We start from the raw sequence: 57671 nt of genomic DNA on the forward strand, positions 1-57671 counted from the left end.
ACCTATTAACAAGTCAACCATTAAAATTACCAAAATTGATATCCATATAAAGTTATTTTCTTCAGCTGTGTAAGGCACAATACGACTTAAATAAATCAAAATACCCATGCCACCTAAAGCTACAACAATGCCAATAATATTACCCGCAGAACCCGATAATGACTGAATTAAACCAAATTCACTTATTACAAAAATATTAAAGCCAATAAGTGAAATAACATTAGCTATAATAATCATCAGCCAATAGTCAAAAACATCATCTCCATTAACTGTTGCACCAAAAACATATACTGAAGCAATAGCTATTGATACACTATAACCACATAATGTACTGATAATAATATATCTTATTAATGTTCCCTTATCTGTTTTAACCTTTTTGGATTTTTCTTGCACATACGAAATGACATTAATAATCAACCAAAATAATAAGAATATATAAATATACTTAGGCAATTTGTATAATAAATGCTGAGGAAAAAACATAATTGAATATAGAACAAGTGCTAGTATATTCATTAATATTGCAACAGGGGTAATGTATGGATTTTTTATATTATGAGCAATTTCCTCTTTAGTTATTTCCTTTTCCACTATCCATCTCTCCTCTATAAATGAAGTCTTTTTAAGCTAGTTAGTTCTCAATTAAGCTCTAAAAATAAAAAATAGTAATGACATTATTCTTCTAGTTTAAAATCCGAGCCATGTTTAACTACTGTGTGGTCATGATTTTCTCCATGGACTTTATATCTATATCTTACACGCTGTACATTGTCGTCATTAGTGTAAAATATTGTTAGTGACCTACCAATTCGTTCTGGCTCAAATACATAATGAGGTTTATAAATAATATCCATAGATAATTGCTTTTTATCTTTATCATATTTGATTGAATCTTTTTTTATAATTATTTTGTTTTGTTCGTCTTTGATTTTAATATCTTTCTTCATATTCATTTCAGTACTTTTTGGTAAATCCTTGATATTTAAAGATTCAACATCATCTTGACTTTTAGTTTCATTTGTCTTTTTTTCTTTTTTAAACGTATCTGTATCATGATTACTATCTTTACTATCATTACCACAAGCAGTTAATGTAACTAATAGACTTAACATCAACACAGCTTTCATCATGTTTTTCATTTCTTTTCCTCTCAAATCAATTAAATGAATTTATGTAAACTTAATTATTTTAAACATTTCGATATTTTCATTTCTTGCTACAACTGTAGTTCATCTTCTTTGATTGAACTATTTAGCAATCCTAAATAGAAGAAAAATCGTGCAACTAAAATATGCACTGCTATCATAAATAATATCCCTACCCAAATTGTTCTATTTTCTTCAGAGTCAACGGGAATAATCAATGAAAAGTATATTAATCCAATAGTTGAAAGTATTATAGTGATAATTCCTAACCATTTGATTAACTAAAAGCAAAGGCGATTAAATATGAATTCTTTATGTTGTTCATACACATAACTTGCATTTCTTTAGGTTTCATGGGCTCTCTCCTTTTTCAAACATTGATATTGCTTTAAAACTGTCAACTAATCTTAGCTATAGTTATACCAATTAGTGCTTGACATTCATTAAATAAATACTAAATTTTTTGTATGTTTCCCATGCAATTAAACGTTATGCCATATATTGTATTTTTTAAAAATAGGGATTAAACAAGTGCTATTTGCCTAATCCCTTATAATTATTATTGAAATCGAACTAAAATGTATTGTTCATTAAACAAAGAATTTACAAATTGTCATAGTAGTTGTAACAACGGTTACAATAATTGCGGTTTGTAATAATTTGGCGCCTTTTTCTTCATTATATTGTTTATATTTATAGCTACAGATGATTGAACCGATACCAAATAGAAAAACTACTAGAGATAAGACCATAAATACCCATGTCCATATTTTTAATGCCTTCCCGGTTTCTTCCATATCAATACTCCTCTTTATAAATAAAACAATATAATGTTATATAATTATTTTATAATATTTTCGCACAAATAATACAAGTATGTCCCTATTTTTCTTTTACTTCTACATTTTCTTCTTCATAATCTGCTTTATGGCTTTTCTTGTATTTAAGTGGGTTTTCATCCATATCTAATTCTGGTTTGCCGTTTTTCATTTTATAAGTAAAGTAATTTAATTCTTCAACTTTTTTACTAAGTTGTACACCAATCACAAATACTTTTCCGTCTTTATAAACATATGTATTACTATCATTTCTATCTACTTTTTTATCTACTTTTAAGCCAAATGCTGGTAACATTTTATTTGTTTCTTCTTGCTTTTTATAAACCTTATCGATATCTTTGTCGTACTTATCTCCTTTACCACAACCCGCTAACACAATCGCAAACAGTAATAACACAGTAATAATTCTTTTCATTTGTTTACCCCTTAATCTTTTTTATTTAGATTGATATTATCTTTTTCTTTTAAAATAAACACCAAGCTAACACAATTAATAATACCATAAGAAATCGTGAATTAATCGAAATGAATATAATTTTTTTATTTTTAATCCAAAACAAAATATCTGTTACAACATACGCAATCAAAAAAGTATCATTATCTTTACTTCGAGCATTTCATATTAACGCTTGATAATTAAGGCAACCATATGAATAAAAGAATGTATAACCCAAAAACAAATAAAGGTTTTATAGTGATGAAGACAAATTGTTTTCTTTTCAGCCATGAAATAATGTCTATTACCAAAAATACCACAGTTATAAAAAATAATAGCATCATTAATGCTACAATATCTATGCCCGAGATATCTTTCATAGCCGGTGTGACTAGTATTTTAGTTGCAGTAAATAATATGATTAATGCTACCATAGCAATGTAAAATTTATATTTTGATAATCTCAAACTTGTCATACGCTTTTTAGTTTGATTATAAATTTTAGCTGATATCAACGTATTATTATATTTCATTAATATCTTTAATTGATGTCGTAGTGGTCTCTTCCATAATGCATTTATCACTACCAATCCATATATAAGAATGCCAAGTATGAGTATAAATAAACTATTGTTGATTAATTTCTGATTGTGCTGCATAAATAGAAATGGAATGACAAATAAAGTGCCACTTATACTATATAAAATTATCGGTAAAATAATAGAATGATTAAACCACATCTCTGCTGTACTACAAAGTACGTAATAAAAACCAAAAACAACAATGGCTAATAATACAATTATCCATACGTCTTTTACTAGCAACAACATGGAGATAACTGCCCATAATGCAACACCTAGTGGCACAATTATTCTAACTAAATTTGCGCCATATTTTTCCATACGATAGCACTCAATGAGGAACGTAAGAACTATAACTGCAAGCCCAATTATAATGAAACGGTATGCGTAACCAAACTCAAATAATAAAACATCTTGCTCTATTTCTGGTGTAAGTCTTAGTTTAGCAATAGCAATCAAGGCGATGGCAATAAGAAAATGATATACAGCTTGTCTGCGAGTAAAGCGAAAATCATAAGCTTTATCCTTTGCGATTTTGTCATTAAATTGATTTTTCTTAGCATAATTATATTTATGTTTATTTAATTTGATAAAGTAATTTTTCAGTGCCAAATAAATATATATCAATGAACTTATATGCAGAAACACCACATAAGCAATCAACCCACTATGATTTAAACCTCCACCAACAAAGTAAATTGTCATCAGCAGTGCTAAGATAACAATATCGACAAAATAACCGAAAATCGGGATTCTTTGAGCTTTTAACATACTTGTAAAAATCGCTAAAATAATAAGTAAAATAATTGAAATCAAACCTAAAATAACCAAAACATTTCTCCTGACTATATCAAATTGTTTATAACATGCTTTGCTGACTTTTATCTAAATTGATGTATCCTGCTGTTTTTGATATTCTTTCATATAACGTTCGAGTGCATACAGTTCTTTAAGCTCATAGTCTAATTTAGGTAATATACCAAATTTTTTATAACGATAATAATTAAAATAAGCACTTGATCCAAATTCTGTAGCATCCCAATCTATAAATTGATACAATACGTTTAATTTACCTTTAATCGTAAAATCAAATTCACATGTACTCCAGGCTTTGTGTTTATTTCTAATAAATTCATAACGTAATTCTTCAAACAAATCATATAATCCATCGGTTTGATGACTGAATTCATCATTTGACGTATGACAATTCTTAGGAATATCCATTGAATAAAACAGTTCATCACTATCAGGTATAGTATAATAAAAGTACACTGATCCTCCGCCATCAGTCATATATGCAACTGCATATACATTCTCCCACGATACTGGAATCATATTCATGATATGCTGTCCAATATATCGATATAAATAATTTATCTTTTCTTTAAATTCCATAGTTACAATTTCATTTTTATCGTCAATTGTTTTGGCATACCTATGAATGGCATACATTTGTTCAATGTCATATTTTTGTTTTGGTAAGTGACCAAAATTCTTATAAAAATAATAGTTTTTCATATGTTTAGATCTAAAATCTACCACATCCCAATCTGTATTTTCATATACAGCTTGCTTTTGTCCCTTATGATTAAACTCAATAACACATGTACCAAATGGCGGTCTGCCATTTACAACAAACAGATGCCGCAACTTCATTAATAATTCACATAACGTTTCAAACTGCTGATCAAATACTTCTTCTGATACATCAAAATTCCAGGTAATATCCATTGACAGTTGAGGATCATCTTCACCTGGGACCATATAATGGAAGTACACATACCTCTTATTGTCCCCAATAAACGCATTTAGACACACGTTTTCCCATCTTTCTGGAATCATGTCACTGATATGATTAGTAATTTCAATATATAATTCATCTAATTGCGCTTCAAAATTCATGATTAGTCACATCCTCCCATTCATTATGTAAATATTTTTGCGATAATTTTTAGTATTCAGATATCAAATGATTAAAGTAGTGTTCTGGATGATGTACCATATTTCATTTTATCTTAATCCGTCTTGCATGACTTCAATAATTTTCATATATTTCCAACCTGGTAATTTCAAATATACTTTTATTCTTTGAAACACCATCCTCTTTTATTTATAAATTGAAATAGCTATTTTACAGTCGGCGTTTGATTTTTGTAGTTCTTTATATTTATTAAATAAATCTCTAAACCATATTGACGTATATTTTCTTTTAAGCTTTAAATTGTAAAAACAGTTTAATTCTCATTTTAACTAATAGTTATGCTTTTGAAATGACTATATACAATATTGATTATATATTAATTTCTAAAATTGACATATACTATTTAGTAAAAAAAATATAATCATCGTTGATTTATTCTATCTATATTTATTATTTTACAGCGCCTCCGTCATTTAACTTTGATTTAAAACTCATTTATACCCACTGCTATTTATATTTAATACGTTTATTTTAGGTTTTTAAATTTAACTGGCATAGCAATATTAATAAAAATAACACTTATAATATCATCTAGATAACAATAATTAGAATTAAACTTAAAAAAAGAGATTAAACAAGGACTATCTGTCTAATCTTCTTTTTATAAATTCTTTTATCTAATTTTATTTTTCTTGACTTTCTTTTACATACTTTTCAACCGCATGAAGATCATCAATTTGATATTGAAATTTAGGTAATATACCAAATTTTTTATATCGATAATAATCAAATTTTTCACTTGGAGAAAAATTTGATGCTTTCCAATCTATGTACTCAAAAGAGACATTTAAGTTTCCTTCAATGGTAAAGTCAAGTTCACACGTGCCAAACTGTTCTTGACCATATTTAACAAAAATAGCGTTTAAATCATCAAACAAATCACATAATCGAAAAGCTCTGTTCACATATTCTTTCTTAGACACACCAAAATCTTTTGGTATATGTTGTGAATAATAAAGTTCATCTTTCTGTGGAACTGTAAAAAAGAAAAACACTTCACTAGCATATTCTTCCATATATGCAACTAAATATACTTTCTCCCATGGGCCAGGAATCATATCACTTACGTGGTTCGCTATTTTATTGTATTGTTTATTTAACTTTGTTTCAATACTCACTATCAATCACTCCTAATTGATCTGTAATACAATTATATTTTTCAGTGTTAGATTTTTCATGCTTGATTGTCATGTCAATATTAATATAAAACAGATTGTTATAGTATTCAATATAATTTAGATCTCAGTAAATATAATTAAGTTTTAAAAAAAAGAGATTAAACAAAATTGTCTAACCTCTCAAATTAGGCTTAATAGTCCTATTTAACATAAAACCAATATAACACATTTTAAAATTTTCTTTATTTCATTATTTACTATTTAATCGCTTTCGCTGAATTTGAAAAACATCATATGTACCAATCGCAAATAATATCAAACTACATATAATCATCGGCTTACTGATGACGTTAAATATATTACCGTATATTTTTGACCCTAAATCTAGCAAGTCATCATATAGAACAGCACCGTTTAATATATTAATTAAAACAAGTATTACAAAAATACCTATGATAGATGCGTATATCGTTGGTTTAGCCGTACTTTCGAAAGCTTGAGTATTATTCTTTGGCGTATACACAGTTAACCAAATAATATTCAAAACTAAAATGATTAGTGCACCGAATCCAATTAAAAAACCATGTACACTCAACAGGCCTAGAACACCAGCTATAGCTAAAATAATCCACCAGGCATTACCTATATTATTTTTCTCAATGACTATTCCTTTAAGTGCTTCTTTATTTTTTAACAACAATACGCCACAAAGTGTCCATGCAAAAATCGCAATCAAATTAAGGCTTACAAAACCACCAATAATATAAAGCACTGCACTCATTGTTGTCTTTTTTGTCATAATTTTTAAAGCTATAATGCCAATAATAAATGAAATGATACTTACAGTCATAAGTACACCCAAAATCCAATTATAGATTAATGATGACGTTTCAGCACTTTGCATTGTTGTTTCACCATTAACTGTAGTTTGAATCTCAGATTGAGACAAACCGGAAATTGACGTTGCGAAAAAAAGAGCGAACATTAACGATAGAAATCCTTCCAAAATAAGTCCGATAAGAGATGTTACTTTAATTGTTTTAATCATAGTATTCACCTTTATTGTTCATTTTTTATATCTTTAAAATCTGCTTCATGTTGGTTGACATATTCTTTCGCATTAAACCCTTGTTTATAGTAAATTTTGTCATTTTTAAACTCATAAGCAGCATAGAACAACTTTTTATTTTCTTTATACAACGGATAGCTAATAATAATCATTTTACCATTATTATAAACATAGCGATTTACTTCATCTTTATTAAATTTAGGATTTACTTTATCACTTTGTTTTGCCATATCTTGATGTGTCTTTTGTTGAATATTTAAAATTTGGTTTATTTTATTTTGATATTGGTTGTCATTATTGTTATCATCCTCTTTGCTACAACCGTTTATTATAGTCATCATTATAATCAGCACTCCTACAATTATTTTTTTCATAAATTTCTCCATTCTTTATCTTTTTTAGAAATTTAGCTATATTGACTATTTCTCAAACATACTAAAATAGCCAATATCGTTTTACCTATTATCAAAATAATTCATTCACTTTTACTAAAAATTTCAACAAAATATAACATAATGTTACATTTAATTTCAAAAAATTAATAATTATAATTTAATATAAAAGTGAAGATATAATTATCGCTTTATTATTTTTATAATAAACAATAAGTGTAAAACTGTAAAGTAAGTTTTAAAAATTTATTAGCTGCTTTTTATCTCCTATTAATCAATTAGCTATTTTTTCAATGGCTGCTATTAATGAATTTATTGCATTTTTTAACCAAGATAGAGTTCCTTCTAAATCGTTAACTTCATTTTCCATTTCAGTTATTTTATCAATTAATCTATCTATATTATCATCTATATTATTTATACAGTCCCTTAATGAACCATCTATTAAATCGGATTTACTTTTGTCAACCCACTTTGAGTTATTATCACCTTTCCAATAATTATATTCTTTAAGTATAAAAGATGCGCTATATTTATGTACTGTTACATCTTTTTTTAGATCTTCAAATTTACTTTTGATTCTTTTAGCTTTTTCAATTTTAGCATTTAAGTCAGCAATCTTTGCTTTTGTTGCAGCAGATTCTCTAGTTTTACTATTTTTTTCAGCAATTAATTGTGTTTTTGACATATCATACACCTGCCTACCAAGTTATTTTAATTTTAGCTCCGAATAAGAATTTAGCATCTACTTCAATTCCTCTTGCGCCTGCTTCAACCTTACCTCCAGCTTGTGCACCAACACTACCTCCAACATCAAAGTTAATTCCACCAATAGTAAATCCACCATCGACTTCTGCTTTTGCCCCAACAGCTTCAGCTTCAAGTCCAACTCCATCTATTCCAGCAGTCAATCCAGCACTAGCTGATGCTACTTCTACATTTGTTTTGCCATGGAAATTATAATCCTCTGTACCCAATCTCGTTTCAAGTCCAGCATCAAAAAGTTGTGCATTGGCATTTGCCTTAATGTGTTTACTATCAACATCAACACTTCCTTTAGCACTTATAACACTATATCCTGCTTGACTTTCTGAATACTTATCTTTTGTTTTTACGTTAGAATTAAGAACAGACATGTCTCCTTCTGCACCATACGAATCCTTTGTTACATGCGATTTACCATGTATACTCCCTGCTTCTGTAGTACCGACTGTTTTCCCATCTTTAGAATATAATTGCTCTCTATACTTAACTTTTTCTCCTTCAGCATATGCTACAGGACTTTCAGCTTTCATCTTTTTAAACTCACCAGAATTTACTTCGCTCTTATACCAAGGCTCTTTTGTAATTGAATTAATCTTCGAAGCAATAATTCCATTTTTATCATGGTATTCACTACTCAATTTATTAATTTGTGTAACTAATCCCTGTATTTCACTTGTAATTGAAGATAGAGAACTTTGACCTTCTTTATCCATGTTTTCAAGTTTGGTATTAGTATCATTTATATTTTTTTCACTGTCATCATAACCACTTTCAACTTTATCTTTACCTAAAGGAACTGTATCAATAAATTCTGATGCATCAGATAATAAACTTGAAGAATCACTAGTTATATCAATAAATTCTTTTTTCTTATCATCAACATCTTTTTTTGTATCATCTAAAGTATCTGAATCAATTTTAGCATTTGAATCACTATCACATTCATGTCCTAAATCTTTTAATTTTTGCACTGCTGTTTCAAAATTAGAGATTACGTTTATAGCTCTCGAAATTGTACCAATATGTGCTGAACTAACATATTTTTTAATACTATCCCCAGCATCTCCCTTAATGCTCCCTGTTTTAGATAAAGTATTACATTGAGTGTAATGATTATATAATGCTTCATTTAATTGACTTTTCATGTCACTTGTATTCTCTAAATAGTCTTCTAATTCCGAATTAATTAAACGTGTCATATTTTTTCACCTCAATGTTTATTCGATATTTTATCTGCATTTTCTTGGTCATTTTTTTGAATCGTTGCAGCTATCTTATCCATAGCATCTTTATCTGTACTTATCATTTGGGCGTATTTTTTCATGGCATTAGATAACTCATCAATTAAACCATCTAGTTTGTCTATGCTATCAAGTTTTGTTTCCTTTTTGGCATCCTTTATTTCTGAAATATTCACGCCACTAATTTCTTCTGAACCCTCACCAAAACTAGATAGTTGATCCTGAAATTCTATTGGATCTAAATAAATCTCTTTTCCCATTTATTACGCCTCCTTAAAGTTAATTTCAAATACATTCAGATGCATATTCTCAAAGAATTCTTTAAAATCATTGAGAGTGATATTTTTTAAGTAATCCAAAATTTTTGAAATACTCAAATTATCTCCAAATAATTTGGCTAAAATTGAATTAAATTCTTCACTACCACTGTGATACATGTTATTAATACTATTAATCAATATTTCTTTGTATTTGATAACTTTATCATCAGTAATATCTGATACTGATTTTTCATCATTTTGTCTAAGATCTGCTTGTCCTAATATACCTATTTCTTTTCTTGAAATTTGAACTTGAAAATTTGAATTAAATATATGATACCCCAAAATTAATACATTTGCGTAATTGTAATTGAAATCATTTTTAATGAGGTGATTGAAATGATATCCTATATAATTACTAACATGTCTTGCTTCTTCTTCAATCGTAACATCATTTTCATCATTTTCATTTACTAGATATGAAAATTTATGGTTTAGCTTACTAAAATTCAACAGTTTCTCTTTATTATCTATATCTTTATTAATGTTAATGATGCAGTTTTCGTAAAAGATCATTTCTTTTTTAAATGTTAGTAAATCTTTAATATCAAAGTTCCATATATCATTAATCAAACTTTTCAAATTGAAATTATAGTAATCACTAAACATTTCCATAAATTTCATTGTAGCTCTATACTCATTTATTTTGAAATTGGATTCCATATCTTTTTTTGCATTATCAATTGCTGCATCAAAACTATCATTATCTATATTAATATCTAATAATTTCTCGACTATTTCATTAAAAGTACTTATATAGCCTTCATTTGACCCGTTTTTTATATCATATTCGAAGGATAAAACTGTACTATTCATGTAATTATTAATGTCTATTTTTATATTTTTCTTTGCTAACACGTCTTTCATATATTGTGCGAATACGATTGTAGTTGCATTTGAAAAAAAGATTTCTCTTTCATCTTCAAATTTCACTATTGAATGCCCAACGCCAGTACCGATAATAAAGCTAGTCAAAATATTATCTTCATCAGCTATTCCATTTTTGCTATTCAAGTCAAATTTCATTATTTTGCCTCCCTATTCAAATAATTTAATTCTTTTATACTCGTAGTCACAAATATAATACATTTCATTACGCTTAAGAATTTTTTCGTTAGAGTTATAGCGTACTTTTATCAAATCTTGTTCGCTAATGCTCATACCGACAAATGCATTATTTACAATCTCTTTTAATAATCTAGCTTGTGAGCTTATACCCCCAATAGTTTCTTGATAAAGTCCAAAAACTATAGGATACACATTATTTTTTGGTCCATCTAAAAATATTGATTCTATTTCATTATTTGTAGGTGCTGCAACATTTATAAATTCTTTGAAGTTAGAAATGATTACAATCCATTTTTTTTGTGGTTCAATGTTCTTTATAAAGTTAACTAATTCATTTTTAAAAGCAATTATATCCTTTTTTTCTTGACAGTATAAATAATTTTCGTATTCAGAATTTTTCAATCTACCTGTTGTGTCTAATATAGCAATTTCATATTCCTTTGAAACAATTTTTAATTGCTTTTCTAATATATTAAAACCGTTATCAATATCAACTGGCTTAACCGAAGTAAATATATTAGATTTTTGGAGATTGAAACCGATTGGCTGTACTTCATCAAATTCTAATCCCATTGGTATTATCTTTTCTTCTAATATTATCTTATTAAAGTCAAATGTATTCAACTGTTTATCAAAATATACTTTTTCTGGCATCATTGGAATATGACTTGGATAATCGCCAACATAGTGTTCGTTCATTTGAGCGATCTCGTCTTTGATGCGGTTATTGTATGTCTCACCTTCTGCTAGTTTGAATGGCTGTGCAATTTGGAATTGGGTGAAGTTATCATCATTGATGGCTGCACGGCCTTTCATGTCTTTAACGCCTTTTTTGTATGAACCAATGATGTTGGTTAACTCATTGTTATCGAATAGATATAGAGCAACGCGTGTCTTAATGTTGGTGAAGATTGCGGATTTAATCGCACTTGAACGTGAACCTGTTAGGATAATGTATATGCCTAATGCTAAACCTTCACGTGTGACTTTCATCATCATATCTTCATAGGCTTCCATTAATGGTGATTCTTTAACGGCGTCGTAGTTATCAATCATGATAAAGACGTTTGGTACATTGTCTTGTGTTTCGCGTTTATATTGTTCGATATTAACGACGCGTTGTTGGCTTAATAAGCGTTTACGTTCTGATACGAGTTCGTTAATGCGTTTTAAAGCTTTTGTGATTTTATCTTCTTGGTCTATCGTGAATAAGTCCGCCACATGTGGGATATCGGATACTGGCATTAAGCCGTTTGTACCGAAATCGAATAAATACATATGGGCTTGATCTGGTCTAAAATGACGTGCAATATCGAAAATAATGTTGTGTAAGAATGTCGTGCGGCCGTATCCTGGACTTCCGATTAAGGCAATATGTCCTGACGCTTTTAATTTTAGGGTTAACGGCCCTTGGAATTGTTCTTCTGGCACGTCTTTTAAACCAAGTGTTAATTCAACGTCGCCTGGTTGATCACTCCATAGTGCTTTAAAGTCTGTCGTCATTAACTCATCTTGATATACATTTTCTGGTAAAGGTGGTAACCATGGACGTTTCACTTCTGTAATGTTTAAACGTTCTGTAATTTCTTCAATATGGGCAATGACCGCTTCCAGTTCGGTTTGTGTTGGTTGCGCTTCAGCATCGGTTAAACCACTTAAGTCTTTATTGATGGCTTGGAGCTGACCATATTCATTGATAGCATAAATCGTTTTATCTTCTGTCTCGATAACATTTTCTTCAGTGTCATACACTGCACCGCTCCATGCGGATTGGAATAGTTCATAAATTTCGTTATTCCCTACTTGTAAGTATGCACGACCTGGTAACGTAATATCTGCAGCGTCTGGTGTTTTTAATATTTCGTTACTATCTTGACGGTCTTGTACTTTTAAGGCTAATTTGAATTTAGAGTTCGACCATATTTGATCGTCAACCACACCGGATGGCTTTTGTGTAGCCAAGATTAAGTGTATCCCTAATGACCGTCCAATACGTGCAGTTGATACTAATTCTTTCATGAAATCTGGTTGTTCTGATTTTAATTCCGCAAATTCATCGGAAATCAGGAATAAATGCGGCATCGGTTCTGTCGCAACGCCTTCTTTAAATAACTTGTGATATTGGTTAATGTGGTTAACATCAAACTCCCCAAATAAACGTTGACGTTTGCGCAATTCGGCTTTGATGGACTCTAGTGCACGCATGGCTTCGTCTCCATCTAAGTTGGTAATCGTTCCCACAAGATGTTTTAAGTTTTTAAAGAGGTTCGCCATTCCCCCACCTTTGTAGTCAATTAATAAGAATGCCACTTCATGTGGGTGGAAGTTCACTGCGAGTGACAGAATGTAAGATTGGATGATTTCTGACTTACCTGACCCTGTTGTACCTGCAATTAAACCATGTGGCCCGTGTGCTTTTTCATGTAGGTTCAGCTCTAGAATGTCATCTTGCCCACGCACACCTAGGGGCACTGCCATCGTCTTAAATGTTTCATTTTGTTGCCAACGCTGTACAATATTGAGTTGATCCACATCCTTGACTTGATACATTTGTAGAAATGTAATACTGTCAGGAATGGCATTTTTCATATGCTCAACATGATTTAAGTTGGCAATGCGGCGTGCGATATATTCTTTATCAATACCTTCCATACTTTCAGGTACAAATGGCGTTTTCACTAATTCTTTTTCTTTCATGATGAGTTCGCCTTCTGTGTGAGATTTGATATCGATAATCGTTTCTACATGTTCTGGTAAACTTTCAATCACGTCTTCAACAAAGATAAGTGAAATACCATAATCTGATAAATCTTGGTTGACGTATTCAAGAATAACGTGATCAATAATTAATGACATATCCGTAATAATAAATACTAAATTCGGTTTGAAAATAATTTGTTCATTGCTTCTACTACGTTCTCTGACGGTTTGAATGCGCTCTTTAATCATGCTGTAAATGGATGTCAATATTTGGTCGCGTGTACGTTGATTATAGACGAAACCTCTAATGTTCAGCGCTTTTAATGTTGTATGTGGTAACCAACGTGACCAATTCAACTTCTTATATTCATCTTCACGCGTCACTAATAAGAATTCTAGATCATGATAGCTATGGAATGTCGCGAGTTGCAGCATCATTTTTTCGAGTTCTTCTAAGATTAGACGGCGTGTCCCAATGTAGGCAATAGGCCCATGGGTTAAATCGTTGGTTAATGGTGCTTGTTCGACATTTTCATAGAATTCATACAGGCGTTTCGCATCGTCAAACAGTTCGTCACGGCGCTGATTAAATTCTTCCTCCGAGTAATCCACTTTGAACGACTTTTGAATATCTGCAATCCCTAATTTATAGTAAAGATAATCGTGATGTTGTGGTGATTTTTCATAAATTCTTGGTGCTTTGCTGTCAACAATCTCTTTAATTTCTGCCAACGTTGGATAGTGAAAGTTCAAGCTAAAGCGTTGATTTTTAATGGCATGGTTAATCGCTGTTGATTTTTCATCCAAATAGGCTTTATAATCTTTCTCCCGCTTTTTAACTTCTTCCTTATACTTTTTCTTTTCTGAAAAGTATGTCGTAATACCGAAGATGATGGTTACTGTACTCATACCAATCATCATTAAAATATAGACACCTAAAGGTCGTACTAAAAAGATCACAACCGTCAAGGCAATCATCACTAATGGCGGAATGATGGAGCGCCAAATCATAGAGTTATTCTTCTGAATTGGTTGAGGTGGGCGCTCTATCTTAATGGTATCTGTCGGTTCACGATGAATAATTCTCGGTGAACGATGGTAATCATTTGATTCTATCGTATAATTTTCAAACTTATCGCTATTTCTGCGAATAAGTTCCGTCTCAATATCATCATGTGACAAGATGTTGATACCATCTTCTCTAATTTCAATCCACATGTCGTCAATAAACAAGTGATCGCCGACATAAGCTCTATCCACTTTATTATGTTGTTTATCGTAATTGATAAAGACTTCAGCTGCGTTATCATGAATGATTTTAATATAGTGTTGTTCTTTAATGCGATGAATATCCTTTAAAATAATGACATTGGTCGCGCCACTTATCTTTAAGTCATCGTATGCATGGTTACCTATCGTCATCACTTCTTTAAGTGATGGATACATGAATGAATGTAAATGTTCTTGACCATAAAGTTTTAATGTCACTTCTCCATCTGCAACTTTACGCACCAATGTTTTAAACAAGGTCGTATGATTGGCTTGCCAAGCGCCAAATTCATTTTGTTCAATATGAATGGCCTCTGGCAAATGCTTTAGCGTGATATCTGCTTTGTCATCCGAACTGATAGTATAAGTTTTATCATCTTGGAGATTTAGCATTTTTAATTGGTCATTATATTGTATTATCAATTTATGCATCATTCTGCCCTCAATCCTATACTATTTTTTCCGTTCTGCTTCTTGACGTTTTTGTTTATCTTTTTGCGCTTGTTCTTTTTGTTTCTTCTCATTTTCTTCTTGTTGTTTTATTTTTTCATCTTTTTTCTTAGCTGCTTCTTCTTTTTCTTTGGAAGATTCTTCTTTAGCTTGTTTTTCTTTTTCTAAAATATCTTGTAATTTATCGTTATATTTTTTCGTTTCTTCTGAACGTTTATCGTTTGATAAGTTAGCATTATTTTTGATTGAATTTAATTTATTGATTAAAGCTAATTTAGTAATATCGTTATCATCTAAATATGTGGCAATATTAAGTGCTTCGTCATAGTCACCTTGACCTAATTCCATCCAATAAAGTAAATAATCTTTATTCGAATTTGGTGTAATATTGTTTAATAAGTTCTCTTTTTTATCTTTTTCCAAGCCTTGTTTATTTGTTTCAACATAGCTTTTTGCATAGATGTATAACGCTTCTTTATCTAAATTTTTACCATTTAAATCATCGTAATCATTGAGCACTTGTGTGTAATTCGATTTCACATATGATTTATAACCTTTTTCAATCTGAGCATTATTTTTCATTACTGAAAAGTACAGATAAGCAAGTATTGCTAGTAAAATAACACCAATTACGCTCATTGTAATGGCAATAGCTTTGAAAATCGTAAAGTTTCTTCTCTTCACATATGAGAAGTTACGACGATAATCTGATTGTTGTTTATCAAATTGTTCAACTAAAAAGGCTTTTAATTCATCTAACGTCGCAATATCAATGATTTTCTTTTCAAACGGTGTGCCTTTATGTAATTCAAGGTTACCTTCTACTAAAGAATCGAATGTGACTTTGTCATTAAATGCCGTGATAATCAGTGCTTTGTAACGCGCAAGAAACTCTTCATCCGATAAGGCAAGGGGTTCGACAATATTTTTCAAACCACGTGTCTTTAATAACGGTAATCCATCTTTCGTAAAGAATAATTCTTGTGGCGATAAGATGAAGGTGTAACGTGTTTTCAGCACATCTTCGAGCTTGGCAATGTTTAACAAATAACGCATTTTTTCATTTTTAGGGAAGGTCTTTATTTCTGAAAATGGCGTGTGATGTTGTGACAAATCATAATGAATTTGATAACTATCTCTTAATTCAGTCAGCCTCGCATTTAAAAATGCATTGTCTTGCTGTTCTAATAAATACATCAAATGATAATGTTCATCTTTAATCGAGGATTTAGGAATCTCTCGCATATCTTCGCGTTCATGCTTTGTTTCTTTAATTACGTCTTGCTCATTTCGTTCTTCAGCTTTGTTTTTTGCCATCTTTTGATTCTCCCTACAATATTTTCAGAATATCTCCATCTGCAATTTTGCCGTCCACGAGTCGGTCATTTTCTAGTAATAAGCGATCCTTAGTGGTCACTTTTATTTGATTTTTATAATCATATATTTCTAAATCTAAACTTTCTATAATCAGTGGTATTAGTTGTTTGATAGGAATAAATATGGGAACTGCTAAATCAAAGCTTCCGTGTTGATAGTTTGAAAAATCAAATGTCACTTTTTTATGCTGGCTCATCGTTTAACCCTTCTCCCTCGCTGGATGGTAAATACCATAAATCCTATAGTTAAAAAAGCCCCTATACTTAACAAGATATATGGAAAGAAATTTTTCTTTTGTTTGTCTTGTAAATAAGGGCTTTTATCACTCTCCGCTGTTTTGTTCAAATTCTTGTTTGAAAACAATACATGCTTTGTTTCATCCAAGCGGGACTTATTGCCCGCTTGGTTTTGAAACAAATTATTTTTTATATTTGAATCTTTATTCTGTTGTTGTTCTTTAATGCGTTGATTTATTTTTTTACTTTCATCATCAAAGAGCGTTGTATCGTATTCTTTGATATCTTTATTCACATTTTGTTGATCTTCATCATCGACTCTTATATCTAAATCACCTTGATGTGGATTGGCAGTTAATAGCGTCATCATGGTTAAGCCTTCAATGAGCATTAAATGAGCCTCTCTTTCTTAAAGTGCTTAATAAACATATTTAAGATGAATCCAATAATGGCAAGTACTGCAAGGATTAACATTGCCATGCCAACTGGATGTTCTGCATTCAAGTAGTTATAGAACACTTTATCTATATGTGATAATGGTGAAATCGCTGCAAGTATTGCGTTATTGCGATTCATGGCAATAAAGTATAAGGCAAGTATGACAATGATGATAAACATACCGATGGATTTTAATTGTCTCAATAAGTACGTATTGAGGAGTACAAAGACAATCATTGTCAAGATAATTAAACCGACAAACTTCGCACGGTATCCTGCCATAACTTCATATTGATTCATGGCAATCAAACCGATAATGAGACCTTCTGCTAAGCCAGCAACAGTAACAATACCTGCACCAATACCTTTATTCCACCAGTGATTATGTTTGCTGAATTCATCTTTAACAAAGTTCACTTGGCCTTTATGGCGTTCATAACTATAGAATAGGTATGCCGTCATTAATGAAACTAAGTACATGAGCAATACTAGAATTGTTGGTGAGAATGTGTTGTGATTGTCGCTATTTGCTAACACATTTTCCAGATTTTTCTTCTGAATTGGATTACTCATAAAGTCTTTTAACACTTCGTTTTGACGATCGCCTTCTTTAGAGTTTTTCAAGACGTTTTCAAAGTCTTTAGCGAAGAGACGATTTTCTTTATCGTTTTTATTCATCACTTCATTTAAGTTGTTAGCTCTAACACCTAATGCACGTCCGCTAGCATGAAGCTTGCCAACATTGTCATCAAGTTTGTTTAATTCACCACTAATGTCATCGGCAGTTGATTTAGAATTTTGACTATCTGAAAGTAACTTCGTACTACGCTCAGATAAATCACTAATTTGTTTATCTAAATCGGTTGATATCGTTGTAAATTCTTTACCTTTTTCTTCATTGATTTTTGGTGTTTCAGGTTCATCACTTAATAATTTTTCAGCTTTTGATAAATCATCAAGTAACGTGCTGATGTCTTTTTTATTCTGTGCAACTTGGTCTTGATTATTGATGACATCATCAATAAATTTATCAGACTGTTGATTTAATTGATCTAATTGATTTAGTAATGCTGATTTATCATTTTTAAAGCTTTCCATATCTTTAATAACTTGATTAACCATCATATCGACAATTGCTTTATTATCAATCTTGATATCATTTGGATCGATTGCAACGTCTTTATAGATGTCATATTTAGATTTGAATTGATCAAGTGAACGGAGTTGTTGATTTAAATCGCCACTGATTAATTTGCCATCTAAATGATTGTTGATAGATAAATCAACGACATTCGCTTTTGGTTCATCTTTATCATTATCGGCTTGGCCGAATAACAATTGTAGCTTCATCGTTTTATTTTTAAGGAAATCTTCTTTATGTTGTGCATCAGCTTTAAGTTTGGCCACACCTTTGACTTTAACATGGTATGTTTTAACTGTCGTATCCAGTTTGACATTTTGATCTTTAATATCGTATTTCTTACCGTTGATATAAATATCACCGCTAAAATCAAAGTTAGGATCTGTTGATACTGTTAAATGGTTAATATCTTTAGATTTGATATCCTCTTGACGTTCAAACGTCGTACCTTCAGTTTCTAATTTCGATGTATCTGTGGCACTAATTTCACCGTGATAATCTTCTTGTTTAATTGGATTATCAAGATGCTTCACATTGTAGCTTGTTCTATATTGATTTACTTCTTTTAAAATTTCTTGGTATTCTTTAGTAGCTTTCTCAGATAATCCAGCGTCTGCGATATCTTTATTTGTTAACTTTCTAATATAAAATTCATCTTGACCAGACTGGTCGTTTTCAATAGCGTTTCTCAATTGATTAGCCATCGTATCTTGTATTTTTTGTTGGTCTTGTTTCATTTGATCCACGATATCGTTTAAATCTTGATTATTCTTCAATTGTTCTTGTAATGAGGCAGTCAATTTTTGACGATAGTCTCTAATCATATCTTCCGTAAATGGTGATTCTTGTGCTTTCACTTCATCTTTCACTTTATTTAAAGCCTCTTGATATGATTTTTGGTAGTCATCTTTCGTACGTTGTTGCGCTTCATGTTGTTGGTCTAACTTACTATCAACTTGTTTCAATTGATTAATATAATCTGAGATATTCACATCTTTATCTCGTGATTTCATATCATCAAGTGTATCCTCTAATAAAGACTGATGCGCATTGAAATATTCTGCTTGTTTGCCGACGATAGATGACACATCATTATCAGATTGAATGCTAAACGCTTCTGGCTTCGCACTTAATAAAGAGTTATTGTAACCTTGTAACCATTTCGTAATATCATTGTTCGCATTAATAGAATTGACTAATGTATCAGTAAATAATTCTGGAAAATCGTTGAGCGGATTCAACAAATAATTGGCAAAGTTTTGATTAACGTTTTGTTCACGTGTCATAATTGCGCCAACATTTTTCTGAGCGTTATGCAAATTGTCGATAATACTTGTTAAATAGATTTTAATTAAATCTTTGTTGAAATCATTTAAAATACTTGCGACGATTTTTTCAGTTTTCTTCGCAACTTCTTCTTTTTGTCCAACTGCTGTTTTATATTGAATCGCCATATTGGCTGGTTTCTTTTTGTCTAATTGCATCGATAATTTAGAAAAGTTTTCAGGGATAATGATCATGACTTGATATTTACCATCTTTTAAGCCATTTTCAGCAATATTACGCGTAACCGTCTCAAAATTATAGTTCGTTTGACTAGATAATTTCTTAACAAATGTATCCCCTAGCGTAATCTTCTTACCGTTATATGTTGTCGATTGGTCTTCATTGACAATCGCTATATGTATATCTTCATAATTTTTTGTTTCACTCTTATGACTTTGTCCTGATTGGTCACCATATTTAAAATGTACAAAAACAAAAAATCCTATAATGGCAATCGCGACGATTAAAATTGAGATAAGAGTATAGATCCAGTATTCTTTTTTCATTTTTTTGTCCTTTCAATCCACACTTATTAATGATAAAACAGGCTGAGACACGATTAAATGTCTCAACCTATATATAACTATTACTGTAAACCGAAATTATTAGATAATTGTTGGTCTTGTTCTTGAACAGCATCAGCTGTGCTGTTTAATTGTTGTTTAATCTCTTCTAATAATTGAGCAAATTTGTCAACTTTTGGACTTAATTGTTGGAATTGCTCTTCAAAGCGATTAAATGCTTGACCTTCCCAGTTTGCAGCAATTTCACCTTGTGCTCTAGTTAAATCAGAAAGAATTTGATGGATTTGCTCAGCACCATTTCCATAAGATTGTGACTTAGCTCTTATTTCTTCTGGGCTCATTTTAATCAATGCCATAATACGAAACCTCCTAAAAAATTTAATTGGTTACTTCTATTACAGATAGATTATGAAAAATCGTATCTTATTAAATAATATAAAAAAAATAGGTTCATGTATACACTTTTACTAAAATTTTACGTAAAATATATTGCGGAAATTTAATTTGCCTATTACTATTCATTTGTAAGTCTTTTTTATGTATACTAAATTTATATCAATAATTAAAAAGGATTAATGTACCCGTATGAAAAAAACACTAGTTACGACAATGTCTTCTTTATTATTATTTACAATCGTTAATAGCCAACTGACATATGCAGCAACATATACTTCACTACAAGAAGCTAAAAAGGCACATCCAAATGCCTCATTTAATGTCAATTCAAATGATGGCACGTTTACCTATACTTATGGCCAACAGCGACGTGGTTCTAATGATAACCATAAACCACAAAGTCATGCACATGGCCAAGCTGGTGCCAATCAAGGCCAAAGAACAAGCCAAGCACCAGGAAGCACATCTCAATCTCCATTAGGCGTGCAACAAAATGTCGGTCCTGTCAAAGCACCAGAACCTAGTCAACCAGTACCATCTATTGCGACACGTCAATATGCAGCTGATGCATCATTAGCAGCAGAATCGCAAAATGAACAAGCAGATTTTGATAAAGTATATAAAAAAGATGACTCCGGTATGATTACAAGCATTAATGTCGACGGTCTTTATGATGAGTTGAAGTTAAGTGAATTTAACGACAAGGCGATGACAGTCGATGGTAAACCACTTGCTTTAGGCAATGGTAAGATTATTTCAAACCCATTATTTACAAGTAAGAACAATCTCTATACGGCAGGTCAATGTACGTGGTATGTCTTCGATAAACGTGCACAAGCTGGCCACACGATTAGCACATTTTGGGGAGATGCGCGCAATTGGGCTGGTCAAGCTTCAGGTGACGGCTTTAAAGTCGATCACAAACCTGAAAAAGGTGCGATTCTACAGACTGGTAATGGCCCATATGGACATGTTGCTTTTGTTGAACGCGTTAACGCTGACGGCAGTGTCTTTATTTCAGAAATGAACTGGATCGCCCCATACATTACATCTACACGTACAATATCATCTATGGAAGCCGGGTCCTACAACTATATACATTAGAGAGCAAACACCTGGGACATAAATCTCAGAAAAATAACACTCAGATGAATTGAATTCAACTCATCTGAGTGCTTCTTTTTTATTCAATACTTTGTATTGTTGGCTCGCTTTCTTAGGGGACAGCTTCAGCCACCCCAACAAAGAGAAATGCGAAAAGCATTTCTCTTTGTTGGGGCCCCTTTGTCCTGTTCCCTCAAGAGTCTCGCCAAAATACGTCGTATTTATATGTAGTTTTACATCAACATACTTTTAAAAAAATAAGGAGTTTTCGTATATATCACTGTTTGCTGTTTTGTTTTTGTAAACGTGCTTGTTGTATTTGAAAAGCAAATATTGTACCTATTGCAAATAAAAGGATACTAATGAAAAATAGTGTTTTTCCTAAAAAATGAAAGCTATCGCCATATAATTTCAACCCAATATCAAAGAAATCATCATACAATACTATATAAAATAGTATATTCATTAAAACTGACATAATAAATAGACCGATGATAGATAAATAGATGGTTGGTTTAGCCGTACTTTCGAAAGCTTGACCGTTGTTTTTTGGCTTATATACGGTTAACCATACAATATTCAAAGCTAAGATGCCAAATGCACCTATGGTTATAATAAATCCATGTATACTCAGTAAACTAAAAATGCCGGCAACAGCTAAAATAATCCACCAGCTATTGCCTATTTTATTTTTCTCAATAACTGCCTCTTTAACTGCTGCTTTATTTTTTAAAATTAATATGCCACAAATCATCCAAGCAACAATCGTGATTAAATTAAGACTGACCACACCACCAATGATATAGAACACTGCACTCATCGTCGTTTTTTTCGTCATTAACTTTAACGCTGTAAACCCTATAATAAATGAAATAAAACTTGCAACCATCAGCACACCAAAAATCCAATTAAAGATTAATGATGACATTTCAGTGCTTTTTGTTGTTGTTTGCTCATTTATCGTAGTCCTAATCTCGGAATGAGAAATGCCTGAAACTGACCCTACGAAAAAAAGTAAAAATAGAAATGATAGAAATGCTTCTAGAATAAGTCCAATCAGCGATGTTACTTTTATTGTTTTAATCATCATGTTCTCCCTTATGCTTGATTTTATGTATGTTAATAGTTTGTAGCGCACAACTGTTGATAACACAACCATGCTACACGGTCAACAGTATTATGATTTTTATTATTTCATTGTGACGTAAAAAAGTAAATATGAATTATATAATAATAATTTTAAACACTTATTTATTACTTGCTCTATTAAACTCAAAAAGCCAGCAATACAATTGTACAATGACAATGCATTACTGGCTAAATTTTTGAAAGACCGTTAACCGGCTCTAAATATGAATAATACCGATTAATCTACTGATTGGTGTTCATCTGATAATGGATTTTTGAGTTCTTTTTTTCTTTGGATGATTAATACACCACATGCAATCCATGACACAAATGTAATGAAATTAAAGCTTAAAATAGCGCCTATAATATAGAATGTAGCACTCATTGCCATTTTTTTAGACATAAATTTTAATCCTACAAGTCCTAAGGCTAATGAAATAATACTAATAATAAATAGCACCCCAAAGATACCATTAAAAATAGATTGTGCTTCTTCCGGACTGTATATTTTCACTTCACCATTCACCGTTGTTTTGAATTCGGGGTGTAACAAGCCTGCTACGGATGCTAAAAATAAGAGTAATAATATAACGCTAATGATAGCTTGTAAAATTATGCCAATCAATGATGTTACTTTAATTGCTTTAGTCATAACAATCTCCTTTATTATTTAACTTTAATATCTTTATAGTCTGGTTTATGCTGCTCAACATAGGCTTTCGCGTTAAAACCACGCTTATAGTATATTTTGTCATTTTTATATTCATAAGCTGCATAAAATAACTTATTGTTTCCTTTGTACAATGGATAACTAATAATTATTAACTTGCCATCGTTATAAACATAACGATTCACACGTTCTTTCTTAAACTCTGGATTTACTTTATCACTACTTTTCACCATATCTTGATGTGTTTTTTGCTGAATTGATAATATTTCATCTATCTTGCTTTGGTATTTATTATTTTTCTGCTTATTGGTGCTTTGTTGTTTATTATCTGCTTGCTTATCATTATGACTATCTTTACTACAACCACTGACAACAATAATCACCGCAACCAGCATACCGATGAATATTTTTCTCATGATGTTCCTCCTTTTTCTTACATATTTGAAAAATCTGTTATTTCTCGGCATTAATGATACTTTTTAATAAAAATCTCCAAAAATAATAAGAGGACTGCCCAGAAATTTTATTATTCCTCAAGGAGCGAATATGTAAAATCTATAATCTATGGAATGTCAGGCAAGCCTGGACTATTGTGGCTGTTCCATCCCATCTAACCTCCCTAAGTCATAAAGCCAAACCGATTGTGTCTACAACATGAATCACTTACAACTGCTACACAACCCGTTCCACAACTCATATTATTCCACTCTTGGGTAAAAAAGTAAATATGAATTATATAATAATATTTTTAAACAGTTATTTGTAAATTTGTTTGCTTATTATCATTTTTGAATAGTCAAAAAAGCCACCAATGGCATTGTACGCAAACAATCCATTGATGGCTGTATATGATCATTGATTTTAATTGATAATTAACCGATAGAACCTTCCATTTCAAATTTGATTAAACGGTTCATTTCAACGGCATATTCCATTGGTAATTCTTTCGTAAATGGTTCAATGAAGCCCATAACAATCATTTCAGTGGCTTCTTCTTCGGAAATACCACGACTCATGAGATAGAATAATTGTTCTTCAGATACTTTAGACACTTTTGCTTCATGTTCTAAGGAAATATTGTCATTAAACACTTCATTGTAAGGAATTGTGTCTGATGTTGACTCGTTATCTAAGATTAACGTATCACATTCAATGTTAGAACGCGCACCTTTTGCTTTACGTCCAAAATGAACGATACCACGATAGATGACTTTACCACCATTTTTAGAAATAGATTTTGACACAATAGTTGATGATGTGTTTGGTGCTTTGTGAATCATTTTCGCACCTGCATCTTGAACTTGTCCTTTACCGGCAAAGGCAATGGATAGTGTGCTACCTTTAGCACCTTCTCCTAACAGTACACAGTTTGGATATTTCATTGTTAATTTAGAACCTAGGTTTCCATCAACCCATTCCATATTACCGTTTTCATACACAAATGTACGTTTGGTTACTAGGTTGTAGACGTTGTTAGCCCAGTTTTGAATCGTTGTATAACGGACATGTGCATCTTTGTGCACAATGATTTCAACGACAGCTGAGTGTAACGAACTTGTCGTATATACAGGTGCTGTACAGCCTTCTACATAATTTACGGAAGCACCTTCATCAGCAATGATTAATGTACGCTCAAATTGTCCCATATTTTCAGAGTTTATACGGAAATAAGCTTGCAGCGGTGTATCAAGTTTAACGTTTTTAGGTACGTAAATAAATGAACCACCTGACCACACGGCTGAGTTTAATGCAGCGAATTTATTATCTGCTGCTGGAATGACTGACGCAAAGTACTCACGGAATAAATCTTCATTTTCTCTTAACGCACTATCTGTATCTTTAAAGATAATGCCTTTTTCTTCAAGTTCTTTTTCCATATTATGGTAAACCACTTCTGATTCATATTGTGCAGATACACCTGCTAAATATTTTTGTTCTGCTTCTGGAATACCTAATTTATCAAATGTACGTTTAATTTCTTCTGGCACTTCATCCCATGAACGTTCTGTATGTTCTGAAGGTTTAACGTAATATGTGATGTCATCAAAGTTTAATTCTGACAAGTCACCGCCCCATTGAGGCATTGGCATTTTATAAAATAATTTAAGTGCTTTTAATCTAAAGTCGAGCATCCATTGAGGCTCTTCCTTCATTTTTGAAATTTCAGTCACGATATTTTCTGTTAAACCGCGTTCTGATCTGAAAATGGACACATCTTCGTCGTGGAATCCATATTTATAATCCCCAACATCAGGTGCTTTTTTAGCCATTTCAATCACTCCTTAAAAATATATTTAAACGACGTGCGTGAGATTTTTAATGTTATGAAAAGTCTACTGCCATTGTAACAAGTTACTTTTTGTATCAAAAGTGTGACCTCTCAATTGTCACACTCTGCTAGTCTTCTTCAGTAGAACCTTCCGCTTTGCCTTCTTTTTGAACCGTACCTTTTTCAAGCGCTTTCCATGCTAAAGTGGCACATTTGATACGCGCTGGGAATTGAGAAACGCCTTGTAGCGCCTCAATATCACCCATATCTTCAGTAATTTCGTAGTCTTCACCAAGCATCATCTTTGTAAATTCTTGACTCATTTGCATAGCTTCTGCCAATGAGTGACCTTTTACTGCTTCCGTCATCATAGATGCGCTGGACATTGAAATAGAACAGCCTTCACCTTCAAATTTCGCATCATGAATGATGCCATCTTCAATATCAAATGTAAGTCGAATACGATCACCACAGGTTGGGTTATTCATGTCTACAGTCATTGAACCGTTGTCTAAGACGCCTTTATTTCTAGGGTTTTTATAATGATCCATAATCACAGATCGATATAATTGATCTAAATTATTAAAATTCATACGAGAAAAACTCCTTCGTTTGTTTCAATGCGTTGACTAATTGATCGACATCTTGTTGCGTATTATAAATATAAAAGCTTGCACGTGCTGTAGAAGATACGTTTAACCATGACATCAAGGGTTGTGCACAATGATGGCCTGCACGAACAGCAACACCTTCTGTATCAACTGCTGTTGCTACATCATGTGGATGTACGTCTTTTAAGTTAAACGTAATAACACCTGCACGACGATCTTTAGGCGGACCATATATGTCAATACCTTCAATCGCTGACATTTGCTCATATGCATATTCAGTCAACGCTCTCTCATGCCGATGGATCGCTTCAAAGCCAATATTTTCAATGTAGCGAATGGCTTCTGCAAGGCCTATTGCTTGGGCAATGAGCGGTGTACCTGCTTCAAATTTTGTCGGTAAGTCTGCCCATGTCGCATCATACTTGCTAACAAAATCAATCATATCGCCGCCAAATTCTACAGGCTCCATGTCATTTAATAAGTCACGTTTACCATATAACACACCAATGCCTGTTGGCCCTAGCATTTTGTGACCACTAAAGCTAAAGAAATCACAGTCTAAATCTTGAACATCAATTGGCATATGCGGTGCTGATTGTGCACCATCAACGCTTATTATCGCACCGTGTTCATGCGCAATTTTAGCAATCATTTTCACATCATTAATTGTTCCTAACACATTGGATACATGTGTAATCGCTACAATTTTAGTTTTATCGGTAATTGTCGCTTTAATATCTTCTACACGTAATTCGCCTTCTGCGGTCATCGGAATAAATTTAAGTGTCGCTTGTTTACGTTTAGCCAATTGTTGCCATGGCACAATGTTGGCATGATGTTCCATTTCAGTTACTACAATTTCATCACCAGCTTCAACATGTGCGTCGCCGTAACTGTGTGCAATCATGTTGATAGATGCCGTTGTACCACGTGTAAAGACAACCTCTTCAAAATAGTGCGCATTTATAAAACGGCGCACGGTTTCGCGTGCACTTTCATAACCATCAGTGGCTAATGAACCTAATGTATGCACGCCACGGTGAACGTTTGAATTATAGCGCTTGTAATAGTCATCTAATACATTGAGTACTTGTATAGGCTTTTGACTTGTTGCTGTAGAATCTAAATAAGCTAAGCGTTTGCCATTCACTTGCTGTTGTAAAATCGGAAAATCTTTTATAACGTCTTCAACATTTAAAGTTGTGTCGGCCATTGACTTCACGACCTTTCTTATATTAAAAATCTCATTTGTTTCTTCAATTTATAACGTGTCTCAACGCTTGTGCTTATGAAGCACGCTTATATGATTTATTTTAGAATGCTGCTAATATTATATTTCATTTTACTTAGAAACTTTAAGTTCAATGACATCTCTAAGTTGACGTTTAACATCTTCAATTGGTAATTCGCGCACGACCGGATCTAAGAAACCATGAATAACAAGGCGTTCGGCTTCATGTTGTGAAATACCACGACTCATTAAATAATACAACTGCTCTGGATCAACACGACCTACAGATGCTGCGTGTCCAGCTTCTACATCGTCTTCATCGATTAAGAGAATTGGGTTCGCATCGCCACGTGAATGCTCAGATAACATTAAAACACGTGATTCTTGGTTCGCAATTGATTTCGTACCACCATGTTTGATATGGCCAATACCATTAAAGACAGATGATGCATGTTCTTTCATGACCCCGTGTTTTAAAATATAGCCATTCGTTTCTTTACCATACTGTACGATTTTAGAAGTTAAGTTGATTTTTTGATCTCCAGTACCTACGACAACCGATTTAAGTTCACTTGTTGAACGATCTCCTACAAGGTTTGTCGTGTTATCAATGATTTGGCTGCCTTCATTCATTAAGCCTAATGCCCAATTAATAGAGGCATCCGCTTCTGTATGTCCACGACGAATGATATAACCCGTGAAGCCTTTGTCTAAATAATCGACTGAGCCATAGGTGATACTTGAGTTTGCACCTGCAATTACTTCGGAAATAATATTAATTTGGTTACCATCACCACTTGCATCTGAAACGTAGTTTTCCACATATGTCACTTCAGCACTTTCTTCAGTGACTAAAATCACATGATTGAAAAAGCTCGCTTTATCATCATCGTGTAACACAACATAATGTATTGGATGTTCTACCACAACATTTTTTGGTACATAAACAAAGACACCACCATTGATTAATGCAGCATGTAAAGCTGTTAAACGATGTTCGTCTACTTGAACCGCTTCTGTCATTAAATACTTTTGAACTAAGTCTCCGTGGTTAACAAGGGCTTCAGATAATCCTTCGATAATGACGCCATCTTGCTTTGCTTGGTCTGACACTTGTGTGTAGGCCAGCGTATTATTATGTTGAATGATTAAGTTTTCGGATGTCTCAACATTAATGATTTTATTAATTGATTCTGGGAGTTCTGATAAATCTTTGAATGTTGCGCCATCAACATGATGTTGTTGAAATGAATCAAAGTCCCATTTTCTTAATTTGGTCTTATCTGGTTTAGGCATTTCTAAAGTTTCCGTTAATTTCAAAGCTTTTTTACGACTATCTGTCATCCAAGAAGGTTCATGGAGTGCTTTTGAATAATCAACAAGTTGTTCTTCAGAAATGTTTAAAGTTTCCGTTGTCATAACTTTTTCCTCCTACTTGATGAAATATTAAGTTAGATGCTAAACACATAGCTAAACTTGAATTTTCTCCATACGTGATTGCGATTTATGCAATGCCATTTAAACACGCATGCTTGATTATTCTTCAGTACCGAACTCTTCTTTAACCCATTCATAACCTTCGTCTTCAAGACGTTTAGCTAATTCTGGACCACCCGTTTTCACTACTTTGCCTCCATACATCACATGTACTTGATCTGGCGTAATGTAGTTTAATAAACGTTGATAGTGCGTAATAATGAGTGCACCAAAGTTTTCACCGCGCATTTTGTTGATTCCTTTGGATACTACTTTTAATGCGTCAATATCTAAACCAGAATCGATTTCATCTAAAATAGCAAATTTTGGTTCTAGCATCATTAATTGTAGAATTTCATTACGTTTCTTTTCGCCACCAGAGAAACCTTCATTTAAATAACGTTGTGCCATGTTTTCATCAATATCTAAAAATGCCATAGTTTTATCTAATTTCTTAATAAATTGCATTAAATTAATTTCTTGGCCTTCTTCACGTTTCGCATTAATTGCTGAACGCATGAAATCCGCATTAGTTACGCCTGTGATTTCAGATGGATATTGCATTGCTAAAAACAATCCTGCTTTAGCTCTTTCATCAACTTCTAATTCTAAGATATTCACGCCGTCTAATAACACTTCCCCTTGCGTGACTTCATAGCTAGGATGCCCCATAATTGCTGATGATAATGTTGATTTACCTGTTCCATTTGGCCCCATAATTGCATGTACTTCGTCAGTATTAATCGTAAGGTTAACACCTTTTAAAATTTCTTTATCCTCAATAGACACATGTAAGTCTTTGATTTCTAATGTTGATGACATTTATATTCCCTCCGTAAAATATAAAGTTTTCTTAACTAGTTTATAGTAATTTTAATTTGTAGTCAAAAAGACTTTGAAATGTTCAATCCACTACATTATAACGCAAATAAGTAGCAATATAAACCGTTTGAACTGCTAAATTAGAGTCATTATTTAAATATAATTATTTTTGATAATCGTATTATTTTACACTTAACTGATAATGTTGGCCCCTCTGTTCTCAATATCCAAAATTTCGACAGATATTATTTCCTTATTAACACTATTTCTGCTATGATGCAGTTTCACTGCAATTTAACTAGAAAGGAGTCATTATGAAACATTTTAGATGGATTAATGTCTTGAAAGGTTTTGGTATGGGCACAAGTGATTTAGTTCCTGGTGTTAGTGGTGGAACAATCGCCTTGTTACTAGGCATTTATGATGATTTTATTCATGCTATCAGTGGACTATTTTCTAAACGTTTCTGGCCTAGTCTTAAATTCTTATTACCAATCTTAATCGGCATGTTGTTAGCTATCGGCCTTTTAAGTAAACTTTTTAATTATTTATTGGCCAACCATCAAGTACCAACCATGTTTTTCTTCACAGGATTAATCATTGGTATCATTCCCTATTTATTGCGTATATCTCATTTCAAAAGTCGCTTTCAAGTTAAACATTATACTGTAGTTGCTTTAAGTATCATTATCTTAGTCATAATCACATTGCTCAATCATGGTGACACGCATGCCAACACGTCACTTACATTAAATTCAAGTCTTATTATTAAATATTTTATCGCTGGCATGTGTGCGTCTAGTGCAATGCTCTTACCAGGCATTTCAGGTTCATTTATGTTACTAGTATTCGGTGCTTATGGCACAGTAATGTTTGCTATTTCTGAACTTATGTCATTTAATTTTCAAGCTATATCTTTATTATTCGTTGTTGGCTTGGGCATCGTAGCTGGCTTTATATGTTCTAGTAAAGTTATCCATTATGCGTTGCATCATTATCCTACATTGACCTTTGCCTTGATTATTGGCTTTGTGATTGGCTCTGTTTTTGCTGTTTTCCCAGGAATGCCAATGACGCTGCTATCATGGTTGATATCGATTATTACGCTTATACTAGGTTTTATCGTTAGCTTCGTTTTAGGCCAAATTACCGCTAAAAATGAAGCTTCAACATCAAGCAAATCACACAAAGAAAGCTCTTAAGCACACAGCCTAAGAGCTTTTTCTACTTTATTAGTTTGTATCTCTATTTTTCCCGTCTTTAATGTTATCAACAAAATCTTTTGCTTTGTCTTTTACATTATCGATTGTTTCTTTTACTTTACCAGAAGCTTTATCTTCTTTACCTTCTTTTTCTAAGTCTTTATTGTCTGTCACATTACCTACAGTTTCTTTTACATTCCCTTTTGCTTGTTCAAATTTATTGTCTTCAGCCATTTTGTATTCCTCCTAGGTTGTTTTGATATAGTTCTATTTACCCGTAGGCCACATTCATAAACATCTTTTCGAAAAAGATTCACTACAGTATGTGTCTTATTGGGTTGCATGCTGTAAAATCAGAGCTAAATCACGGCTGACGTTCAGCTTGAGTTTAACGCTTAAGTTAAATATCTCTTTCCCAGAAAAATACTACACTACAAGATTTATAATTACCACATTCATATCAAAATAGGAGCGGGACAGAATTCATAATAAATTCGTAGTCCCGCCCCAGAGAGGTTGACTAGGATGAAAACAAGCTTGGTATCAGCGTATTTTCAATCCAGTCAACTACTTTCAATATATAGTTCTTATCCTAAAACATAAAGATGTTCCAAACTGATTTTACAATCAGACATGAATGATTCTTAAAATGCTTGTTGAGCTACAAATTCTTATCTGCACACTATTACGACTGTATCTGTATTATTCAGTTAATGCTTGTCTTAATGTTTTAATATTTTTAGCCATCAATGATTGATATGTTGCATCTTTGTCATCTTTTGTTAGCACAGCCATATTATGGAAACTTAATGGTTTCGTATCTGTTTCTGATTTAATGACATCCGTTGTTTTGTGTGGAATATTTTGTTCATACAATACATACGGCTGTTTTGATTTTTTGATTTCTTTGACGATATCCATGACTTTCTTTTGACTTGGTTCGTCATCATTCATACCGTTTACGCCTTCTTGTTCAAAATCATAGCGTTTTGCCAAGTATCCAAGTGAATCATGTGAGATAATGACTTTGTCTCGTTTTTTATTTTTTGAGATATCTTTCATTTGTTGATCAATATGGTCGATATCTTTGATTAATTTTTTGTAGTTATCTTCATAATATTGTTTATGCTTACTATCTTTGGCAATAAGTTCATCTTTGATTTCTTTAGCAAATTTTTTATTGAGTACAGGATCTAACCATACATGTGGGTCATGTTGTGTGTCCTCATCTTCATCTGCTTTAATCATGTCTTTTTTAGCCATATCTTTAGTTAATTGTAATTTCTTATCATCTTTATTGATGGCTTTGCCAATTTTTTTGGCAACTGGATCCATATCATCGCTAGAATAAACAAATAAATCACTCTTAGCAATATTTGTCATTTCCTTTTGCGTTGGCTCATAACTATGTATATCCGTGCCTTTCGGATAGATTGATTTCACATTGACATATTTACCACCAATTTGCTCAATAAAGCTTTGGAACGCAAAGACGGTCGTATAAACATTTAGCTTATTATCCGTACTTACTTTTTTATTGTCCTCGCTCTTACCACCACCACATGCTGTAAGTGTTATCGTTAAAATAATGGTTAATATACCTACTAATAACTTCTTCATAACCTACTCCTATAAATCGTAATTATTACGCTTAAAACTATATACCTAGTTTCTAAATAAATCAAGCCCTTAAACAAATTTTTTGTTGTTAATATAAATTTTCTTATATTAGTAATCTCACAAAATATCTTTATACATGCAGAAAACCCGAGATACTCAATTAAATTGACCTTCTCGGGTTTTTAGCTATTATTTGGCTGGTACTACTGCACCGTCATATTTTTTATTAATGAAGTCTTTAATCTCTTTAGATTGTAATACTTCGATTAAAGCTTTAATTTTTTTATCATCTTTATGGCCTTTTCTTACTGCAATTAAATTCGCATATGGGTTGTTTGTTGCTTTTTCAAGAACGATTGAGTCTTTTTTAGGACTTAATTTTTGATCAATTGCATAGTTTGAATTGATAATTGCTGCATCTACATCTTGGTTTTGGTAGATTTTAGGTAAAAATTCTGCCGATTGTTTGTTATTAAATTTAATATTTTTCTTATTTTCTACAATGTCACTGAACTTCGCATCTTCAATTTTTACGCCTTTTTTAATTTTAATTAAATCTGCATCCACAAAGAATTTTAAGAATCGACCTTGTTCAGCTGGGTTATTTGAAACATAAACTGTTGCACCATTTGGTAAATCTTTTAAACTTTTATATTTTTTAGAGTAAACAGCCATTGGTTCTAAGTGTACGTTACCAGCTGATTCAATTTTATAACCTTTTTCTTTACTTTCTGTTTTTAAATAAGGTGTGTGTTGGAAGTAATTGGCATCGAGTTCACCTTTATCTAATAATTTGTTTGGCGTTGTATAGTCATTGATTGATTGTATCTTTAAGTCATATCCTTTTTTCTCTAATAATGGTTTAGCTTTTTCTAAAATTTCAGCATGTGGTGCTGGTGAAGCGCCGACTTTAATAGTCTTATCTTCACTGTCTCCCTTACCACAAGCCGCTAATGCGATCGTTAATACGAATACTGCAACTAAAGTTAAAATCTTCTTCATCTAATCATTCCTCTTTCCTTCTTATCGTTTGTCTAATTTATTTGTAATCCAATCCCCAATAAATTGAATTATAAATACAATAATTAAAATAAATACCGTCGAAACTAAAATGACATCATTTTGGTTACGAGTGAAACCAGTAAGGTAAGCTAGGTTACCTAAACCACCTGCACCAATAACTCCGGCAACAGCTGTTGAGCCAACTAAAGCAATTGCTGTCACTGTAATGCCGGAAACGAGTGCTGGCATCGATTCAGGAAGTAATACCTTTCTTACTATGGTAAGTGTGGTAGCACCCATTGAAACTGAAGCTTCAATGACACCTTTATCAATTTCTTTAAAGGCGATTTCAACTAATCTTGCATAAAATGGTGAAGCGCCAATGATAAGTGCTGGCAAGGCTCCCGTTGGTCCACTAATCGTACCTAAGACAATGCTTGTAAATGGAATTAGCAGCAAGATTAAAATAATAAATGGTATCGCTCTAAATAAATTGACTACAAATGACACAATACTATAGAAAATACGTGCACCTACTGAATTACTTTTCGCTGATAGGAATAAAAGCACACCTAAAATCAAGCCAAAAATAAACGCAAAAATGGTTGATATAATAGTCATGTAGAGTGTCTCGTAAATCGCTGTCCAAACTTCTGGCCATTGCACATTTGGCATTGTCACCATCTCATGGAAGATTTCGCTATATGATTTACCCATGTCTTAGCACCTCCACATTGACACCTTTTTTATGTAATCCTTCAGTAAAATGATTAAAGTCTACTTCTGAAATATGTGGTATATGAATCACTAAAAATCCTATTGTGCCATTGCGCGTATTCTTAATATCTGCCTCAAGAATATTAACGTCTATGTTATGTGTTTTCGTAATATAAGACACGATAGGTTGTGTCGTGTTATCACCGTTAAAGTTTAGACGCACGACATAAGCATCGTGTGCTAGTGGCTCGAGTTGATCTAATGATTCCTCAAAATCGTTATTTAAATCATCTTTTACGAAACGACGTGTCACTTCATGTTGCGGATTTTCAAAGACATCACTTACTTTACCTTGCTCAATCACACGGCCATTCTCCATGACAGCAACTTGATCACACACGCGTCGAATGACGTGCATTTCGTGTGTAATTAACACGATCGTTAAGCTCTGACTTTTTTTAATTTTTAATAACAAATCTAAAATTTCATCTGTTGTTTGCGGATCAAGGGCACTTGTCGCTTCATCGCATAATAGAACATCAGGGTCATTCGCAAGTGCACGCGCAATGCCTACTCTTTGCTTCTGTCCACCTGATAATTCAGAAGGATACGCATGTTCTCTACCTTTTAAACCCACTAATTCAACTAACTCAAGCGCACGTTTGACAGCAAGTCCTGACGGAACGCCTGCAATTTCAAGGGGAAATTTAATATTGTTTAATACGGTTCTTGACCATAATAAATTAAAATGTTGAAAAACCATGCTTACCTTTTGGCGTTTTAAACGCAGTTCTGACTTAGATAACTGACTCATGTTATCACCATCGATGATGATATCTCCTGACGTTGGGGACTCGAGTTGATTGAACATTCTGATTAATGTGCTTTTACCGGCGCCAGAAAATCCAATCACACCGTAAACCGAACCAGTTGGTATATTTAAATCAACGTGATCAACTGCGAGAACATCTTTTTTCTTTGTGTGATAACGTTTAACAACTTGTTTTAACTCAATCACGTTAAGTGCCTCCTTATGTAGCTGTATCTAATTAAAAATGCTTCCTCAAACTTTAGATGTTTGAGAAAGCATTTATATATCCTTTCTCTCATCTTCTAAAGTTTAACTTTATGTGAATTGGCACCATTTCTATTTCTAATATAGACGGTTGCCGGGCTTCGCAGGGCACATCCCTCCACCTCTCTCGATAAGAGTTTTCGCATTATTTAATTAATTTTAATCCTACCATTATGGTAATATTTCGTCAACTACTTTTTTAAATTTTCTAACAAATAGGGCACCGATTGAAATGCATAGATTCGTTTCAACTCTTGTGTTTGATTCATTAGCAGTAACACAGGGACTGATTGAATTTGATAATGTTCACTAAATTCCGGATAGAAATTCAAATCAAGCTTGGTTACTGGTAGTTGTAACATTTCATTCGCAATATCTAACATACGTTCAGATATTTTACACGTTCCGCACATTGGTGTATAACCAAAGATAAGGTGACGTGGTTGTTGTGCATGCTCTGTTATTTCAGAGATGTTGATATCTTTAGTCATTCGCTAAGACGAACCTTTCCATGTTTAAATGAGGCATGAGCTGTTGTTCTTGTCGAACCATGAACCCATGCTTGTGCAGTACTTTGGCTAAATATTTCTTAGGGCAGCGCGCAACTTCGCAATATGTTCTATCTATATAAATATGTTCACTTTCACTCAAATAGCGTTTAAACCATTTACGAATATTGGCGCCTTCATCATCTGAATCTGCCAGGATAAAAACCTGTTTGCCATAAAGTGATTCTATCATATCATCTATCTTATCTATACTCATTGTACCGTGTGTACAAATAATGTGAACGGGCTCAGCAATCACTTGTTGTACCCTTTTCTTATCTGATTTACCTTCTACAATAATAACTTTATTTACAAGTGTCATGTTCATCCACCTTCTACAGTTACATATTATAAGACAGTTACTTCTATACAAAAACGCGTGTCTCTAAACATTGAAATGCTGTAAAAATAATTATTATTTTGTTGCGTTTAGATTAATCATGTTAACAAAATGTTATATTACCAATAAACTGGTCATATACCTTTGTTTATAACTGATGATAGAAAAAACTCCAAGATACGTATATCAAGGAGTTCATCGCTTTTATTCGCCAATCATTTCAGCATATTGTTCTGCAGATAATAATTCATCTAATTGGCTTTCATCATCTAATTCAACTTTAACCATCCAAGCCTTTTCGAATGGTGATTCATTCACAAATTCAGGACTATCTTCGAGCTCTTCATTTGTTTCAATGATTTTTCCAGAAACAGGTGCATAAAGTTCTGACACTGTTTTAACAGATTCAACACTACCAAATGTATCCCCTTCGTTAATTTCATCATCAACGTCTGGTAGTTCAACGAATACAATATCACCTAATTCGCCTTGCGCGTATTCAGTAATACCAATTGTTACAACATTTCCGTCAACTTTCACCCATTCATGTTCCTTAGAATATTTTAATTCGCTCGGTACTGTCACGAAAATCCCCTCCTAAAAATAATTACAGTTTAATGATGCCATACCGTCTGCATTCATTCAACTATTATTCATAAAACTTTGAATAATTTCTGCACATATAATAATATATGTAAACTGTATTATATTATGCTAACCACGTTTCTTTATATTGGTCTTCTTTAAATCCAAGTGTGATTTTATCTCCTGAGATTGCAAGTGGACGTTTTACCAACATACCATCGCCAGCTAATAACTCTAATTTTTCATCTTGCGTTAAGTCTTTCAACTTATCTTTAAGCCCTAATTCACGATATTTAGCACCGTGTGTATTAAATAGTTTATTAACTTCCACACCTGTTTTCTTAATGATTTGTTCAAATTCTTTTTTAGTTGGTGTATGTTGCACAATATCGATTGGTTCAAAGCTAACGCCATAATCTTTTAGAAACTTTGCAGCCTTTTTACAAGTTGTACAATTAGAATATTGATAAAATTTTATCATTCAGTTGTAACCTCCTATAGTAGTTACGTTTAATATAACAGATATTAAATGAAAACGCTCTATTTTTTAAGCTGAATTTTTTATTAAAAAAGTAAATTTAGTTATAATACGATTACGACATTGACTAAAGGAGCGCATCAATATGGAAAGTATACAAACAACTGAAAATTTTAATAAGATTATTCAAAGTGATCAGCCTGTCATCATAAAATTTGAAGCGGGTTGGTGCCCAGATTGTAAAGCAATGGATTTATGGATTGACCCTATAATTGAAAAATACAATGCCTATCAATGGTATTCAGTCAATCGAGATGAGTTAGAAGATGTTGCTGCAAATCATGATGTAATGGGCATTCCTAGTTTATTAATCTTTAAAAATGGTGAAAAATTAGCACACTTACATTCAGCAAATGCTAAATCACCCGAACAGGTTGAAACTTTTTTAGCTGAAACATTTCAAGCATAAAGCAAAAGCATGAAGTTCCGACATAACCAGTCGTAACTTCATGCTTTATTTATTAGAATTTTTCTATAAGATTTTTGTTTTTACGTTGAACATGTGGCATATCAACTGATAAGTCTGTAAGATATAACAATCCTGCAATGGCTTCATCACCAGCGATACCAAAGATTTTACGTACTTTAGGTTCAAAAATATAAGGTGGTGTTTTCCAACAAGTGCCAATTCCTGCTTCGTGTAATAATAACATTAAGTTTTGAGCATAAGCACCCAAAGCAAAGAAATTCTCTCTATTTTGACGTTGGCGTGGATCTGTTTTCACAACCAATACCAATATACCGCCTAAACGCGTTACCGTTTGATAATGATCTTGCTGTTTATCCACACTATCTGGGAATGCATAAGGCGTGATTGCTTCACTCATATCCCCTAGTCTATCCTTTGTAATGTGAATCATGCGCCAAGGTTCTCGCATGCCATGGTTTGGTGCATCTGCTGCTTGTTCAATCGCTTGATATAATGCTTTATCATCGATTTCGACATCATGTTTAAATTTCTTAATACTTCTTCTATTTGCAATCGCTTCTTGTAATTCCACGACGTATCTCTCCCTTTTTCGTTGATAACTATTATCAATTATATGCGAGTTTATGAGATTATTCAATTATCGTATTTTTGATAGAAATTGATGATGTCATGTAATTGCGTAACTTGTATTTGACCAGGCGCTTTAGGTGTGTCAATACAGCCATAAGACATTGTACCTCCAAATAGCCCCTGAGCCGTACGGGAAATCACACCAAGTGATGACATCGAAATACCAATGACCTGTTGATCAACTGATTGCGCTGTAATCGACAATACATCTAATAATCTTAGTACATCACTTTGATTTTCAGGCATCACTGCTAATTTCAAATAGTCAGCTGGAAATTGACTCATTTTATAAAAGATAAAATGTAATGCTTCACTCTCCGGTGTATGTTGAAAATTATGATGTGATAAGATAACCGCTTTATGTTGTGCTTTCAAATGTGATATACATTGATGATAAATATCAAATGGTAAATGATTATGCCATTCCACATCGACCATATCAATGCCTTGAACTTTAGCCAATCGTTTTAGTAACGCGAGATAATTTTGCTCATCTAAAACCCCTTGACCCCCTTGTGATTCTGTACGATACGTCACTAAGATTTGAGGTTTGAAAGACAATGTTACCAGTTGTTCCAAATTATCTTGTAGTAAACGATCTATATCCGTCTGCCATTGATCAATTCTAAGCTCTATAATATCAATAGCATGATGATCACGTTCTATCTTTGCTAATAACGTGTGATCTAAGCGGCCTTTAGGTGCAATCGTTGCTGCTATGTTTACTTTAGTCATGGTGATCCCTCACTTTTAAATTCGCTTATTAATTATATTTTAAGTGACAACGACTAACTATGACAAATGTTGGTGTTCGATGATTGAAACAAATTGCAGTGGGTATAGCATGAGTACAAATATTTTTAGGAGGTCTTTATTCATGGCAGTACAATATGAAACAAAAGCAACAAACGTTGGTGGCCGTAAAGGACACGTTCAAACAGACGATAAAGCGATAAATGTAGATGTATTACCACCTCAACAAGCTGATGGGAATGCGACAAATCCAGAACAATTATTTGCTGCTGGATACGCCTCATGCTTTAATGGTGCATTTGATTTAATTTTAAAACAAAATAAAGTAAGAGGTGCACAACCAGAAGTTACATTAACGGTGCGTTTAGAGGATGATTCAGAGTCAGAAAGTCCGAAATTATCTGTAGACATCCATGCAAAAGTTAAAAATGTATTATCTCAAGAAGATGCGGAAAAATATTTACAAGATGCTCACGAATTTTGCCCTTATTCAAAAGCAACACGGGGTAATATCGATGTTGATTTAAGTGTCGAAGTCGTCGACTAATGATAGTTAACTCATATCATCTAAAAATAAATTTTATGTCTTTTTTATGACGGAATTGATCAGTCAGCAATGGCTGCGATTCCGTCTTTTCATTTCTTAAAATCTCTACGCTCTCATGCGTTTTCCCTAGATTTTAGCACCGTACAAATACGCCACTTTTCTAACAAATTACCATTGTAATAATACCTTTTTTAAAAAAGAATGAAATAAATATATAAATTTCAAACCTTAGCATATTGCATTGTTAGTTTATTTATTTTATTATCATCTTAATACAAGACTTTATTTTTTATTAATGGAGGACGCTATGAGTGATATTAGAATATTGACGTTGGATGACTTAGCACAATATAAAGCGTTATTAGAAACCGGAGACCATGCCTTTAATTGGGATAAAATTTATTTAACTCATATCACTGAAGAAAATTTAAATCTACTATTATCTCCAGATATGACTTATGCTTATATCTTTGGGATGTTTGATCAAAATGAACTTGTAGCGGCAGCCACATATTATCAAATTCAGTTTGTCGGTAGAGAGCATAAAGCAAACTTTGAAGACCTGTTTGTTAAAGAAAATAACCATGATTACAGCAAAGCTTTGATTCGTCATATCTTGCAATATGCCGAAGATCATCAAATTGAAAAAGTTATGACGTCTATTATTTCTAATAACATAAGTGATAAGATTATGTATAGCTCCATAGGATTTGAGACTTTAGGCTATGAAGAAGATGCCTATAAAATTAACGATGAATATCAAGATGTTCATTGGCTTATTTACCATACTAAACGTGCAAAACAAAAGAATGATTAAAAAATGTTTAAAATAAAGCTGCTCTAGCGATTTGCTAGTGCAGCTTTAAACTGTCAACAAGTTCTCCTACTTTATTAGCAGTAGCTGACAAGGACTGAAAATACGCTTATATCAAGCTTGTTTCAATCTTAGTCAATCTTGCTAAGGCGAGAATACAAATTCAAAATAAATTCTGTCCCACTTTCTAATTTCTCTAGTAATAATACCTCAACATATTGTTAATTTTTCAATTATCATTAATAGGATTTATCACTTCAATAAACTTAAATGCGCCATCTTTATATGAAAATTTTAAGATATGGCAATTTCCCGCTTCGAAAAACTGCTCGCGTTCAACCCAATAATCTAAAAAGACCCCAATTGTGCTCCCATGACTCACTGCTAATGTACATCCTTGGCTATCATGTTCCATCACCTGTGTTAATGTCTCTATCATACGCGTCTGTACTTCTTGTCTTGCCTCACCACCAAACGGTACAACATAATCTCCATATAGTACACCTGACTGTTTAATTTTGCGTAGTAATTGAATACTCTCCCCTTCAAATAAACCAAAAGACCATTCTTTTAATCCTTTAAGTCGCGTATATGGTTGTCCAGGAATTGCATGTTCTAATGTATCCGATGCACGTTCTTGTGTAGATGACACTGCGCTATCAAATTTAATTTGATGTTGCGTGAAATAATGACCCGCTGCTTGTGCTTGTTGTACACCTAAGTCAGTTAATGGCGAATCGCTTGAACCTTGGATTCTTCCTTTTAAATTAAATAATGTTTGTCCATGTCGCATTAAATATAATATTTTTTCCATAAAAACACTCCTAACCCTGCAACATATGATGTAATAAAAACCGTCACATCAACGTAACGGTTTAGGTCTATAGTTTTATTTTATCACGATTCCACATGTATCATTAATTATCTTAGCACTTTATTATCATTGCAGCTTGCTTACTATCACAATAAAAATGACTAGGTTGTGTTTGACTTAAATATATACGGGTATAACTTAACATTGGATTTACAATTTCTAAGGAGTGTTTGTGATGACTACTAAAAGTGAATACAAGTATGTTAATCCTAATAATCTCTCATTAGAATGGGAATGTTTAATTGTTAGCAAGAGTGACATGGTGCTTGACGGTGTACCACATGAACTCATTAGCAGTTGGATTGATAATGAAATCATCCAACCATATTCCATTAAAGGAAATGAAATTAACTTTAAAACACGGGATGTATGGCAAGCTTTACATGAACAGAATTGGTACTACACACAATCAAACTAATTTATACAAGCTAATGGCTCTATTAGTGCTTTCAATCAGTTGCTGATTGGCATATTTTGATATCACATATTCGCGAATAATTTTGTTATTTTTTTCATCTTTTGGGAATTCGCAATCATTCAAAATATAGTTTGCTAAATAGCCTAATGGTGTATCATCATTACTAAAATCGATGATAAAGTCATAAAATGTCATCGTTATACCTCCCCTTAATTTCTTTTGATTATTAGGTTTATTAAAACTTACTTTCTTATTTTATTATATCTTAGCAGATTACTAAAGATTGTGCATGTTATTTTCATACAATTTTAATAGTGTTGTGCGCTTATATCATTGTTCTTAGTAAAGGTGAAAATAATTTCACATCATCAATGGCTTTACTAATCCACATATATCGACATTAATCACCTTTAAAAGTATATTTTTTCACAAAATTAATTATATTTTGATAAATGTGTCTAAATTGTGAAATAAAATATTTCATTGCAATTGCTATGATAGAACGACTATATTTTCAAGAGTGATTCTTTCCATCATTAGTTTAGCTTTGGCTTTTATACATCTTTCTATTAAGTGTTATAATGAATTAAAATTAATCATAGAATAATGTATAAAGTTAATTGTCTATAGGAGGTGGCTAAGATGAGCACACATTTAACAATTTTATTATGGTTAGGCATCATTTTTGTCGTTGCTGCATCTTTGATACTATTTAAATTGCTTCGAACAAAAGCTGGTTCAAAAAAAGAATCATATCTTGGCTTTACAGTGGTGTTCTATATATTTGGTATTGCACTTCTCATATATGTTTTAATATTTGGCGTATTATAGAAGCTCTATTGTATGAACAAAACAAACTGGGACATCATTCCAAAAATAATAGCACAAAGATGGTTTGAAATAAGTCATCTTTGTGCTTCTTTATATATTTAAGCTCGCTTGTTTAGAAGACAGCTTAACCACCCCAGCTTGTTTTGTTAAAAAACTATTTTAGCCAGTTATTCTGTGCTTGGGGGCCCGTCGATTGTTTGCTATAATTGGGTAAACTATTAGATAGATAGAAGGTGTTTGTTGAGTTGGTTTTAAGAAGATTAAATATATTTATTATTGTTGGTGTTATTTTGTTTTTTGTCAGCTTAATACCAGCTACTGAGACTCAAAACACTCGTATACACAATAAAGATTTCAAGCTGCAGCCAGGCGATATTATTTTAACAAAAGGTCCTGTTTTATTCGGCTTTTTTGGACATTCAAGTATTGCCATAGACCATGATACTGTACTCCAGATTGAAGGACCTGGTGACAAACCAATTGTGGAATCTTTTGAATCATTTAAACATCGGTTTGGCGACGGAAAAAATGACTGGATAAAGGTTTATCGTAGTGTTAAACCAGGCGCTGGTATCAAAGCAGCACAATGGGCAAAAGCGCATTACAAAGACAGCGATAAAACCTATCTCGTAACATTAAACTTGAAGAGTGAAAATTATACATATTGTACCAAAATTATCTATCAAGCTTATAAATATGGTGTTAGTGACAATGCAATTAATGACCAAGGCTTAAAAATTATTTCCCCTTATGCACTTGTAGACAATTTTTCCAAAGACTATCGCTTGAAACTCGTTTATGATTATTAAAAAATATAAAGGCATATTTTTAGTGATATAATGGCGATACATTAAAGCTAGTTTGCAGTATTCATATGCTTTACATAATCATATACATTAAATTAACGTTCAAGATATCACTCCTATATTACCCGTATATATCTTGTATTTAAGTTCTTTTTCTTTTAATATATATTTACATTTTACATATAAAACATCCGAAAAATGGATGAAAAAAGCTTGATATAAGCGTATTTTCAATCCAGTCAACTACTGCCAATATATATCGTTCATAGCCTAAAATATAATGATGTGCCAAACTGTCTCTGTTGGGCCCACCCCAACTTGCTGTGCTTGACGAAATGCGCTTCGCATTTCTCTCTGTTGGGGCCCCCACCCCAACTTGCGTTGTTTGTTGAAGTGCTTGGCGCATTCCTTTTTGTTGGGGCCCCCACCCCAACTTGCGTTGTTCGTTGAAATGCTTGGCGCATTCCTTTTTGTTGGGGCCCCTATTCTAGTTTGTATAGGTTGATGTGGGTGTTTTTTGTGTCTTTTAGGTCGATATAGGTGATGGATGTGAATGGTATGATTCGTGTGGTTTGGGGCATGGGATAGATGATGACTTCGTTTTGGTAGTCGATGTTTATGTCGTTTTCTAGGGTGATTCTTTTGGCTCCTACGACAATAGTAATGGGGTGAAAATCTTCGTTTTGGAAGTATTTTCTTAATAGATCTTTATTCATAATCATCACGTCCTTCACTTATTTTCTATCCTTTTTTTGTAAAGTTTGGATGAATTTTATGTATTATATGCGTTAATCTTTAAATTTATTTAATTTTTTTAGCATTTATAATGCTTTAAAGCCGCAAATGCTTTATATTTAAATTGTTTTCAATTATACTTTCTAAAGTTTAAGTTTTATATTATTTTTTACTAAAAGGAGTTTTTATGCAACGACACTGGAATAAAAAATATTATTATGCCTTGGTTATTGGCCTTATTGTAACAATTATCGCCCTTTTTAGTGCGATTTATTTTACGCGTCAAAATGCCGTTAACCAAACCTCAGATACCTACAAAGATTTTAATGACTTAAAGCATCACACGACACAAAACAAAGACTGGAAAATTAGCACTAAGCATGTGAAAAACGATAATATTTTAATCACTGCCATACATGGTGGTGGGATTGAACCTGGATCGACTGAAATTGCTCGCCGCATTGCTAATATAGGGAAGTATGATTTTTATAGTTTTCAAGGATTATTACCTGCAGATAATCAACGTTTACATATTACTTCAACCAATTATGATGAACCTCAATTAATGAATATGCTAGCAGCTACAAAAGAAACGATATCGGTTCATGGCTTTAATGGTGAAGATCCACTTATTTACATCGGTGGAAAAGACAAATATATGGCCAAAGCGATTCGCACTGAACTGCGCAAAGCTGGCTTTACTATTAAGTCTAGCCCTAAAGGAATTGAAGCAATGTCGGAAGATAATTTTGTTAATCAAAATGGCACTGATTCAGGTGTGCAATTGGAGTTAACTACGAAACAACGTCAACTCTTTTTTAAAGACTTGAAACTAGATAAAACAACACGTAATAACAGTGATAATTACACGCATACTTTTTATAAATTTGCGAAAGCTGTTCATAAAGGGATAGAAAAAGCAAAATAAGACATTTTTATTACAATATGCCGTTCAAAACATTTCCTGACTATATAGAGGGTATTTATAGGTATATGATGTTTTTTAGGAGGCATATTTATGGATGAATTAACGCAAGAACAAAAATATACCATTGCAAAGTTTTACAAACTTTACATGGAACGCTCAAATGCTGGTCAACCTGAGGATAAAGCAAACGACTTTAAAGATTCTGTATCAGCACAAGACACCTATTTTTGTGATAGAGATTATCATGATTTTGTTGAAAATTGTAAGGTGCTCATTAATAATGGTTATATTAATGGTGATGTGTCAGGGGATCGCATCAATCATATAAGTGTAACGACTAAAACTTTTGTAGAATTTGAACAAAGTTTTAGTTAATATATAGAACTATACGATAATGAAAAAGGTGATAACATGCCAGCATGGGATATTCATATTCAATCTAAACGCAACATCGCTGTTCAAGAATTTGAACAAAGCCTTTCAGTTATAGAGCCAATTGATGATAGTAGTTTTCAAATATTAGCAGAAATTGACTTAAAAGGTGAAACGCCCACTACATATCTTTTCGATGATACGTTGGTGATTGATATACAATCAGAAACTACAGAAATAAAAATCTTTGATAAATAGTAATCATATGTTTTGCGAGGCGCATAAACTTGCCTCGTAATATTTTTATTGTTATAGTATATTTATTATACTGAATATACTATTGAAAGGGTGATTTTTTGAAATTTGGCCTTCTTCTAATTCGTGTCATGTTAGGCATTACATTCACTGTTCATGGTGCTCAAAAAGCAATCGGTGGTTTTCACGAGCCTATGACAATGATGTCTAATATGGGCTTCCCTGCATTTGTCGGCATTTTATTAGGCCTCTTTGAACTTGTTGGTGGTATCATGATGATTGTCGGTCTATTAACTAATTACATCGCTATTGGCTTCATAGTCATTATGCTTGGTGCACTGTTCACGGTTCACTTACCGCAAGGCTATATGGCTTCAGAACTCCCTCTTTTATTATTAGTTATGAGTATAGCTATAGCCGTTAGCTATCAATGGAAAAAATTATTTCAACCATATTAATATTTATAACTTGCGCCTCACTGCATCATAATATGCTGTGTGGCGTGCTTTTTGTTTTAACTTCTTTACTATTTTTATATAACACTATTCTGCTTACTTTATACATAAAAAGTCATATGTTGTTTGTCATCTTTATAATAAGCTAGACGATCTTGTAACGTGCCAGTATGAAGTTCTAATTTATGACCATCTGGATCTGTAAAGTAAATTGATTTTTTATCTTTAAGATGTCTTAGTCGTCCATTTAAAATAGGTACTTCATGCTTTTCAAGCCAATCATACCAAGCATCAAAATCTTTATTTTCAATAGAAAAGGCAATATGTGTATAGGAATATTGAATCTCGTTTCTTGGTATATTTTGTTCTTCATTCAAAGCAATCCACAATCCTCCAATATTAAAATAAGCTGTAGTTCGTCCTTGTACTAATAAATCACCTTGAAGAATACGTTCATAAAAGTCTATAGATGTCGCTAAATCAGCTACAGAAAAACAAATATGGTTAATGGCTTGTATCATTATATCTCTCCTTTATTTTTTCTATATTAATCTGTCATAAGCGTCTTAGAGCTACCGATAAAATAAAGTCATATGTTTCTTGCTCTGAATACATACGATTTTCTCCTTTGTATAGCTCATTCCTTAATTAAAGACACATTTTATTACTTTCATTCCCTATTTTATTGGGATAAGTATGTCACCACTATTTCAAAATTTTCAACTAGCTTAGTTTTGTTCTTTTATATAAAATTTCACCCTTAACATTAAAATATAACGCTAAGGGTGATGCGTCTGAGACATCATAACGTTTTAGGCTATGAACGATATATTGGCAATAGTTGACTGGATTAAAAATACGTTTATACCAAGCTTTTTCAATCCTAGTCAACCTTGGCGAGGCGGGACTACGAATTCATAATGAATGCTGTCCCGCTCCCAATACACATTAATGGCCTTTATGTTTTTCTTTTGCTTTAATTCTTTTGACTCTTCTTTTATAGGCTTTTTCAGCTTCTTTATCTGCTTTGTAACGTTGTTTACGGCGCTTTTTCTTCCGTTGTTGTTCTTCTTTTAATGCCATTTGTGCTTTTGTTAAATCTTTAGGCTGTTTTTGTTCTTTAGCCACACGACGTTGTAATCGTTTAGGATTAAGGTGTTTCTTTGGCGGTTTGCTATTTATTTCAACCTCCGCATTATCTAAACAAGCTAATAAATGATTGGTAATAAATTGCAATACTACTTCGTCATCTGGCTCTACACCGAACGTGTATTTTACAAATTTCACCTTTTGACCTTTACGGTATTCAACCAAACCTATAAAAAACTGACCATCATGTAATATAGATAGCTCCATGCTACCCCTCCTCTAATTTTTAGCAATTAGAAATGATGGACGACCTGAGGAGGAAGGTTACTGACAAAGCTAAACTTTGCATTGGGACTACCAACCCAATTGTGTTTTTACATTTCTGGTTACAATATAACGTAACTTAGGGTGTTAATAAAGAGCAGAATAATGATTCATGCATCACTTAATCCAAAATATCGCTTTATATTGCTTAAACATTTTACTATACTTATAATGTATTATTGTCAAAAAACGAAACTTCTTAGGAGTGAAACATGTGAATATTATTGTCTATTGTGGTGCGAGTGAAGGCCACAACGGTATTTATAAAGAAGGCGCAATTCAGCTAGGTCAATGGATTGCTGAACAAAACCATACGCTTATCTTTGGCGGTGGCAATGCAGGTTTAATGGGAGCGATTGCAAATAGCGTCATACAACATGGTGGTAAAACAATTGGTGTCATGCCCACATTTCTGCAACAAAGAGAATTAGCCCATAATGGCTTAGATGAATTAATCATTGTTAATTCAATGTCTGAACGTAAAGAAAAAATCTTATCTCTTGGTGATGTATGCATTGCACTTCCTGGAGGTCCGGGAACACTTGAAGAGATTTCCGAAGTTGTGTCATGGTCAAGAATTGGACAAAACCAAAACCCTTGTATTTTTTATAACATTAATAATTACTACGACCATATTCAACACTTTTACAATCATATGGTTACTGAAGGCTTCTTGAGTCAAACAGATCGCCAACATATGCTATTCTCAGATAATATTAATGAAATGGAACAATTTATTCAAAGTTATCAAGCGCCAGAAATCAGAACTTATAAATGAAATAATTAAGCCGTATGAAAATCAAGATACCTTGAAATATCATACGGCTATTATCATCTTAGTGGTGTTGAAATGAATTCTATTTATTTGTGCTAGGACCACCATAGCTTTTGCTATTTCTAAATCACTTCGTACTTTTATTAATGCTATGATTCACGAAATAACTGTGGATATTTATGCTTTAGCTGCTTCAAAAGTTGTTTCATTGTGGCATTGTTTACTTCTTTAAATTGTATATTCGGACTAAGATTGGGATCTTTGTCATTATGATCTTTCGGCGCAAAGCCACTAGATAACCTCGTATCATCTTGTTTCTGAAATTGATATTTATATACTTTACCATTATCTGTGATTAAATATTTGGTTATGGGATATGACATATCTGCAACATTTGCATAACCCTCTACATTAGATAAGTTTTGGGCACGAGAATCTATTCCAGTTTGCTTATGTGCTGATTTATACGTTACAAACCCTGCAAGCGTATGGAGTTTAAATGCCTTGGGTCCGGGTTTGTTTTGATTACTCACTTGTAGCTGACCATCTGCGGTTAAGGCGTACCAATCACCAGTCGATATCTCTCCACTACCAAAATAGCAATTGGTAACGGCCCGCTTATGCTGTTCACCTTGTTTATTCGCCCACTTAAGCACATCCTTTTTTAACTGTTGTCGCTCTTTATCATGATGCTCAACATGTGGTGTGCCAGAAGCTTCTGTTTGCTTATCGCCATGACTATCACATGCCGTCAATACCATGCAAACTGTTAGTAATACTGCCATGTATCTTTTGCCTGTCATCAAAGTTTAACACTCCATTCTTGCTAACCCTGTTAAAAATACAGTCACATCGTCCATTATCTCAACTTATGATTTAGTTCATAAGAATAGCTGTTTATCGTTTATTTTTATCTTTCTTAATTCCAAACTCATCTATTAATTTAATATCTCTTGGTTCACCTTTACTAATATCACCGTATAATTGATATATTTTAACTTTTAACTTATTGCCTGAAACTTCATACACTGAAAAGTTTTGTGCTGAAGAATCTCTATTGTTTGCATGTTTATTTTTAAATGCAGATGTCTTTTGTGGTTGCTTTCCTACAGCAAACAAACTGTTATAATGATCCAGTTGACGTTGCGTTAATCCTTTAAGTTCTGGTCTTACTTTTTTGATGTGTTTTAATGAACGATCATAAATATCGTCATAGGCCTTTGTACCACCTGTATTTGGTAAGACGTACACTGATCCTTTAGGATTGTCATAATATTCAACATGATCATCGCCTAATATTTGCTTGGCATCTTCTTTTCTAGCATTAACAAAACTGTTTTTAGTTGAGGTATGTCTAAGTGAATGCGTGCGTGCAAGCACGTGATCATGACCTTGCAATACCAAATCAACGTCTAAATCGTCAATTTCTTTTGTCAGTTCGTTGCGAACTTTTTGAATGTCTTCATCTGATAAAGCGTGATAAGATTTAGAATACATTGGTTTATGCAAGTTTAAAATAATCCAATTAGCACCTTTTTTGCGGGCTTGTTTAATATCATTTTTAATCCATGCCATTTGTTGTTTACCAATTGCTTTTTCATCTGGATTATCTTTTGACTTCTTATTGTCATTTGTATTTGCTACAACCATATGTGCACCATTATAGTCAAATGAATAATAAGAACCACCATTAACTGCATTATTTGCTTTTGGCACATTGACGTGTTGATTAAATTGTCCTAATAGTTTTGGATCATCTTCATTAAACGCATGTTCATCATGATTCCCAGCTGTAGCAGCTACAGGTAAAGACATAAATGATGGTCTTGATTGATTATATAAATCTGCCCACTCATCTTCAATTTCGCTTGTCTCTACGAAGTCCCCCGTATGCAATGCAAAATTAGGATTGCCTGCCGTTTGAATTGCTTGATTTAATGTGTCAGCTCCAAATTGTGCCTCATTTCTAACATGTTCATTCCAAAACGCATTTTGTGTGTCTGTGTATTGAACAAACTTAAAGGCATCCCCTTTGTTACCTGATGTTTGAAATTGTCCAACAGTACTTTGACCACCTTGCAAACTGCCCACTTTATAGTAATATTTTGTATTTGGTTTTAAGCCCGTTGCTTTTGCTTTATATGTATATTCTGTTTGTGATGTTAACGTAGCTTCACCATGTTCATTACCACTTGTCCATTCTGGGCCATGTGCGTTTGCATCAGTATAATACCCGTTTACTTTTTCCTTGCCATTTTTATCTTTGATTACGTTGCCTTCATCATCTTTTTGTACATCTTTAAAAATAAAATGACCACTATCATCACGCTCAAGATATTTTGAGTTCACCTTCTTAGGTTTAGCATTAAATATTTGTGCATCATCAAAACGTCCAGATTCAGAAACCCAAACTTTAGCATCTTTGAACCGATCCGTTGTATACCAACTAAAGCCCATTTCTTTCTGAGTATTGCCATTAAAATTTGTCATAATTCGGTTCGGACTGTTTTTTGTAGGTATTGGTGCAACATGTGGTTTAGTCTGTGTCACTTTAATTTCATTTTGATTTGTAGCTTGATCAGGACCTTGTCCCGCACCACTTGCTTCAGCATTTCCTGGACAATACATAGTCATACTTAAGACCATAACCATACTAGCCATACCACTTATCCATTTTGATTTTTTTGTTTGCAAATACAACTGTAATTCCTCCCTAAATTAAATTGAATAACATCGCCTTACATATTTAAGATATCAAGACGACTTTAAAAGAATGTAAACCTAGTATGATTATTATATTAAAAAATTAATTAAATTATATACTATTAATATGCTGAATAATCTAATAAATATTAATTATTGTTAGGCCTTTCAGCTATTAATAAAGTATTAGCTGTTTTATGGATACAGTTCATAATAAAAAGGAGCGAGACAGCATTCATAATGAATTCGTAGTCCCGCTCCGGCAAGGTTGACTACGATTGGAAAAAGCTTGGTATCAGCGTATTTTCAATCCAGTCAACTACTGTCAATATTTAGTTCATAGCTTAAAACATAATGATGTTCTAGCTTATTTATCAAATATAAATATTTTATTATCATCTTTCGTCATGTTCAGTTGGATTAAAATTAATACTATCAGTAAAATAAATATTTTCTTCCTTATTTTCGACAAAAGTAAATTCTATATCTTTATAACCGACAGATGAACCCTTGAAATCGCCATCACCTTTCAACAATAACTTAGGTGCTTTATTGGTTGGAATGTGATATCTTTTTCTTAACTGTCGCACATTATCATCATCATTAGTTAATTGATATTTTGCTGAATAACTTGGCACATTGGGATTGTATGAAAAATCACCATCTCCGTAGTCATTGATATCTTTAAAATTGCCATATTGTACAAAAAATTTAAAGTTTTCTATTTCTTCTTTTAACTTTTTATCATTTATTGGTTTTGTTGGAATGATTTTGTTGTGCTCCATTTTTACTGGATATCTCTTTTCTTTACTCTGTGGTCTTCCTTTTTTGTCTTCACTTATTTCATCTATTTCAAAATATCCATTTGTTTTTCTAGTATTCCTATTTATATATAAAATCATACCTCTTGACTTCAAATTATCTCCTTTTGTTTGAATATTCATTTCAGAGCTAATAATCCACGTTCCTTTATCGTTTTTATCAAATTCTTGGTCTCGGAAGCCCTCTTTATCATAAAAGTCTTCAAGGTTTTTAGTCGGATAAATGCTTAACATTTTATTAAAACTACGTTTAATTTGAACTTCCCTATTATTATCTTTGTTGTTCATGCCACACCCTCCAATAAAAAGCATTAAAATGAGCAAGCATATCAGCAACTTCTTTGAATGCAACATGTCTTCACATCCCTTATACTTCCATCGATGTATATTATATTTATTTTTTTATTTTATATTATCAAAATATAGAGATGCGGACAACTAAATATTTATATTATAAAATAAGAAGACGTCACTGACATCTTTTTTTAATTTATAAAGAAAATTAAAAAAAGAGCTACAACACATGAGTGCTGTAACTCTTAATCCAATATAAATATTTTATTGCTTTTTATTATCATCCAAAACATCTTCATTAATAATTAGAAAGGCCAACACACCGAGAGGAATTCCTAGTACTGGTGTGGCAAAGATACTTGCGACAATAACATAAAAAATAAGTATACCAATATCTTTAGATGTCCACTTTTTATTTACTAAATAATCCCACATTTCTTTTATACTCATTATAAGACCACCTATATTAAATTTACTGCTTATTTATGTATAGACTATCATATAATTTCTATGATATAAATTAGATTCGTGCAAAATTCTTTCTTCACTATTTATCTGTTGATTCATGATAGTCAACCTGACATGTTATTAACATATCATAGGAAACAGTAGTAGTATTAAACTATTGTTTTTTAAACGACATATGCATCAGCTATTTAGAAAATAATAAAATATCGTGCCATATTAGTCTTGAGAATCACCCTGATATTGCTTAAAGTAATCTTCATTCAAATGATTGAGTTCAATATTTTCAATTTGAAGTGTGACATGTTCTAAATGATATTTATTTTTAAGTAAATCTGAGACTTTATTAATGGTCGCATATGGAGATTTAATATATTTATCACTTAAAACCACATGTGCACTAAGAGAGCTTTGGTTCGTTGTGATGCTCCACAAATGAAATTCATGTACATCAATAACACCTTCAATACGTTTCATATGATCGATAATTTCGTCTGAACTATATCCTTCTGGAACGCGCTCCATAAGCACTTTCCACGCATTTTTTATAATCTTATAGCCACCATTAAATATGATAAGTGAAATAATGATACTAATGATTGGATCGATGATTTCCCAACCTGTAAAATGAATTAATACTACAGCCACAATAACACCAAGAGAATTTAACAAATCCCCCATGAAGTGCCATAGCGCACTCTGAATATTGATATTGTCTTCTTTTTTTAAAGATCTAACTAAAATCAACGTTAAAATGATATTAACGAGAAGCCCAAGTGTAGCAATAACAACCATGACACCACTCTCGACTGGTTCTGGATGAATGATACGCATGACACCCTCATACATAATCCCTAAAGAAATAACAATTAAAGCCAGTCCATTAAGGAAAGCAACAATAATTTCAAGTCTTAAGAAACCATAAGTATAATTTTTTGTGGGCGGTTTACTCGCAAAATAAATCGCAACCATAGATAACCCTAAAGCTAAGACATCACTCAGCATATGAAATGAATCCGAAAGTAACGCCAAAGAATTCGCATAGATACCACCCGCAAATTCAACAATCGTAAAGATGAGCGTTATAACTAATGATAACCATAATGTAAATTTAGAATGATTTTGAAACTTTCTATGTTCAACATGATGAAAATATTTTGTATTATTTGCCATTTTAAATAACCCCTATTTTACTAAATATCTTTCTTGTAAATACCCTATTTTTATTATTACATGTTTGTAAAAAAATGTAACATGAATTAGTAATATTTTTATATTTAGTAAAATAGAAAAATATACGCATAAGCGTTCACATTTTCAAAGTTCTTTTATGCAAAAGAAACAGCATGTTCTGTTCTTAACTATGGAAAAGAAGTATTTAAGATATACGTGATATTTCAGTTGGCAATTTCATGAAATAATTATTTCAACATGACTGAATTTATATAAATACATCGAAAATATAACATATATCTATCTCTAATTATTCTTTTTTCTTTCATTATGCTTCTTAATCCCTAAAATCATCGATGGAATGGAAACGACACAGGCTAAACATAAATAAAAAACAATACTCATTAAGTATGATATAACCGGCATTTAGCTTCTATAAAATATGTAATTTACATCTATAATATACTAAACATTTTGTAGTTTCTCAACGTCCTTAAGTACTCGTACTCTAAATCTATCGAATTATTTGAGCATTGCCATTAGAATTATTGAACTTGCGTCTTACAACATAAATTATCATTCAACGTTAAAATTATTTGTAAATCAGGCAATGGACATCTAGATAGCATAATATATGTTTATTCAATATTTTTTCTATACCATAATTTAATTAATTGTATACTGATGAATTTGTTAATAATACTTTATTTTTATACTAAAAAACTTATAATTTAATTAAAGTACTATAATTAAGGATGATAAATATGAAACATTTACATAAAAACAAATCTTTTTTCAATCTACTTTTAGCAAGAATTTTAATTAATGCTGGAGATAGCCTTTATTATGTAGCAACAACATGGACAGTTTTACAATGGACACATCATTCAGTATTAGTTGGATTAACAAATACATTATTAATGATTCCTATGTGTATTTCTTTTTTGTTTGGGCCTATAGTAGATGCTATTGCTTTAAGAAAGACGCTCATCATAACGCCTATTCTTCAATTTTTAATTTTATTAACTATAACTTTTTTGTATTTTATTGGCATCTTAAATGTTTATCTTTTAATTATTTTAGTGACACTCGCTATGTTTTGTACGCAAATAGGTTATCCAGCACAATCAAAAGCAATTCCTATTTTGGTAAGTAATGATGCGTTAGTTAAAGCAAATTCTGCTATGAGTGTGGCTTATCAAGGTACAGATGTTATCATGAATGCTTTAAGTGGTATTATTGTTGCTACACTCTCTTTCATTCCATTATATTTTGGTAATTCGTTAATATTTTTAATCGCTGCTTTATTTTTTATGTTAATAAAATGGCCTGTAACACAAACAGAATCTATATATAAAGGTAAATATTTAAATAATTTAAAAGAAGGCTTTCAAGAGGTATATCATTCTTTATTATTTTTAATAGCTGTATCAAGTTCCATTCTTAATTTTGGATTAGGAATTCTTTATACTTGGGTCCCTTTAAAAGCAAATTATCTTGGTGGTTCATTTTATTTTGGCTTATTAATGAGCTTACTTTCATTAGGTTTAATTGTTGGTTCATTACTTGCGCCTTATATAAAGAATGTAAATATTGGTTATGGTAAAATCTTGATATTTTTATATTTATCCTCGGGTTTACTTTTAATATTTATTAACTATGTTCCTAATATTATTTTTATGATGTTATTTCCAATCTCATTTATCACTATTAGTATAGGTAACGTTTCTCTAGTATCAATCCAACAAAAGGTAACTCCTGAAAAATTATTAGCACGCATTACTACTATAATAACTAGCATATCTGCAATGACTTTACCTTTAGGCAGCTTATCTAGTGGTGTATTAATTAAATATTTAGGTCTTGATTATACGCTTGTTCTTACAGGTCTGATATTTATAATCGGCAGCCTTATATTTTACCTATCTAAACCATATAGATCACTGCCCCAAATAGAAAAAATTGAATATAAACATATTTTTAAAAATCATTAAATATGCTGTGAAAATTAGAATCTTAGTTCGTCGCCAATATCTATATTCTTTATAAAAAATCATATTCACTTGGGTATTGCCAGTACTTTGTTTCTCAAAAAAAATATCTCATAATTCTGATTCAATAGCTGATTGTAAAAAACAGTTGCAAAACATATAATGGTTGGTTTTAACAATATTAAATAATAAGGAGCGGGACAGAATTCATAATGAATTCTTAGTCCCGCCCCGGCAAGGTTGACTAGGATTGAAAAAAGCTTGGTATTAGCGTATTTTCAATCCAGTCAACTACTGCCAATATAGAACTCAGAGCCTAAAATATAATTATGTCCCAGACTCTTATTACTTTTCTCTATAAAACTAATATTTGTAATAAATGTGAACTACAGCATTTGAATATTGCTAATCTAAGATAACGGCCTAATATATCATTAGCCTTTAATCTACTACTAGAATTGATAGGTACATCTACAAATTCCACATGTTCATGGTATACGAGTTTTAACCTACCAGTTTCTAGTCAAGTTTCACCATTCTTAACCACAATCTCTTTCGTTGCTATTTCATCGTCAATTACTGATTGAATCAATAAATACAATAACTTTTCACCTTATAAAATAACCTCATGTATAAGGTCATCTTTACGATTTTTTAATGTATTCACTTAAAATTTCAATTATTCTTTTATGAAGGTAATTTAACTTTAAAAATAGCATAAATTAAAAGTATAACTGATAAAAACTTAACTATTCTACATCTTCTAATGGTAAGCTCATACCTTTCCATCCTTCTAATGCTCCAGCTAATTCATAAGCCTCAAAACCATTTCGATATAATTCTAACAACGCTTGCTTACCTAAAATCGTTCCTCCAGTCCAATCATAAACAACATAAATATTATCTTGAGATAACTCGTTTAAACGATTATTTAAGTCTTTAGCTGGTATCTCTAAAGAACCTTTAATTTTATCTTTTTTCACTTCTTTAGGTGCATTTCTTACGTCTAAAACTGTATATTTATTTGTACCTTTTTCCATATCTTCAAGCACAACATGATGATTAATATATAAGCTTAAAAAAGTTTCTAAAAATTCAATTTTATTCATTTTCTCCATCCTCTTCTATTTTATTTCTTAATTTATTCATCAAATGAAAAAATGTTTCTTTTTCTTGTTCATCAAAATCACTAAATATATTTGACACAAAGTCATAATTATTAGGTAAAAACTCTTTCAACTTTAAATAACCAATTTCAGTCATTTGTACATAACTGGAACGTTTATCATTTGATAAATTAACCCTTCTAATTAAGCCTTGTTTTTCTAACCCTTTAACTAATCCTGTAATTGTTGATTTTTTATTACCTATTTTCTTAGATAAATCTGATGGCGATAAAGTCATATTTTCTTCATAAGAAAGCAACATTAAAATT

General features: G+C 32.2%; 67 protein-coding genes and 1 riboswitch (1 of these 68 running past the window's edge). Of the genes, 15 read left to right on the forward strand and 52 right to left on the reverse strand.

Annotated features, from left to right (window positions below; genetic code table 11):
* The 19 genes from CD041_RS05160 to CD041_RS05250 all read right to left on the reverse strand — a co-directional run.
* Positions 1 to 594, reverse strand: a 594-nt coding sequence (locus CD041_RS05160) for a DUF5079 family protein (RefSeq protein ID WP_103284511.1), incomplete at its 3' end; no start/stop codon positions are given.
* 83 nt (positions 595 to 677) lie between these two features.
* A complete protein-coding gene (locus tag CD041_RS05165; protein WP_002478480.1) occupies positions 678 to 1142 on the reverse strand; it encodes an LptM family lipoprotein in 465 nt (154 codons plus the stop codon).
* 596 nt (positions 1143 to 1738) lie between these two features.
* Positions 1739 to 1945, reverse strand: coding sequence for a hypothetical protein (locus CD041_RS05170; RefSeq protein ID WP_002459600.1), 207 nt, complete (start codon positions 1943 to 1945; stop codon positions 1739 to 1741).
* Between the two features lie 85 nt (positions 1946 to 2030).
* Positions 2031 to 2402 (reverse strand): cystatin-like fold lipoprotein, encoded by a 372-nt coding sequence (locus CD041_RS05175; RefSeq protein ID WP_002459601.1) that lies wholly within the window; start codon positions 2400 to 2402, stop codon positions 2031 to 2033.
* Positions 2403 to 2623: 221 nt separating this feature from the next.
* Complete coding sequence (locus CD041_RS05180; protein ID WP_070647904.1) at positions 2624 to 3835, reverse strand: DUF5080 family protein; 1212 nt, start codon at positions 3833 to 3835, stop codon at positions 2624 to 2626.
* Positions 3836 to 3889: 54 nt separating this feature from the next.
* Positions 3890 to 4906, reverse strand: coding sequence for a TIGR01741 family protein (locus CD041_RS05185; protein WP_080606617.1), 1017 nt, complete (start codon positions 4904 to 4906; stop codon positions 3890 to 3892).
* 702 nt (positions 4907 to 5608) lie between these two features.
* The gene (locus tag CD041_RS05190) at positions 5609 to 6103 is read right to left on the reverse strand and encodes a TIGR01741 family protein (protein ID WP_070647903.1); all 495 of its coding nucleotides are present in this window, start codon (positions 6101 to 6103) and stop codon (positions 5609 to 5611) included.
* Between the two features lie 250 nt (positions 6104 to 6353).
* Entirely contained in the window at positions 6354 to 7151 is a 798-nt protein-coding gene (locus tag CD041_RS05195) for a DUF5084 family protein (RefSeq protein WP_070647902.1), read from the reverse strand.
* An 11-nt stretch (positions 7152 to 7162) separates the two neighbouring features.
* Complete coding sequence (locus CD041_RS05200) at positions 7163 to 7546, reverse strand: cystatin-like fold lipoprotein (RefSeq protein ID WP_070647901.1); 384 nt, start codon at positions 7544 to 7546, stop codon at positions 7163 to 7165.
* 292 nt (positions 7547 to 7838) lie between these two features.
* Positions 7839 to 8252, reverse strand: a complete 414-nt coding sequence (locus tag CD041_RS05205; protein ID WP_070647900.1) for a YwqH-like family protein — start codon at positions 8250 to 8252, stop codon at positions 7839 to 7841.
* Between the two features lie 13 nt (positions 8253 to 8265).
* Positions 8266 to 9528, reverse strand: a complete 1263-nt coding sequence (locus CD041_RS05210) for a T7SS effector LXG polymorphic toxin (protein WP_070647899.1) — start codon at positions 9526 to 9528, stop codon at positions 8266 to 8268.
* A gap of 11 nt (positions 9529 to 9539) precedes the next feature.
* Positions 9540 to 9830 carry a hypothetical protein gene (locus CD041_RS05215; RefSeq protein WP_002459611.1) on the reverse strand — a complete coding sequence of 97 codons (291 nt, stop codon included), beginning with the start codon at positions 9828 to 9830 and terminating at the stop codon, positions 9540 to 9542.
* A 3-nt stretch (positions 9831 to 9833) separates the two neighbouring features.
* The gene (locus CD041_RS05220) at positions 9834 to 10916 is read right to left on the reverse strand and encodes a hypothetical protein (RefSeq protein ID WP_070647898.1); all 1083 of its coding nucleotides are present in this window, start codon (positions 10914 to 10916) and stop codon (positions 9834 to 9836) included.
* Between the two features lie 12 nt (positions 10917 to 10928).
* Complete coding sequence (gene essC / locus CD041_RS05225; RefSeq protein ID WP_176744555.1) at positions 10929 to 15359, reverse strand: type VII secretion protein EssC; 4431 nt, start codon at positions 15357 to 15359, stop codon at positions 10929 to 10931.
* Between the two features lie 21 nt (positions 15360 to 15380).
* Complete coding sequence (gene essB / locus CD041_RS05230) at positions 15381 to 16694, reverse strand: type VII secretion protein EssB (RefSeq protein WP_002493023.1); 1314 nt, start codon at positions 16692 to 16694, stop codon at positions 15381 to 15383.
* Positions 16695 to 16707: 13 nt separating this feature from the next.
* Complete coding sequence (locus CD041_RS05235) at positions 16708 to 16950, reverse strand: EsaB/YukD family protein (protein WP_002459615.1); 243 nt, start codon at positions 16948 to 16950, stop codon at positions 16708 to 16710.
* On the reverse strand, positions 16947 to 17381 hold the full coding sequence (essA, locus tag CD041_RS05240; protein WP_037544686.1) for a type VII secretion protein EssA: 435 nt from the start codon (positions 17379 to 17381) through the stop codon (positions 16947 to 16949). The genes CD041_RS05235 and essA overlap by 4 nt, the downstream gene beginning before the upstream one ends.
* Positions 17381 to 20401, reverse strand: a complete 3021-nt coding sequence (gene esaA / locus CD041_RS05245) for a type VII secretion protein EsaA (protein WP_070647896.1) — start codon at positions 20399 to 20401, stop codon at positions 17381 to 17383. The genes essA and esaA overlap by 1 nt, the downstream gene beginning before the upstream one ends.
* An 80-nt stretch (positions 20402 to 20481) precedes the next feature.
* Positions 20482 to 20775, reverse strand: coding sequence for a WXG100 family type VII secretion target (locus CD041_RS05250; RefSeq protein ID WP_002459618.1), 294 nt, complete (start codon positions 20773 to 20775; stop codon positions 20482 to 20484).
* A gap of 229 nt (positions 20776 to 21004) precedes the next feature.
* On the opposite strand from CD041_RS05250, the gene CD041_RS05255 reads away from it, so the two are divergent.
* Both CD041_RS05255 and CD041_RS12435 read left to right on the forward strand, forming a co-directional pair.
* Positions 21005 to 21919, forward strand: a complete 915-nt coding sequence (locus tag CD041_RS05255) for a CHAP domain-containing protein (protein ID WP_002479297.1) — start codon at positions 21005 to 21007, stop codon at positions 21917 to 21919.
* Between the two features lie 48 nt (positions 21920 to 21967).
* Positions 21968 to 22150, forward strand: a complete 183-nt coding sequence (locus CD041_RS12435) for a hypothetical protein (RefSeq protein ID WP_103284507.1) — start codon at positions 21968 to 21970, stop codon at positions 22148 to 22150.
* Positions 22151 to 22196: 46 nt separating this feature from the next.
* Here CD041_RS12435 and CD041_RS05265 read toward each other — a convergent pair whose 3' ends face one another.
* The 9 genes from CD041_RS05265 to sufC all read right to left on the reverse strand — a co-directional run bounded on the left by CD041_RS05265 (position 22197) and on the right by sufC (position 30126).
* Positions 22197 to 23006 carry a DUF5084 family protein gene (locus CD041_RS05265; protein WP_070647895.1) on the reverse strand — a complete coding sequence of 270 codons (810 nt, stop codon included), beginning with the start codon at positions 23004 to 23006 and terminating at the stop codon, positions 22197 to 22199.
* A gap of 279 nt (positions 23007 to 23285) precedes the next feature.
* Positions 23286 to 23699 (reverse strand): DUF4064 domain-containing protein, encoded by a 414-nt coding sequence (locus CD041_RS05270; RefSeq protein WP_002459621.1) that lies wholly within the window; start codon positions 23697 to 23699, stop codon positions 23286 to 23288.
* A gap of 14 nt (positions 23700 to 23713) precedes the next feature.
* A complete protein-coding gene (locus CD041_RS05275; RefSeq protein WP_002459622.1) occupies positions 23714 to 24133 on the reverse strand; it encodes a cystatin-like fold lipoprotein in 420 nt (139 codons plus the stop codon).
* A 37-nt stretch (positions 24134 to 24170) separates the two neighbouring features.
* Positions 24171 to 24272, reverse strand: coding sequence for a DUF5083 family protein (locus CD041_RS12440; RefSeq protein ID WP_158309368.1), 102 nt, complete (start codon positions 24270 to 24272; stop codon positions 24171 to 24173).
* 317 nt (positions 24273 to 24589) lie between these two features.
* Positions 24590 to 25987 (reverse strand): Fe-S cluster assembly protein SufB, encoded by a 1398-nt coding sequence (gene sufB, locus CD041_RS05280; RefSeq protein ID WP_002459623.1) that lies wholly within the window; start codon positions 25985 to 25987, stop codon positions 24590 to 24592.
* 127 nt (positions 25988 to 26114) lie between these two features.
* Entirely contained in the window at positions 26115 to 26579 is a 465-nt protein-coding gene (sufU, locus tag CD041_RS05285; protein WP_002459624.1) for a Fe-S cluster assembly sulfur transfer protein SufU, read from the reverse strand.
* On the reverse strand, positions 26569 to 27810 hold the full coding sequence (locus CD041_RS05290) for a cysteine desulfurase (RefSeq protein WP_002459625.1): 1242 nt from the start codon (positions 27808 to 27810) through the stop codon (positions 26569 to 26571). The genes sufU and CD041_RS05290 overlap by 11 nt, the downstream gene beginning before the upstream one ends.
* A 129-nt stretch (positions 27811 to 27939) precedes the next feature.
* The gene (gene sufD, locus CD041_RS05295) at positions 27940 to 29247 is read right to left on the reverse strand and encodes a Fe-S cluster assembly protein SufD (RefSeq protein ID WP_002459626.1); all 1308 of its coding nucleotides are present in this window, start codon (positions 29245 to 29247) and stop codon (positions 27940 to 27942) included.
* Positions 29248 to 29364: 117 nt separating this feature from the next.
* Positions 29365 to 30126: a Fe-S cluster assembly ATPase SufC gene (sufC, locus tag CD041_RS05300; RefSeq protein WP_002459627.1), complete on the reverse strand. Its 762-nt coding sequence runs from the start codon at positions 30124 to 30126 to the stop codon at positions 29365 to 29367.
* Positions 30127 to 30440: 314 nt separating this feature from the next.
* Here sufC and popT point away from each other — a divergent pair, with 314 nt between their 5' ends.
* Positions 30441 to 31328, forward strand: a complete 888-nt coding sequence (gene popT, locus CD041_RS05305; RefSeq protein WP_070815413.1) for a polyprenyl-phosphate transporter PopT — start codon at positions 30441 to 30443, stop codon at positions 31326 to 31328.
* 30 nt (positions 31329 to 31358) lie between these two features.
* On the opposite strand, the gene CD041_RS05310 is transcribed toward popT, so the two are convergent.
* The 9 genes from CD041_RS05310 to CD041_RS05350 form a co-directional block, all read right to left on the reverse strand.
* Positions 31359 to 31562, reverse strand: coding sequence for a CsbD family protein (locus tag CD041_RS05310; RefSeq protein WP_002459629.1), 204 nt, complete (start codon positions 31560 to 31562; stop codon positions 31359 to 31361).
* A gap of 468 nt (positions 31563 to 32030) precedes the next feature.
* Positions 32031 to 32948, reverse strand: a complete 918-nt coding sequence (locus CD041_RS05315) for a metal ABC transporter solute-binding protein, Zn/Mn family (protein WP_062078708.1) — start codon at positions 32946 to 32948, stop codon at positions 32031 to 32033.
* 189 nt (positions 32949 to 33137) lie between these two features.
* Positions 33138 to 33950, reverse strand: coding sequence for a MetQ/NlpA family ABC transporter substrate-binding protein (locus tag CD041_RS05320; protein WP_002459651.1), 813 nt, complete (start codon positions 33948 to 33950; stop codon positions 33138 to 33140).
* Between the two features lie 21 nt (positions 33951 to 33971).
* Complete coding sequence (locus CD041_RS05325; protein WP_002459652.1) at positions 33972 to 34667, reverse strand: methionine ABC transporter permease; 696 nt, start codon at positions 34665 to 34667, stop codon at positions 33972 to 33974.
* Entirely contained in the window at positions 34660 to 35685 is a 1026-nt protein-coding gene (locus CD041_RS05330) for a methionine ABC transporter ATP-binding protein (protein WP_062078706.1), read from the reverse strand. The genes CD041_RS05325 and CD041_RS05330 overlap by 8 nt, the downstream gene beginning before the upstream one ends.
* Positions 35686 to 35770: 85 nt before the next feature.
* Positions 35771 to 35879, reverse strand: a riboswitch (SAM riboswitch).
* Positions 35880 to 35933: 54 nt separating this feature from the next.
* On the reverse strand, positions 35934 to 36233 hold the full coding sequence (locus CD041_RS05335; protein ID WP_002459654.1) for a thioredoxin family protein: 300 nt from the start codon (positions 36231 to 36233) through the stop codon (positions 35934 to 35936).
* Positions 36226 to 36612: a toprim domain-containing protein gene (locus CD041_RS05340; protein ID WP_002479304.1), complete on the reverse strand. Its 387-nt coding sequence runs from the start codon at positions 36610 to 36612 to the stop codon at positions 36226 to 36228. The genes CD041_RS05335 and CD041_RS05340 overlap by 8 nt, the downstream gene beginning before the upstream one ends.
* 222 nt (positions 36613 to 36834) lie before the next feature.
* Positions 36835 to 37215, reverse strand: a complete 381-nt coding sequence (gcvH, locus tag CD041_RS05345) for a glycine cleavage system protein GcvH (RefSeq protein ID WP_002459656.1) — start codon at positions 37213 to 37215, stop codon at positions 36835 to 36837.
* Positions 37216 to 37339: 124 nt separating this feature from the next.
* Positions 37340 to 37696 carry an arsenate reductase family protein gene (locus tag CD041_RS05350; protein ID WP_002459657.1) on the reverse strand — a complete coding sequence of 119 codons (357 nt, stop codon included), beginning with the start codon at positions 37694 to 37696 and terminating at the stop codon, positions 37340 to 37342.
* Positions 37697 to 37838: 142 nt separating this feature from the next.
* Here CD041_RS05350 and CD041_RS05355 point away from each other — a divergent pair, with 142 nt between their 5' ends.
* Positions 37839 to 38162 (forward strand): thioredoxin family protein, encoded by a 324-nt coding sequence (locus CD041_RS05355; RefSeq protein ID WP_002459658.1) that lies wholly within the window; start codon positions 37839 to 37841, stop codon positions 38160 to 38162.
* 52 nt (positions 38163 to 38214) lie between these two features.
* On the opposite strand, the gene CD041_RS05360 is transcribed toward CD041_RS05355, so the two are convergent.
* Both CD041_RS05360 and aroD read right to left on the reverse strand, forming a co-directional pair.
* The gene (locus CD041_RS05360; protein ID WP_002459659.1) at positions 38215 to 38754 is read right to left on the reverse strand and encodes a nitroreductase family protein; all 540 of its coding nucleotides are present in this window, start codon (positions 38752 to 38754) and stop codon (positions 38215 to 38217) included.
* A gap of 62 nt (positions 38755 to 38816) precedes the next feature.
* Entirely contained in the window at positions 38817 to 39548 is a 732-nt protein-coding gene (gene aroD, locus CD041_RS05365) for a type I 3-dehydroquinate dehydratase (RefSeq protein WP_070647892.1), read from the reverse strand.
* Between the two features lie 142 nt (positions 39549 to 39690).
* Here aroD and CD041_RS05370 point away from each other — a divergent pair, with 142 nt between their 5' ends.
* Positions 39691 to 40113 (forward strand): organic hydroperoxide resistance protein, encoded by a 423-nt coding sequence (locus CD041_RS05370; protein WP_070647891.1) that lies wholly within the window; start codon positions 39691 to 39693, stop codon positions 40111 to 40113.
* A 307-nt stretch (positions 40114 to 40420) separates the two neighbouring features.
* A complete protein-coding gene (locus CD041_RS05375; RefSeq protein WP_002479307.1) occupies positions 40421 to 40930 on the forward strand; it encodes a GNAT family N-acetyltransferase in 510 nt (169 codons plus the stop codon).
* 226 nt (positions 40931 to 41156) lie between these two features.
* Here the strand turns inward: CD041_RS05375 and CD041_RS05380 are convergent, their stop codons facing one another.
* Positions 41157 to 41741 (reverse strand): histidine phosphatase family protein, encoded by a 585-nt coding sequence (locus CD041_RS05380; protein WP_070647890.1) that lies wholly within the window; start codon positions 41739 to 41741, stop codon positions 41157 to 41159.
* Positions 41742 to 41976: 235 nt separating this feature from the next.
* On the opposite strand from CD041_RS05380, the gene CD041_RS05385 reads away from it, so the two are divergent.
* Positions 41977 to 42219, forward strand: a complete 243-nt coding sequence (locus CD041_RS05385) for a hypothetical protein (RefSeq protein WP_002459664.1) — start codon at positions 41977 to 41979, stop codon at positions 42217 to 42219.
* On the opposite strand, the gene CD041_RS05390 is transcribed toward CD041_RS05385, so the two are convergent.
* On the reverse strand, positions 42211 to 42414 hold the full coding sequence (locus tag CD041_RS05390; RefSeq protein WP_002459665.1) for a YozE family protein: 204 nt from the start codon (positions 42412 to 42414) through the stop codon (positions 42211 to 42213). The two genes, CD041_RS05385 and CD041_RS05390, sit on opposite strands and share 9 nt — an antisense overlap.
* 447 nt (positions 42415 to 42861) lie before the next feature.
* Between CD041_RS05390 and tsaT the strand changes: the two genes are divergently transcribed.
* Both tsaT and lnsA read left to right on the forward strand, forming a co-directional pair.
* On the forward strand, positions 42862 to 43050 hold the full coding sequence (gene tsaT, locus CD041_RS05395; protein ID WP_002459666.1) for a type II toxin-antitoxin system toxin TsaT: 189 nt from the start codon (positions 42862 to 42864) through the stop codon (positions 43048 to 43050).
* Positions 43051 to 43295: 245 nt separating this feature from the next.
* Positions 43296 to 43859, forward strand: coding sequence for a lipoprotein N-acylation protein LnsA (lnsA, locus tag CD041_RS05400; RefSeq protein WP_002479309.1), 564 nt, complete (start codon positions 43296 to 43298; stop codon positions 43857 to 43859).
* A gap of 166 nt (positions 43860 to 44025) precedes the next feature.
* Here lnsA and CD041_RS05405 read toward each other — a convergent pair whose 3' ends face one another.
* Both CD041_RS05405 and CD041_RS05410 read right to left on the reverse strand, forming a co-directional pair.
* Complete coding sequence (locus tag CD041_RS05405; protein ID WP_062078704.1) at positions 44026 to 44262, reverse strand: hypothetical protein; 237 nt, start codon at positions 44260 to 44262, stop codon at positions 44026 to 44028.
* Positions 44263 to 44338: 76 nt separating this feature from the next.
* Positions 44339 to 44572, reverse strand: a complete 234-nt coding sequence (locus CD041_RS05410) for a hypothetical protein (RefSeq protein WP_002459669.1) — start codon at positions 44570 to 44572, stop codon at positions 44339 to 44341.
* A 206-nt stretch (positions 44573 to 44778) separates the two neighbouring features.
* Here CD041_RS05410 and CD041_RS05415 point away from each other — a divergent pair, with 206 nt between their 5' ends.
* From CD041_RS05415 to CD041_RS05430, 4 genes are all read left to right on the forward strand, one after another.
* Positions 44779 to 45519 carry a poly-gamma-glutamate hydrolase family protein gene (locus tag CD041_RS05415; protein ID WP_070481761.1) on the forward strand — a complete coding sequence of 247 codons (741 nt, stop codon included), beginning with the start codon at positions 44779 to 44781 and terminating at the stop codon, positions 45517 to 45519.
* A gap of 90 nt (positions 45520 to 45609) precedes the next feature.
* Entirely contained in the window at positions 45610 to 45894 is a 285-nt protein-coding gene (locus CD041_RS05420) for a hypothetical protein (RefSeq protein ID WP_002479310.1), read from the forward strand.
* A gap of 36 nt (positions 45895 to 45930) precedes the next feature.
* Complete coding sequence (locus CD041_RS05425) at positions 45931 to 46149, forward strand: hypothetical protein (RefSeq protein ID WP_002459672.1); 219 nt, start codon at positions 45931 to 45933, stop codon at positions 46147 to 46149.
* A gap of 98 nt (positions 46150 to 46247) precedes the next feature.
* Complete coding sequence (locus CD041_RS05430; protein WP_070647889.1) at positions 46248 to 46604, forward strand: DoxX family protein; 357 nt, start codon at positions 46248 to 46250, stop codon at positions 46602 to 46604.
* Between the two features lie 98 nt (positions 46605 to 46702).
* Here CD041_RS05430 and fosB read toward each other — a convergent pair whose 3' ends face one another.
* Positions 46703 to 47122 carry a FosB/FosD family fosfomycin resistance bacillithiol transferase gene (gene fosB, locus CD041_RS05435; RefSeq protein ID WP_002479312.1) on the reverse strand — a complete coding sequence of 140 codons (420 nt, stop codon included), beginning with the start codon at positions 47120 to 47122 and terminating at the stop codon, positions 46703 to 46705.
* 427 nt (positions 47123 to 47549) lie between these two features.
* A complete protein-coding gene (locus CD041_RS05440; RefSeq protein ID WP_062078698.1) occupies positions 47550 to 47957 on the reverse strand; it encodes a YjdF family protein in 408 nt (135 codons plus the stop codon).
* A 271-nt stretch (positions 47958 to 48228) separates the two neighbouring features.
* Between CD041_RS05440 and CD041_RS05445 the strand changes: the two genes are divergently transcribed.
* Positions 48229 to 48792: an LOG family protein gene (locus tag CD041_RS05445; RefSeq protein WP_070647888.1), complete on the forward strand. Its 564-nt coding sequence runs from the start codon at positions 48229 to 48231 to the stop codon at positions 48790 to 48792.
* Between the two features lie 146 nt (positions 48793 to 48938).
* Here CD041_RS05445 and CD041_RS05450 read toward each other — a convergent pair whose 3' ends face one another.
* The 5 genes from CD041_RS05450 to CD041_RS05475 all read right to left on the reverse strand — a co-directional run bounded on the left by CD041_RS05450 (position 48939) and on the right by CD041_RS05475 (position 54245).
* Positions 48939 to 49592 carry a hypothetical protein gene (locus tag CD041_RS05450; protein ID WP_070647887.1) on the reverse strand — a complete coding sequence of 218 codons (654 nt, stop codon included), beginning with the start codon at positions 49590 to 49592 and terminating at the stop codon, positions 48939 to 48941.
* A gap of 94 nt (positions 49593 to 49686) precedes the next feature.
* Entirely contained in the window at positions 49687 to 51489 is a 1803-nt protein-coding gene (locus CD041_RS05455; RefSeq protein ID WP_070647886.1) for a purple acid phosphatase family protein, read from the reverse strand.
* 398 nt (positions 51490 to 51887) lie between these two features.
* The gene (locus tag CD041_RS05465; protein ID WP_080606620.1) at positions 51888 to 52667 is read right to left on the reverse strand and encodes a tandem-type lipoprotein; all 780 of its coding nucleotides are present in this window, start codon (positions 52665 to 52667) and stop codon (positions 51888 to 51890) included.
* 204 nt (positions 52668 to 52871) lie between these two features.
* Positions 52872 to 53057 carry a VraH family peptide resistance protein gene (locus tag CD041_RS05470; RefSeq protein WP_002459679.1) on the reverse strand — a complete coding sequence of 62 codons (186 nt, stop codon included), beginning with the start codon at positions 53055 to 53057 and terminating at the stop codon, positions 52872 to 52874.
* A 234-nt stretch (positions 53058 to 53291) separates the two neighbouring features.
* A complete protein-coding gene (locus CD041_RS05475; protein WP_002459680.1) occupies positions 53292 to 54245 on the reverse strand; it encodes a cation diffusion facilitator family transporter in 954 nt (317 codons plus the stop codon).
* A 764-nt stretch (positions 54246 to 55009) separates the two neighbouring features.
* Between CD041_RS05475 and CD041_RS05480 the strand changes: the two genes are divergently transcribed.
* Positions 55010 to 56239: an MFS transporter gene (locus CD041_RS05480; protein WP_070647884.1), complete on the forward strand. Its 1230-nt coding sequence runs from the start codon at positions 55010 to 55012 to the stop codon at positions 56237 to 56239.
* A gap of 746 nt (positions 56240 to 56985) precedes the next feature.
* Here CD041_RS05480 and CD041_RS05485 read toward each other — a convergent pair.
* Together CD041_RS05485 and CD041_RS05490 are read right to left on the reverse strand one after the other, a co-directional pair.
* Complete coding sequence (locus CD041_RS05485; RefSeq protein ID WP_002492756.1) at positions 56986 to 57345, reverse strand: rhodanese-like domain-containing protein; 360 nt, start codon at positions 57343 to 57345, stop codon at positions 56986 to 56988.
* Positions 57338 to 57671 carry the 3' portion of a MarR family winged helix-turn-helix transcriptional regulator gene (locus CD041_RS05490; RefSeq protein WP_002492753.1) on the reverse strand. The gene runs 185 nt beyond the window's last position, so the window shows 334 of its 519 coding nt (coding positions 186-519); its start codon lies beyond the right edge, outside the window; its stop codon occupies positions 57338 to 57340. Before CD041_RS05490 ends, CD041_RS05485 begins: the two co-directional genes overlap by 8 nt.

It is taken from the genome of Staphylococcus lugdunensis (assembly GCF_002901705.1).
Classification (GTDB): Bacteria; Bacillota; Bacilli; order Staphylococcales; family Staphylococcaceae; genus Staphylococcus; species Staphylococcus lugdunensis.

Coding starts and splice junctions, on each gene's coding strand:
- essB (WP_002493023.1), bottom strand. CDS start 16,694: ATGGCAAAAAACAAAGCTGAAGAACGAAATGAGCAAGACGTAATTAAA.
- CD041_RS05355 (WP_002459658.1), top strand. CDS start 37,839: ATGGAAAGTATACAAACAACTGAAAATTTTAATAAGATTATTCAAAGT.
- CD041_RS05210 (WP_070647899.1), bottom strand. CDS start 9,528: ATGACACGTTTAATTAATTCGGAATTAGAAGACTATTTAGAGAATACA.
- sufD (WP_002459626.1), bottom strand. CDS start 29,247: ATGACAACGGAAACTTTAAACATTTCTGAAGAACAACTTGTTGATTAT.
- CD041_RS05325 (WP_002459652.1), bottom strand. CDS start 34,667: ATGGGTAAATCATATAGCGAAATCTTCCATGAGATGGTGACAATGCCA.
- CD041_RS05390 (WP_002459665.1), bottom strand. CDS start 42,414: ATGACATTTTATGACTTTATCATCGATTTTAGTAATGATGATACACCA.
- CD041_RS05270 (WP_002459621.1), bottom strand. CDS start 23,699: ATGACTAAAGCAATTAAAGTAACATCATTGATTGGCATAATTTTACAA.
- sufU (WP_002459624.1), bottom strand. CDS start 26,579: ATGAATTTTAATAATTTAGATCAATTATATCGATCTGTGATTATGGAT.
- CD041_RS05480 (WP_070647884.1), top strand. CDS start 55,010: ATGAAACATTTACATAAAAACAAATCTTTTTTCAATCTACTTTTAGCA.
- CD041_RS05440 (WP_062078698.1), bottom strand. CDS start 47,957: ATGGAGCTATCTATATTACATGATGGTCAGTTTTTTATAGGTTTGGTT.
- CD041_RS05165 (WP_002478480.1), bottom strand. CDS start 1,142: ATGAAAAACATGATGAAAGCTGTGTTGATGTTAAGTCTATTAGTTACA.
- CD041_RS05275 (WP_002459622.1), bottom strand. CDS start 24,133: ATGAGAAAAATATTCATCGGTATGCTGGTTGCGGTGATTATTGTTGTC.
- CD041_RS05485 (WP_002492756.1), bottom strand. CDS start 57,345: ATGAATAAAATTGAATTTTTAGAAACTTTTTTAAGCTTATATATTAAT.
- aroD (WP_070647892.1), bottom strand. CDS start 39,548: ATGACTAAAGTAAACATAGCAGCAACGATTGCACCTAAAGGCCGCTTA.
- CD041_RS05450 (WP_070647887.1), bottom strand. CDS start 49,592: ATGACAGGCAAAAGATACATGGCAGTATTACTAACAGTTTGCATGGTA.
- CD041_RS05340 (WP_002479304.1), bottom strand. CDS start 36,612: ATGACACTTGTAAATAAAGTTATTATTGTAGAAGGTAAATCAGATAAG.
- essA (WP_037544686.1), bottom strand. CDS start 17,381: ATGCTCATTGAAGGCTTAACCATGATGACGCTATTAACTGCCAATCCA.
- CD041_RS05475 (WP_002459680.1), bottom strand. CDS start 54,245: ATGGCAAATAATACAAAATATTTTCATCATGTTGAACATAGAAAGTTT.
- CD041_RS05470 (WP_002459679.1), bottom strand. CDS start 53,057: ATGAGTATAAAAGAAATGTGGGATTATTTAGTAAATAAAAAGTGGACA.
- CD041_RS05185 (WP_080606617.1), bottom strand. CDS start 4,906: ATGAATTTTGAAGCGCAATTAGATGAATTATATATTGAAATTACTAAT.
- CD041_RS05195 (WP_070647902.1), bottom strand. CDS start 7,151: ATGATTAAAACAATTAAAGTAACATCTCTTATCGGACTTATTTTGGAA.
- CD041_RS05315 (WP_062078708.1), bottom strand. CDS start 32,948: ATGAAGAAGTTATTAGTAGGTATATTAACCATTATTTTAACGATAACA.
- CD041_RS05235 (WP_002459615.1), bottom strand. CDS start 16,950: ATGAGCCAGCATAAAAAAGTGACATTTGATTTTTCAAACTATCAACAC.
- CD041_RS05410 (WP_002459669.1), bottom strand. CDS start 44,572: ATGAATAAAGATCTATTAAGAAAATACTTCCAAAACGAAGATTTTCAC.
- esaA (WP_070647896.1), bottom strand. CDS start 20,401: ATGAAAAAAGAATACTGGATCTATACTCTTATCTCAATTTTAATCGTC.
- CD041_RS05200 (WP_070647901.1), bottom strand. CDS start 7,546: ATGAAAAAAATAATTGTAGGAGTGCTGATTATAATGATGACTATAATA.
- CD041_RS05205 (WP_070647900.1), bottom strand. CDS start 8,252: ATGTCAAAAACACAATTAATTGCTGAAAAAAATAGTAAAACTAGAGAA.
- sufB (WP_002459623.1), bottom strand. CDS start 25,987: ATGGCTAAAAAAGCACCTGATGTTGGGGATTATAAATATGGATTCCAC.
- CD041_RS05465 (WP_080606620.1), bottom strand. CDS start 52,667: ATGTTGCATTCAAAGAAGTTGCTGATATGCTTGCTCATTTTAATGCTT.
- CD041_RS05370 (WP_070647891.1), top strand. CDS start 39,691: ATGGCAGTACAATATGAAACAAAAGCAACAAACGTTGGTGGCCGTAAA.
- CD041_RS05250 (WP_002459618.1), bottom strand. CDS start 20,775: ATGGCATTGATTAAAATGAGCCCAGAAGAAATAAGAGCTAAGTCACAA.
- CD041_RS05415 (WP_070481761.1), top strand. CDS start 44,779: ATGCAACGACACTGGAATAAAAAATATTATTATGCCTTGGTTATTGGC.
- CD041_RS05420 (WP_002479310.1), top strand. CDS start 45,610: ATGGATGAATTAACGCAAGAACAAAAATATACCATTGCAAAGTTTTAC.
- CD041_RS05320 (WP_002459651.1), bottom strand. CDS start 33,950: ATGAAGAAGATTTTAACTTTAGTTGCAGTATTCGTATTAACGATCGCA.
- CD041_RS05425 (WP_002459672.1), top strand. CDS start 45,931: ATGCCAGCATGGGATATTCATATTCAATCTAAACGCAACATCGCTGTT.
- CD041_RS05335 (WP_002459654.1), bottom strand. CDS start 36,233: ATGACTAAAGATATCAACATCTCTGAAATAACAGAGCATGCACAACAA.
- tsaT (WP_002459666.1), top strand. CDS start 42,862: ATGAGCACACATTTAACAATTTTATTATGGTTAGGCATCATTTTTGTC.
- CD041_RS05380 (WP_070647890.1), bottom strand. CDS start 41,741: ATGGAAAAAATATTATATTTAATGCGACATGGACAAACATTATTTAAT.
- CD041_RS05290 (WP_002459625.1), bottom strand. CDS start 27,810: ATGGCCGACACAACTTTAAATGTTGAAGACGTTATAAAAGATTTTCCG.
- CD041_RS05375 (WP_002479307.1), top strand. CDS start 40,421: ATGAGTGATATTAGAATATTGACGTTGGATGACTTAGCACAATATAAA.
- CD041_RS05215 (WP_002459611.1), bottom strand. CDS start 9,830: ATGGGAAAAGAGATTTATTTAGATCCAATAGAATTTCAGGATCAACTA.
- CD041_RS05310 (WP_002459629.1), bottom strand. CDS start 31,562: ATGGCTGAAGACAATAAATTTGAACAAGCAAAAGGGAATGTAAAAGAA.
- CD041_RS05255 (WP_002479297.1), top strand. CDS start 21,005: ATGAAAAAAACACTAGTTACGACAATGTCTTCTTTATTATTATTTACA.
- sufC (WP_002459627.1), bottom strand. CDS start 30,126: ATGTCATCAACATTAGAAATCAAAGACTTACATGTGTCTATTGAGGAT.
- fosB (WP_002479312.1), bottom strand. CDS start 47,122: ATGATACAAGCCATTAACCATATTTGTTTTTCTGTAGCTGATTTAGCG.
- popT (WP_070815413.1), top strand. CDS start 30,441: ATGAAACATTTTAGATGGATTAATGTCTTGAAAGGTTTTGGTATGGGC.
- CD041_RS05220 (WP_070647898.1), bottom strand. CDS start 10,916: ATGAAATTTGACTTGAATAGCAAAAATGGAATAGCTGATGAAGATAAT.
- CD041_RS05170 (WP_002459600.1), bottom strand. CDS start 1,945: ATGGAAGAAACCGGGAAGGCATTAAAAATATGGACATGGGTATTTATG.
- CD041_RS05350 (WP_002459657.1), bottom strand. CDS start 37,696: ATGATAAAATTTTATCAATATTCTAATTGTACAACTTGTAAAAAGGCT.
- CD041_RS05385 (WP_002459664.1), top strand. CDS start 41,977: ATGACTACTAAAAGTGAATACAAGTATGTTAATCCTAATAATCTCTCA.
- CD041_RS05265 (WP_070647895.1), bottom strand. CDS start 23,006: ATGATTAAAACAATAAAAGTAACATCGCTGATTGGACTTATTCTAGAA.
- CD041_RS05175 (WP_002459601.1), bottom strand. CDS start 2,402: ATGAAAAGAATTATTACTGTGTTATTACTGTTTGCGATTGTGTTAGCG.
- essC (WP_176744555.1), bottom strand. CDS start 15,359: ATGCATAAATTGATAATACAATATAATGACCAATTAAAAATGCTAAAT.
- CD041_RS05405 (WP_062078704.1), bottom strand. CDS start 44,262: ATGCGCCAAGCACTTCAACAAACAACGCAAGTTGGGGTGGGGGCCCCA.